We start from the raw sequence: 40,763 nt of genomic DNA, 5'->3' as shown, positions 1-40,763 counted from the left end.
CAATTGCTTTGTCAACATTCTCGGCGGCTTGATTGCCTACTGCCATCAACCGAAGAAACCGTCCATTGCGCTCGACCACAATCTGCTGCTCCCGGCTTAACCCGAACTCAGGTTAGCGAAATTCTGTCCTCGCAGTGCAGAGGTTCTCAAATTTGAGCGATCGCATTTAGTCCAACATTGCATCGATCAATTTCATCCACCAAACTTATCGATCACTCTGAGAATTCCTGTCTGCGATCGCTTCAGTGCACCATCCTGAAAAGCAAGAAATCTCGCAATCACCGGAAATCCAGTGATTGAGCGAAGATAGAACAAAAGCTCTCTTTCACGAAAGGACAAACACAATAGGTCGCTCGAGCTTCCTAACCGTGACCGGTTCAGCAGTTGCACGTAAACATTCAAGAGCTAAAGGAAGCCAGACTCCAACCTTCGCGCTCATTTGGCATTACGCATTCGAGACACAGGGCTGATCACTCCGGCTCAGGTCTAGACGACTCGATCGGACGAATTACAACTCGACCGTTTTCGACAACAGTACAGAGCTTATGAACCTTTGCAGCAGGCTTTGCCAAGGGATGCTTTAAGGCATCACAGTGCTCAATCGCCGCATATTGCTGATCCTGCAACACTCGAACAAAGCCTGCACAAGATGAAGTTGGAGAAGCCATAGACGTTTGAATTCCTCCAGTTTCATGATGTGCCTGCGCCAGAACCCAGCGATCGCGGATTCTGCCACCGACGAAGACGAAGTGTGGACATTACAGATTGCGTTTAACGTTGGGCTTCGACGGGTGAAGGGATCTTTGCGTAAGCTGCATCACTGGCAATCAGCGCCCAGCCTGCCTCGCGTAATTTTTGATAAGTTGTCCAGCCCTTCGAGGCACCGCGAATCTGCAAATCGGGGACGCGATACTGAGGAAAAGCTGTATAGGGTGTCCAGGGTTGGTGAGGGCGTTCGCGAAGGTGAAGAATCTTCGTGCCTCCGCCCAATCCTGCTAACCAACACATTTGTCCAGCCATTGCCGTGATCTCCAGTGAAACAACTTCGATATTTGAGGTGCTTCAGACCCAACCCTATCGATTACGTCCACATTATGTCTCTTTTGTTTAAAGATCATTGATAAAAAGGCAGAAACATGCGTAAACAAATTCCCTCTTGAGAGCGAGAAGCGAAAAACCTATGCAGAAGAAATTGTCCTGAAACGCTTCAGTGAGAGTACACTGCTTAAGAAGCGAACATCTAATTTCACCGTTTGGTGACTCTACCGTCTCGCTTTTGCTGCATCTAGCTCACTTGGAGTAACGTTTTTTCAAACTTTTCTGTTTACTTCAATGAATTGCGGCTAGATATATTACAGAGCAAACCTACTGATATTCCGGCATCTCCACTTATCTCGTTAACATCGCTTTCGGTCTTCCCTAATTCTCCGTAACATCCCGGTATGGCATCAGTTGTAACTTCTGAGATCTCTTTGTTTGAGCTTGTAGCGGGTTCAGCCTCAGCACCGCCAGTCATGCACGTCAGCCCAGTTACGTTCAAAGCGCTGATGAGTAGTTTAATCGATCTGCTCATCGATCAGGGTGAGCCAGCATTAGTGTGGGCAAAGTTGCCGAAAGGAGAAGCGTGGCAATTGGAGTTCGATCGCTATCTTGATCGACTGACCCCGCTTCAGCAAATCTTTTACTTTAAGAACCCGCGCGACGACCTTCCAGAATCCGCATTAGGACTGAAAGCGGAACTCGAACCCTCATTACCCCCCTATCCGATCCCCGCGCTGACTACGATTACCCTGCCGCTAGAGAGTAGCTTAAGAAAAGAATTTTTTTTGCTGATTTGGTCGAAGCAATTTTGCGGATTGCTGGTTGGGCATCGCGCTAGAGTGCCAGCCCGCGAAGCAGATGCGCTAGGGACAAGCACGATCGACGAGGATGTCACCGAGAAAAAGCAGTCCCTGATGGCATTTCTAGTCATTGATCCGGAAGTAATCCGGCAGGCGATCGCGGTGCTACAGCCGTTTGCGCCAAGAAGCGAAACGCTTCCAGAATCGAGTTCGCTTGATCTAGCCGTTATCAATCAGCTTTTAGCAAAACAGATTCAGCGACAAGAAGACCTATGGCAGCGATCAAGTACGCATCGTCGGCAAGCTGAATTGGCAAATTTGCTCCAGCTTCAGAACGAGGAGTTAATTAGCACGATTCGATTAAAAGATGAGTTTTTGCACAACGTGGGGCAAGAGCTACGCACTCCGTTAACCAATATGAAGACAGCGCTGACGTTGCTTAATTCACCCACTCTGAAACCTCAACAAAAGCAGCGCTATATGGACTTGCTAGCAAGGGAATGCGATCGGCAAAGTTCGCTGATCAAGAGCTTACTGGATCTGGTTAGTCTAGATCAGCTTGCGGAGCATCGGACGGCTCAGGCACTCCGGTTGAGCGAGGTCGTTCCGGGCGTTGTCAGCACGTATCAACCTTTAGCAGAAGAGAAAGGAGTGAGGTTAGCGTATGTCATTCCTGAAGAGCTGCCAGCGATCACCTGTTTGTCGATTTGGTTAAAGCAGATTGTCGTGAATTTGCTGCACAACGCGATCAAATTTACCCCGCGTGGCGGGCAAGTTTGGGTACGGGCGAAACAGCAGGGAGATTATATTCAGCTTGAGTTTCGCGATACGGGAATCGGGATTCCATCGGCTGAAATCCCCAAGATTTTCGATCGCTTTTATCGAGTTAGACAATCCGTGGATGATGACATGGGCGGTGCTGGCTTGGGATTGACGATCGTGCAGAAGTTGCTTCTACACTGTGGCGGCTCAATCACCGTGAAAAGCCGCATCGGGGAAGGATCAACGTTTAATGTCTTACTTCCGGTTTATCGCAACTCTGAGGAGAGTTGAGGCACTTCTGCATAGGAGCGGTCGTCATGCAGAACGGTTCTGGAACAGGCTGTTAATTATGATTCGGTGTTGAACTTTAGCGACGATCGTAGTAAACCTTAGGGGAAACTGCGAGACATCATCCCCATTATGCAAGAACGTTTAATCAGAACCCTTGTTCTATTTATTGTTCTAACGGTTCTCTTTGGCATTCTCGAACGGCTTTTCCCTAGCATTCCCAATCAGCCTAAATGGCGGCGTGGAGTGTGGCTCGATACGTTTTATTGGTTCTTTACGCCCATGGCGATTCAGATTTTAAGCATTATCTCGATCGCGCTGATATTTGTGCCGATTTACTTACTCTTGGGTCGCTCACTGGCTTGGCATGATGTTCTCGCGGGATACGGCCCAATTGCACAGTTGCCCTTGTGGCAGCAAGGACTACTCGCGATCGTCATGGGCGATTTTGTGGGCTATTGGACGCATCGCTGGCATCACACTCAGCAGCTTTGGGATTATCATGCGGTGCATCATAGTGCCGATACGATCGACTGGCTCACGGCGGTGCGTTTGCATCCCGTCAACGATATTATCTCGCGAGTATGTCAATCGTCCCCGGTTCTGCTGCTTGGGCTTTCCCCGATCGCGGTTGAAGCTTACGTGCCGCTGCTGTCTGCTTATGTTGCGTTCATCCATGCGAATGTGCGCTGGACATATGGGCCGCTTCGCTATCTGCTTGCGAGTCCAGCGTTTCATCGTTGGCATCACACGACGGACGAGGACGGGCAGGGCAAAAACTTTGCGGGATTGTTTCCCATTTTTGATGTGATCTTTGGGACGTTTTATATGCCTTGTGGTAGACAGCCCCAGAATTTTGGTATTGCTGGAGAAACGATTCCGGAGAATTTTCGCTCTCATCTGCTTTATCCGTTCCGCAATTGGCGACAGGGGAAAAGGGTTGCTGAATGATGCGGTAATGCTACATCTCTAACGACTCGCTACGGATCTGGGAGAGACGCGATTAGAAGCTTCGCTGCACCTACGGTGTTCGCGTCTTTAGGCGAGAATGGTGGGTTGTGGGACTTTGGAGACTGGTATAAAGCGATCGCTCCAACGAAAAACTCCGGGTTAAGATTCCCGGAGTTCTCGTAAAGTGATTTATTTTTCAATTTCGGATTTCATTCGGGCTAGCGTTAACGCCATTTGATCAAACATCTGCTGGGGAGTCATACCAAACTGCCCTAACTGAGTTTTAAGCTGCTCAACGGTCATCTGAGCGGAGAAATCCTCGGAAAGCTCAAAGCGCTTCATAAAAACCTTGTAGCGATCCATAATAGCTTCCATCTGCTCGATATACATCAGCTTGCCTTCACGATCGAACTTGCCATAACTACTGCCAAGCTGGACCAACGATTGATAGTCGTGGAATAGTTTTTTCGCTTCTTCTTGAACAATCTCGGAGTCAAAGAATCCCATTGCCTTAATCTGAGGTCACGCAGGACGCGGTAAATAGTAGTTGCACAGGTGGTGCCTGAATTCATCATATTCCACGTCTTTCGCGGGTGTAAGTAGTGTTTTCACTACCTGAGTCGATCGAACAGGAATCAAATGTCTGCAACTGTGCCATTCTTCGCTATATTGAATCCACGCTAATTGCAGTAAAACATATGTTCAGTCAACCAAAAAGCCGAAGAGTTGCCGCGCTGTTGGCGATCGTCGGGGTTGTGCCGATCGTCGGTGGTTTTCATTTAGTCGGCTTACACAAACTCTATTTGGGACAGCGCTGGTGGTGCTTGGTTTATTTTGCGCTCGCGCTCACTGGAAGTAAAATTGCCTGGATTGCAGGGCTATTTGATGCAGTGTTTTACTTAATTCAGAATCCAGATGAGTTCGACGTAAATTTTAATGATGAAGCGGTGCCCGAAACGGGGACAATCAGCCTTCAATCGAACCCAGTCGTCACCGTTTCTGAGAGTTTACGGGAACTCGATCAGCTCCGGCAAGATGGTTTAATTTCAGAATACGAGTTTGAACAAAAACGACGAAAACTCCTCGATCGTATTAAATAGCAATGCTCAATTGGTTCTCTTCTGCGCTGTTGAAGTCCAAGATTCAGAATGATCCGTATTATCGGTTTCAGACTTTAGCTGAGATTCGGATTGCAGCGGATTTGGGCATTCAAATTGACGTGAATCAGGCAGGGGTCGATGATTGGCTAAGATTGCCAGGGTTATCTATTCACCAGGCAAAAACTTTGACGCAACTGAGCGAGCTAGGGGTGCAATTTCTCTGCGTCGAAGATGTTGCCGCCGCATTGGGATTATCCCTTCAGCGCTTAAAGCCGCTAGAACCTGTGATGAAGTTTTGCTATTACGATCCTGAGAGTTTGCATCAGATTCAGCGAGTGAACTTGAACACGGCAACCACGATCGAATTAACTCAGATTCCACAAGTCCGATCGGTACTTGCACGAGCGATCGTCCGAAATCGTCAATCTCAAGGCAACTATAAAGACCTGGTAGATCTACAACAGCGCCTTTCGCTACCAAGTCATTTAATTGCAGAATTGATGCACTATTTACGCTTTTAGCTATGACGATCGAGGGAAAAGCCACGTTCAATGTCGGCAGTGCGTTCTACAATCCCAACGCTGCGATCGTCAGAGATTTAGCGGTACTTGCCGCTGCCGTCTATCGGCGCGATCGCGGACAGTTGCGGGTGTTGGATGCGATGGCGGGTTGCGGAGTGCGATCGCTGCGGTACGTCCTTGAGAGTCAGGCAGATTTCGTTTGGGCAAATGATAGTAATTCGGACATTCAAACCGTGTTACGCGAGAATCTAGCGGTACTCAAGCCAGAACAGTATCAGGTGAGCGATCATGATGCGATTCGAGTATTTTTTGAGTGTTATAACCGTCAGAATTACTTTGATTTAGTGGATGTCGATGGGTTTGGCTCTCCGGTTCTGTTTGTTTCCGCGAGTCTGAGCGCTTGTGCAATTGGAGGATTAATCTATCTCACCAGTACAGATGGGCGCACTGTGACCGGACGCGCTCCAGAAAACTGTGTTGCAGATTACGGAGCTTATGCGCGAATTCATCCGGCAGCGCATGAACAGGGATTGAGACTGATTCTGGGAACTGTTCAACAACAAGCGGCTGCTCGCGGAATGGGTGTAAAGCCTGTATTTTCTTATTTCACCGGACAAACTTACCGAGTCATGGTGCGATTGGTTTCCTCGATCGAACTCACCGAGCAGAACTATGGATTTCTAGGCTTTTGTCATGAGTGCGGTACTTATCAACCTGTCGAATGGCGCAAGTTAGGTCGAGCGCAGTGTAGGAATGAGGGTCGATCGCTGGTGCTGAGCGGGGCAATGTGGTTAGGTAATCTACACGATCGACATCAGATCGCTCGCATGATTGAACTGGCAAATGCCTGGAATTGGTCATCGCAAGTTCGATTACTGGAATTGATGCAGGCGGAAGCAGAAATGCCGCCGTACTTCTACACGCTGGGCGAAATTGGACGACGCGGAAAATTAGACATTCCCAAATCAAGCTATCTGATTCAAACGCTGCAAAATTGGGGATATCGAGCCAGTTTAAGTCACGTCGAGCGAGAAGCAATTAAAACAGATGCAGATTTACCGACTTGCATTCGGGCGGCAAAGTCTTTTGCGATCGAGTAAACAATCGGGTAAACCGAAGTTGACTAAACCGCGAAGGACAGATTACCCTGGAGCTAGGAATGACCAAAAGTTAAGTTTTTTGGGTTCCGATCGCTCTCAAGCAAAGAAAGCAATTTTGGGTTAAGTTTTGGAATTGCTTTCGCGCCCAAAAGCAGTAAACACGGTGGTTTTATGCACTATCTAAAAGAAGTTCCAGACATATAGCGGGCATTGCTACAGCCTCGTCGGGAAGCACAATTTAGTGATTTGCAATTAGAATTTGAGCCATTTTAATCGTTGTTTTCTGATGTGTTCTGCATAACATATCAGGATTAGTGGTTTTGATGTTTTTTCTGATTTTCTAGTGATTGGTGCAATTTCGTGATTGCATCCAGCACTCTGTTGTGCGACTGAATACTTTTACATTCGAAGATCCGTATTTTGTAGCATTTGAAAAAGGAAAAGTTTGTATGTTATCCGTTGATGTAAATGTTGCTTATCGCATTGCAACATCGAAAGACGTGGATGTTTTACTCGAATTGGTTCAAGAGTTTCATCAAATTGAAAAACTACCGTTCGATCCGGTTCTCGATCGTGGTTCGCTCCAGCAATTTCTCAGTAATCCTGCGCTCGGTCGAGTTTGGTTAATTACCGAGCGCAATCAGGTTATCGGTTACGTTGCTGTAACCTTTAGCTATAGCATTGAATTTCGCGGTCTCGGTGCTTATATCGATGAGTTGTATCTCCGTTCTGCCTATCGAGGACAGGGTATCGGCACTCAGACGCTGAAGTTTGTCGAGCGGTTTTGCCGATCGCAGAACATTCCCTCGATCTCCTTATCTGTCCATGATGATAATGAACGCGCCTACAAGGTGTATCGCAAAGCAGGATACGACGATCGCGGCTATCAAGTGATGATGAAAGCAATCGCGTAAATCAAACCTTTGATAACGCCTGATCTTGCTTCAAATCATTTTGATTCACCCAAATCGATCGCTGAGCGTTAGAAATCCGGCATAGATAGAACGCTTTATCGTGAATGACCTGCTCGACAGTCAGAATTGTCCAGCCTGGTTTTCCACGGTAAAGCACAGCTTCTCCGACTCTAGGAACCCAAGAGCCGATCTTATGAGTTGGAGTCAATCTTGCATCGGTGTAATGCCAAAGCGCGATCGCGCCTCGCTCAATCCAGGGTGTAACCCGATCTGCGATCACCGCCAAAATCAAGGTTCCAACGACCATCAGTGGCAATACTTGATAGTACAAATCAAGCTGATTGCGAACATACAAATTTAGGGTTCGATCGGCTACAAAGTTATGAATCAGAAAATAGCTATAGCTATGAATCCCCAGCCATACCATCACACTGCCTAACCGGAGGCGATCGCTCAAGAATCGGAACACCACCATACAACAGAGTGTTAGGCCGATCGCTAAGAGAAAATCATCAAAAATCCAACCCAATCGATAGAACTGAGCTACAAAGCCGATCGCGTAGATGCTCAGACCGATCCACAATGCCCTCGAAGACCGCCAGAAAATTGCACCCTTACCTTGCAGATACTGACGCGCCACAACCATCCCTAAAACAAAGGTGCTGAGCTTCGCAATGAAATGCACAAAGGGTTGCCAACCTACCGTTGCACCGACGATCGCATAAGTCGGATGACCTCCAAAAACAAATACCCCAAACGCACGATAGATAAACGTGATCGCCGTTGCCACAATTAGCAAGTTGCGCGATCCCCAGCGATTCATCAAATACCAAAGCACCGGAAACACTAAAGCAAAGCTCAGAATCAGGGGCACAAACCACCAAGGGCCACTGGTGGGCAGCAACAAATCGCCGCCGTAATCAAACAAAATCGGAAACGACATTCCCGCAAAAGTATGCCACGCATCCGGGATATAGCTATTGGTTGTTTTCCCAACAATCCACAGCACCGGATACGATAGCCACGCAACTGTCCAGAACGGCAACAGAATCCGCAGCAATCTGCGTTTGAGAAATCGTCCCACCTCGATCGGCTTGCCCTTCAGAGACAGCACCAAACTAAAGCCACTCACCAACACAAACACATCGACAAACTGATAGCCAAACCAAATCGGCAAGTTCAACGCTTGAGTGATCCAACTCTCTCCGAGTTGGCGGGTGGCTGCAAAAAGCTGCTGCATATTTGCAATCAGTCCCGTCGGCTGAGGCGTAAAGGCATAGCGCGTGAACAATAGCTGAGCATGGTAAAACAGCAGCAACACCGCCGCAAAGATCCGGATGCCTTCTAACCACGCCAACCGCCTTAATCCTTTTGACTCAGCCATTCGTTCTCTCCACTCAACTGCTGCATTGCTTGACGATCGTTCCACCGCTTAAGTTTCTCTGGCGTTTGGATTGCGGTCTCGTCAGCCTGCCACTCTATCACCTCGTTGATTACCCAACGTTAACAGTGAGTTTATAGAAGTTCATCTCGCACAAGAAAGACTAATGGGACACTGAGTGAATACGGAAGGTAGATTAGCTTAAACTCTCTGCGCTCAATGTTCTATTCATGTTCTATCCATCCGGAGTGACGGACATTACTCATATAGCAAGAATGACGCTCGTATAAAATAACACCATTGCCCGTGAATTTACCCATTGAAACTAAGAAGAGAAAATAAAAATCCCGAATTCCACCGTGTAGATCCTTGAATAAATCCGATTCAATCTGTGCAAGACATACGAGATCCTCATTATGAAAATTCGATTCACCCCCAAAGACTTATCAGTGCTCGAAGACTTTCGGATCGATCGATTGAGACAGCTTTATGTTCAAACGTTGTCCGGCTGCGCCCTAGAACTGAAATTTAATACCCTCTTAATTCACTGCTCAGAACCCTGGTGCGTTGATCAGGTCATGGAAGAACTCGATCGCATTGTCAAGGCCTCATGGATTGTCTTAGGCGTGAAATCCGTCTCAATCTGCTACGCCACTGAAGAAGTCTGTCGGATTAACACTCGCGCTCGTCAGCAAAAGTGCATCACAAGCTAAGGACATTCGCCGTTTACCATAGAGCATAGAGCATAGAGCCTTGGGGTAAACGAAAACGATGACACTTCCTTCAGTCAAAATCGCGTTAACGATCGCCGGATCAGACAGTGGCGGTGGTGCGGGAATTCAAGCCGATTTGCGAACGTTTGCGTTTCATTGTGTTCATGGAACCAGCGCCCTGACTTGTATTACCGCACAAAATACGCTGGGAGTGACACGAGTAGATGCACTGCCACCCGAAGCAGTCACAGCGCAAATTCAAGCCGTTGTTCAAGACATCGGCGTACAGGCGGCAAAAACCGGAATGCTGCTAAATCAAGGCATTATCACAGCCGTGTCCGAACAAGTTGCAGCCTGCCAAATTTCCAATCTCGTCGTTGACCCAGTGATGGTGTCCCGCACTGGAGCACAACTCATCGACGATGCAGCGATCGATGCTCTGAAAACGCTTCTCATCCCCCAAGCGATCGTTCTGACTCCGAATCGCTACGAAGCTCAGTTACTGAGCGGCATTGAAATTAATACCTTAGAAGAAATGCAGACCGCCGCGCAACGCATTGCTGAACTGGGGGCGAAGTCGGTTTTAGTCAAAGGAGGCGGCATGACTAATGCCCTGCGTGGAGTCGATGTCTGGTTTGATGGCACTCAGTGCGAAACCTTTGCAGCTCAGCGAGTCGATACAAAACATACGCACGGCACAGGGTGTACCCTTTCAGCCGCAATCGCCGCAAACCTAGCGCTTGGAAAAGATCTGCGATCGGCAATCAAAGCTGCAAAAAATTATGTGACGACTGCATTAGAATACGCACTCGCGATCGGTCAGGGGCAAGGGCCTGTGGGTCATTTCTTTCCGCTGATGCGGAGATCAATCTAACCATTTCTAACCATTACTGAAATCTCTTCCAAACGATACGGTTTTCCTCCTGTTCCTGAATTCGCCCAAGCTTGATTAAACCGCCACAATAGAGAAAATAACTAAATTTCTGCTCATCGTTTTTTAACTTGAGAATTCACCTTTGCAGAAGGACTAGACAGATCTACTCCTTGTGCTGTAGCTGATTTTTCCCTGAGCGCAGCTATCTTGGAGTGTTTTCATGTCTTCGTTTGCGGCTTCTAGTGCGCTAGAAAATCGCCTGCTTTCAGCGCTTCCTTTCGAGATTTACCAAAAATTAGCGGCTCATCTAGAGCCAGTCATGCTCTCACCTCAGCAAATTCTTCACCCGATCGGTGAAGCGATCGCTTACGTTTATTTTCCGATTCGATCGCTGGTTTCACTGACGACGTTACTTTCAAACGGCTCGATGCTCGAAGTCGGATTGGTAGGACGCAACGGATTTGTAGGAGCTTCCGTGGTTTTAGGACGGCGCGAAAGCGTCCAGCAGGCGATCGTTCAAGTGGGTGATTCTGCCTTTCGCTTACCGATCGAGCAGTTGCTAATTGAATTCGAGCAAAGTCCAGCTTTACAGTCACTTTTATTAGAATACGTCCAGGTTTTATTACTTCAAACTTCGCAACTTGCAGCGTGTCATCGCTTTCATCACATTCGCGAACGGCTAGCACGACAATTATTATTAATTCAATCTGCGTTAAGCATCGACGAATTTACCCTGACTCATGAGGCGCTTGCACAAATGTTAGGCACTCGTCGATCAGGCGTGACGGTTGCGATCGGAGAACTAACCCAACTGGGAGCAATCCAATGCAGTCGGGGGCGCATTTCGATTGTTCAGCCGCAAGTTCTCGAATCGATTTCCTGCGAATGCTTTGCGGTGATTCGAGAAGAGTGCAACCGATTTAACTACAGGCATCCGCGATCGCGCTGAAGTTTAAGCGTCTGCTGCAAGTTCAGGTGGCTGGGCTGATAACTTCGCTGCGGCATGAGGCACATAGTAGCTTGCGACTAGAGCAACGCTGAGCCACCATAACACACTCACTTCTGGTCGATACCAAACTGTATCGACCGCACCATGCCCCAACATTCCCGCGATCGTCGTGATCGCGCCAATCAGCCAGAATCCGTCTGAATCACCCATCGCCCTCAAGCGGCGTAGCTGCAAAAATCCCTGATTAAATGTCACCAGCAACAACCACAGAAATGCTGTCAGCCCAATCAAACCTGACTCGACTGCAATCTCTAGCAGCACCGAGTATGCACTCAAGGCACTAAATCGTGCGGCTGCGTACAGCGGATAAATGCGCTTGAAGACTAAATCCCCGGGGCCAAATCCTAGAATCGGACGATCGCGAATCATCTCCAGTACCGATCGCCAAACGTTCAATCGAAACGCATTACTACTATCGCCACTGCCCGCGAACATACTGCCTACTCGGTAGCGGAACGGTGTGACAAAAATAAATCCCAGCACCAAAATCCCCGCCAGTCCCCCAAACACAAGCGGTAACGCCCACAGCCGCAAGAATCTCGGCAAATACGCACTCCACCAATACCGCAGCAGCACCACAAGCACTAACGCCGCAACGACTAATCCGATCCATCCTCCCCGGCTCTGGGTCAACAGTAAACACGCTGTATTGATCCCAAACATAACGATCGCCAGCGCTTTCGGTAGCCAGCGTTTCCAGACAAAGATCGCACTAAACGACAGCCACACCGCAGGCATCAAATATCCAGCTAGTAGATTCGGATTGCCTAAAAAACTATATACCCGTGTAGACTGCGCCAGCGGTGACTCTGGATCAACCCACGTCGCCAACGCATCCGCACCGTGAATCGACTGCCGAACTCCATAGCTGCTCACCACCAGCGCCACAAGTAGAAACGCGGTGATACAGAACGATCGCAGCTTCGGCGATCGCAGCACTCGCGCCATCAAAATGAAAAACATCAGATAGAGTGACAGCTTCCCCAATCCCAAAAACGCCAAGCGCTTGACTGGAGAAAGCGCTGCCGCTGTTGCAGCAATTCCCCAAAACAACAGCACTAGCAAATGAATCGGCGTAAACCCCAAACGGGGATCCCCGTCAGAAACCGTTAACAAGATCCAGAACAAAATACAACTCGCAAGCAGCCAACCGATCAGATTCGTGGCAACAAACGGAGAAAGAGCAAACACAAGACTGATCAGCAGTGCCCCGATTGCATCTCCCTGCTGCATCAGCCAACTGTGCTGTCGCCAAGTGGACAGCGATCCCACCAGCCGATGAACATAGCTCACCTGCCCCCACTGCCAAACGGGGAGCGTGGTCAGTGTCACTTGTTGCCAAACCGAATTCATACGCGGATTTCCTGTGCTTTGAAGCAAAAACAGCCCTAGCGAATTAGGCTAGGGCTATTATCCGCGATATTGGCGTTTTGACAAGGCTACTGCGTTAATCGGGGCAAAGTGATCACATATCGGTATCCCGGTTCTGATGATCCTTGAATCAAGATTTGCCCACTGTGCATCTCCGCGAGTTGCCGACTCAGCAGCAAGCCAAGATTCTTCCGGGCGGTGTCAGCATCGGTTTCCGAGAACTGATCAAGGTTGTTAAACTTTGGAGCACTGAGGGCGGTCGCAACCGGGATGAGTCCCGCGCTTGCACGATGCCCATGACTCTGCATCTCGTACTCAAATGACGCGATCGCGCTGGTTTGCGGCATTAGCATTTCGTTAAAACCAAGCCCCTCGCCCAGACAGGGGTGCGCCGCCCATACCGTTAGCCGCAGTCCGCTGCTCTTTTGCGAAACGTGCAGGCGCACGATACTACCCGCTGTCGAGGACTGAACCACGCTAAACAGCAAGTGATAGAGCATTTGGCGGATCTTGTCTTTGTCGAGTAGCCAAATACGATTACCGGGTTCAACCGATAGCCGAATTTGCTGCTCTCGACGATTGGCAGCTTGCTCTAAGGTACTGATTGCCTGCTGACAGACCATCTCAATGTCGATCGACGATAAGTTCAGCGCTCGGCTTTGGTCGTCAAGCTGCGACAGTTCTAGAATTTCCTTTACTAAAGATAATAGGTACTGCCCGCTGTGATGAATGATATCGAGATACTCTTTTTGCTTGCTAGTCAGGGGGCCGTAGATTTCGCGATTGAGTACACTTGCCATTCCCATAACGGAGGTCAATGGGGTACGTAACTCCTGAGTGAGTTGAGCCAGGAGTTCAAACTTAATGGGGTTTGAAGGCGGAGGGAGGGCGGCAGGCTGAACTCTCGGTGCAGGTTTGACGACTTGAGCTTTAACCATTTGTAGGCGCTCATATTCACTCATGCTGAGGCGGGCAGTCAGCAGGAGAAATTCGATATCCCGTTCTGTGAAGTTCCGGGGGCGAGAATCCATGACACAAAGCGTACCGACACACTCGCCGCTGACCGTCAGCAGGGGCGCACCGAGATACGCACGAATGCCGTACTGTTGACACAGCAAAGAGTTGGCAAACGCTGGATGCTCAAGCGTGTCCTCGATCGCCAAAACCTGCTGGCTATCCATCACATGCACACAGAAGGCGTGTTCGCGGGGCAGTTGTCGGGAAAGCGCCAAGTCATTCATTAAGCCCAAGCGCGAGAGACCAACCGCAGATTTGAACCACTGACGCGATTGATCGATCGCGCTGAGCAAGCTAATTGGCGCACCGAGCGAGTGAGCAGCGGTTTGAGTTGCTTCCTCAAAAATCGGTACAACTTCGGTATCGAGCAATCCGAGTTCCGTCAGTACCAGTAGACGCTGCTGCTCACGAGCGGCAGCCGTTAACCCATCTAATCGGCAAAATAGCCTGATTTCGGGGATTCCCATTCCAACCCCAATCCTCGATCTAAAGAACTCCTCGACCATCTGACAATCCAGTGCTTTAGGGAACAACGACTGTCAAACAGTCTTCAACTATACACAGATTGCCCTGACTTGCTGGTAAATCAACGTTCACCAGCAAGAGAGATTACGGAAGTTTAAGGGTTTGAGTTGTTCTAGTCTGATGAAATTACGGACAAAATGACTCCAACAGATTATTTTGTCCAAGCGGAATGATTTAGGAGTGCAGCAATCACCCGAACGCCGCGTAGCTGATTGGAGAGCGGCAAGTGTCCTTTAGGCGCATTCAGGCTCCAGGTAAAGCCGTCGGGATAGCGCGTCCAGGTGTAGCCAGATTTCCAGCCGATTTTTTCCCACAGTTTTTCCCATTTTTTGCCAACACTGAGCCAGATTTGCCGCTGCACCGAAAAGCCGTAGCGATAGTCGGAATGAGCCAGCCACAAGGCATCGATCGTGTGCAGATCTGGGGTCGGGAAGTTCTCAACCTCGGTGAAGTAGAGCCATTTGCGAAGGACGGCGGATTCTCCCGCCAGTTCACACAGTTTTTGAATTGTGAGGAGATCGGCGGCTTGGAATTTCTGCTGGGCGAGGAGTTGCTGAAGTTCGGTGTAGTCGATGTTGCGATCGGACTTGAGCGGGATGGTTCCGGTGGGGAAATGTTGCTGAAGAAACTCCAACACTTTTGGCGCTTGAGTGTTGAACAGGGTTTGATAAATTTTGGCGCTGACTCGGCTCGATTCAGGACGATCGAGCAAAAATTCCATCAGCGCAGGAAATCCGTCTTCACCAAGGGCGGAGAGTTCGTCGATCGCTTGAAGCTGCACCTTTTCGGAGTCTGATCGAAGCTTCAGTTGGAGCGTCGCGATGCTACCGGGAAGATCGAGGGCTGAGGAGGTTTCTAAATTAGTCATGTAAACCATGTGGGTGTTAGGGGGTTCGGGTTACGCCTCTCAAAATTCGATCGACGATCGCTGTCGTTGAAGACGGTACTTCAATATCGATGAGACGAACTTGTCCGCCGTAGGATTGTACGATCGAGGCTTCGGGCAATGTCTGTAGATTGTAGTCACCACCTTTAGCATAAATCTCAGGGCGGAGCGCTTCAACTAGCTCACAAGCAGTTTTTTCAGAAAAAATCACGACTCCATCGACAGATTTCAGCGCCGCTAAGACTTCGGCACGTTCTAGCTCAGTCACAATCGGACGGGGTGGGCTGCGATCGGGCTTAATTAATCGAATTGATTCGTCACTATTTAATCCAATCACGAGTGATTGTCCGAGCTGTCTGGCTAAGTTGAGGTAGCGCACATGACCCAGATGCAGCAGATCGAAGCAGCCGTTTGTCACGACAAGCGGTCGCCAGCGAGCGGGATCAGATGCGATCGCGGTCTGTAGCGCTTTCAGAGAATAGATGCCCACACTCATGCGTTTTCTTCATGGGTTACAGGTTCAGTAGAGGGCAGTCGGTAGCCTCTTTCAAACGCATAGCGCACGAGTTGCGATCTGTTTTCAAGCTGTAGTTTGCTCAAAATGTTGCTTAAATGCGTTTGCACGGTGCGCGGACTGACAAATAAATGATCGCCAATCTGCTTGTTGGTGTGACCTTGAATGACTTCCCAGAACACTTTTTCTTCAGCAGGAGTTAGGGGTAGTGGATTTACGGTTTGCAAGGATGTTTCGTTCGACGGTTGGCTCGACTGCTGCATCAGGCGCACAATTTCGGTGTGGATGCGGCGCGATCGTTCCAGTTGCCCTTCGATCTTTGCTAATAATTCTCTTGGTTCAAAGGGTTTGGTCAAATAATCATCCGCTCCGATCGAATGACCTTGAACGCGGTCTTCTACTTCGCTGCGCCTGGAGAGAAAGATAAAGGGAACCAGTTGTCCGGTTCTGAGCGATCGTAAGCGGCGACAGAATTCGAGTCCGTCCATTTCTGGCATAACCACGTCAGACACCACTAAATCTGGCAAATCTTGTTCAAATAGGGCTAATCCTTCGATTCCCGATGCTGCACCCTGTACCGCATATCCGCGTTTTTCTAAAAATCGAATGAGTGCGACTCGCAGTGCAGTATCATCATCGACAATCAAAATTTTTTTCATGCGCCTCTCCAGAAGCTCAAGCCGATTAATTTCTACCTGTCGTGCGATCGAAACTAAGAAACGAACTTACCTATTCACTCAGTTAGTCAACGGATTAACCGAAAGTTTTCCCTTATTATGATATCCCAGTGACTGATGGCTCTGAGGTTTCAGGCTTATCTTTACGTTCTAGCTGCGTGAATTTGTCTTGCTTTTACCTAGCTAATAAGAGATAAATTGCAAGATTGGTTTGCCGATTTGGCACACCGCCCAACTTATCCTAACTTGAGAATTGCTCGATCATGTACGAAAAAATTACACCTCCTTCGACGGGTTCTGCGATTAGATTTGAGAACGGAGAACCGATCGTTCCAGATAACCCGATTATTCCATTCATTCGAGGAGATGGAACGGGTATTGACTTGTGGCCCGCATCGCAGAAGGTTTTTGATGCGGCAGTTCAGAGGGCATACGGCGGGAAGCGTCAGATCACCTGGTTCAAGATCTACGTTGGCGATGAGGCTTGCGAACAGTATGGAACGTATCAATATTTACCTGAAGACTCGCTAGAAGCGATTCGAGAATTCGGTGTGGCGATCAAAGGCCCATTGACAACCCCGATCGGCGGTGGGATTCGATCGCTGAATGTAGCGTTGCGCCAAATCTTTGATCTGTATGCCTGTGTGCGTCCCTGTAAGTATTACGCCGGAACACCTTCGCCACATCGCTATCCGGAAAAACTCGATGTCATCATCTATCGTGAGAACACTGAGGATATCTACCTGGGGATCGAGTGGAAACAAGGCAGCGAGATTGGCGATCGTTTAATCAAGCTGCTGAATGAGGATCTGATTCCCAGCACTCCAGAACACGGGAAAAAGCAGATTCCGCTCGATGCGGGCATTGGAATTAAGCCGATCAGTAAGAAAGGATCGCAGCGTCTTGTGCGTCGAGCGATTCAACACGCGCTCCGGTTGCCGAAGCATAAACAAACGGTGACGCTGGTTCACAAAGGTAACATTATGAAGTACACCGAAGGCGCGTTTCGGGATTGGGGATATGAACTAGCGACAACGGAGTTTCGATCAGAGTGTGTGACCGAGCGTGAATCCTGGATTCTTGGTAACAAAGAGAAAAACCCGAATCTGACGATCGAAGAAAATGCCCGTCAGATTGATCCGGGTTATGGTTCGATGACTCCGGATAAGCAAGCATCAATCTGCAAAGAAGTGCAAATGGTTCTTGATTCCATCTGGGAAACGCATGGGAGCGGGAAATGGAAGGAAAAAGTAATGATTAACGACCGCATTGCGGATAGCATTTTCCAACAGATTCAGACCCGGCCGGATGAATACTCGATTTTAGCGACGATGAACCTGAACGGAGATTATATTTCCGATGCTGCGGCTGCGATCGCGGGTGGTTTGGGCATGGCTCCCGGTGCAAATATCGGAGATGCCTGCGCGATTTTTGAGGCAACTCATGGTACGGCTCCGAAACATGCAGGACTTGATCGCGTGAATCCCGGTTCACTGATTCTTTCTGGTGTGATGATGCTGGAATATCTGGGCTGGCAAGAAGCAGCAGATTTGATCAAGGGCGGATTGGCGAAGGCGATCGAGCAGCGCGAGGTAACGTATGATTTAGCGCGATTGATGGAACCTCCGGTTGAGCCGCCGCTGAAATGCTCTGAATTTGCGGATGCAATTATCCGGAATTTTTAAACCGAGAATCGGGATTGTTCAAGCGTCGTTCAATCCCGATTTTTTCAGGGATTCGAGAAGGTGTTGATATTCCCGCCGCCGATCGTGCGTCCGGGAATCGATCGTGGTACGGAAAACGGTTGCTGATTCACCACCGGAGCATTCTGCATTACACCGAAATTTTGAGTTTCAACAGGTTGGGGTGTGAGAGCTTGCGGTGCAACAGGTGAAGCAACAGGTGCATTAATCGCAGGTGCATTAATCGCAGGTGCAATGGGTAAAGGCGCAGAAACAGTCGGAATGGTTCCAGGAACGATCGGCTGTGTACCTTCGATTAGCGCTGAAAACGAATTTTGAGGTGCGGCATTGATCGAGGTTCCTATATTGGGAGTGTCTAAGCGAATTGTGCCTTCGATCGGAGGTTGCGAGACGATCGAACGGTTCTCAGTGGCTAATTTCGTCAGTGCCTCTTGCAGTCGATTTGGCGGCAGTGCGGTCTCCGTTGTAGCGGGTCGCGTTGTATAGGGAAGCCCAAGTTCTGTTGATGAGGCGCTTCTAAGCGTTCCGGTTGTTTCTTGTATTTCTGGCTCAGACTGGGCGATCGCATCAGTCGGAGTAGAAAAGAGCCGATTTGGAGTCGCAGCATTTTGCGGTGTTGCAGTTGGAGCGGTAGGCGCGATTAAAAATTGAGCCGTTTCCGGTCTGGATGCCGCTTTGATGTCGTTCATCAAGAGCGACAAAGAATCAATATCGGCACCGATCGCCCGATCTTCTGGTGACAGGGTGCCCTCAGCCGCCGGGCTCTCAAGCTCACGAGCAACTTCTGTGCGGCTGAAGAATTCCCAGGTAAACAACACCAAAAACAACAGCGCGATCGCAGGTGCCCAAACGACGGGACGACCGATCGGGCGCAGCCGCGCTAATCCATACCGAACCCAGGATGGCTGATGCCGCATAGACTACATCCATGATACTTAAGGCTGATTGTATTCTATTTAACACAGAAGAATTGAGAAAATCTCGTCAGTCTTTACTAAGTTGTGCAATACAATCCGGGGCATCGTGGGTCGGCCTGTTGACGGTTAGCGGAACCGGATACGATCGCATAGTAGCACTGGCGTAGGGGTGAAGGAGCGATTGGGCTGATTTGAAGCTTGGATCGAGCCAGCGATCGTACTCGTCTTTGCAGAGGATTACGGGCATTCGATCGTGAACGGTTGCTGCAAGCTCATTCGCTTCAGTCGTGATAATTGTGCAAGTTTCAACAGTTTCACCGTCTGGAGAGTTCCAGCGCTCCCAGAGTCCGGCAAAGGCAAAAGGTTGATGGTCTTCTAATTGGAAGTAGAACGGCTGCTTTTTACCCGCTTGCTTTTTCCATTCGTAGTAGCCATCCGCCACAATCAGACAGCGACGGCGCTTAAACGCATCGCGGAATGAAGGTTTCTCACTGACTGTCTCAGCGCGGGCGTTGATTAGTTTATTTCCGATCGTTGCATCTTTCGCCCAAGCAGGAATCAAGCCCCAGCGTAAGAGTTTGAAGTGATGCGGTTCGACGATCGCGCCGATGGGTTGAGTGGGGGCAATGTTGTAGCGCGGTTGCCAGTTAGGAATTTCGTCGAGGTCGAAGGTTTGGGCGATCGCGTCTGCTGTATGAGTTTGGGTAAATCTTCCGCACATAAAAATCGTGATTTTGGAGGCTTTCCTCAGTACACAAGAACTCCGACTTCGTTGAGAAAATCGGAGTTCTTGTTAGTTTAGGAGAATCGCAAAACTCTATGGCTTTTCAAAATCGATCTCTTGACGTTCAAAGTGGTTTTTCACATTGTCTACCACGTTGTAAGCATTTTTGCCCGGATCAGCGAGAGATTCGTCAACGCCCTCGGTCGAACCTGCAACCGCTTTCCAAGCGTCCAGTCCACCTTTCAACTCTGAAACACTGTTAAACCCTGCTTGACGCAGCAGGTTTGCAGCTTCAGCCGTTTCTTGATCGCTTGCACCGTAAACGTAGATATCGCGATTCGATTCAAAGTTATTTTTTGCTAAATCGACCAGCTTGTCGATCGGAAACTCCATTGCTCCCATGATGTGACCTTGGTTATAAACATCACGCGGACGCACATCTAGAATCGTCAGTCCGGGTTCGCCCCACTCTAAGCGAGACTTCAGATCGTGAACTGAAGACTGTGCCTTCAATCCAGGCGGCGTAGGAGTGATATTCGGCAGCATTTCTTTAGCTTTTTCAATTGCATCTTCTACTTTAGACATAATAAAAATTTCCCGTAGAGGTCATGATCAATCTAACGGGGAGGCGTGGGATCGCTTATCTGGCTAAAGTGAGAAGGTTTCGATCGTCGCAAGGTAGATTTGCGAAACTTATTCAAATGGATTCGTGCGCCAAGGGGTTGGATCGACGGCTGCCCCATGCACAAATAAGCCCCAATGAAGGTGAGCTCCGGTTGCGGCTCCGGTCGCTCCGATCGCACCGATGCGCTGTCCGGGTCTCACAACATCTCCTTCTTTGACATCGATCCGGCTCATGTGAATGTAGATGGTTTCAACTCCCTGACCGTGGTCGAGTCCGACACAGTTTCCATGCACTTTGAAGCCTTGGGATTCTCGCCCGATTAAGACTACGCGACCTGCTGCCGGAGCCACGATCGCTGATCCGTATCCACCTGCATAATCAATCCCACGATGATAATAATCTTTGGCAAAGACTCCGTTGTAATAGCGGCGAATGCCGTAACCTGCGGTCACTCCACCCTGACTTGGACGCGCAAATTTGCCTGACCAAAGTTTTTCTGGAGAAACGATCGCTTTAAACGCATCAATGCGATCGAATTCGTAGTCACTGCCGTTGTCATCTTTTCCCGGTGGGAGCCAAATGCTTTGAGTGGGAAACGATCGATTTCGCAAGGTAATTGGGATCGTCTGGATATCCGTTCCCGCAGAAATTTGAATCGAGAGGCGACCAGGACGATCGAGCGGTGTTGTAGGTAGAAGCGATCGATAACGGTTATTGCCCAAATCAAACGATGGATAGGTCTTCCCGTTAAAGCGAATTGTCGGGGCGGTTTGAGATTGGGTGATCACGGAAATTGTATCTCCAAGCGCGGGCGATCGCGGCGTAATCTGGGCTTGGAGAGCGCGGGACGGAGCGGTGAGGAAGACGATCGAGAGTGCGACAACCAGCGAGATGACCAGCGAGAACAAAGTGGAACGTTTTGTCAGGAACACGGCTTTAAGTTGATACAAAACTGCCAACAGTTTACAGTTTGGCAAGACGGGAATTGTGTCGAGAGGCGAAAAATGATCTGGAGAAGGCTAGGGGCAATTTTGGCGATTTGGCTTTGTTTGAGTTTGCCAGTGTGGGCGGATGTAGAGGTTTATCAAACTCGTACAAATCACGATCCGGATGGCATTGGCAAAATTTACATGGGGCGTGAAATTGCTCAGATCATGGGGCATCAGGGCGCAGGGTGGTTGGAGCGATCGAGCCGCGCATCCGAAGAACAGCCCCAAAAAGTGATTGCCGCGCTGAATCTCAAACCAGATAGCGTAGTTGCGGATATTGGAGCAGGCACCGGGTATTTCAGCTTCCGAATTGCCTCTGGGGTGCCACAAGGCAAAGTGTATGCAGTAGATGTTCAGCCGGAAATGCTGGAGATTTTGAACTCTCTGAAAGATGAGAAGAAAATCCCGAATGTTGAGCCGATCTTAGGGAGTGAAACAAATCCGAATTTGCCGGAAAACAGCGTTGATTTAGCATTAATGATCGATGCGTATCACGAGTTTGAATATCCCCAAGAAATGATGGCGGGAATTGTACGATCGCTCAAACCTCACGGGCGAGCGGTTCTAGTCGAATACCGAGGCGAAAATCCCTTCGTGTTGATCAAACCGCTACACAAAATGACTCAGAAACAAGTGCGGCAAGAAATGACGGTTGCAGGACTTCGCTATGTTGAAACTCGCAACGGTTTACCGCAGCAGCACATCTTCATCTTTGAAAAAGTAGTCTAGGTATGGAAACATACCTTAACGGTCTATCTTCATTGCACCAGTGATATGGTGTGCAAGTTAGACATGAGCGTTGAAGATGGAAGTTTTGATTTCACGGCAGTTTAACGAAGTTTTGCACTTCGTTTTCGGCGGCTTCTGCCCCCTAAATCCCCCACTCGTGGGGGACATTGAAGCTTTTGGCTCGAAGTCACCCAGAATGGGGGATTTAGGGGGCTACCCGAATTCACAATCGCAGCGATTGCTCTTTGTCCAATTCGCGCTAATTTCTGGGATCTTACTGCTTGGGTCGCCCACTTATGCAGCAGAACTCGACCTTGATCCGAAAGTGATTCAGAACAGTCCAGTCCTGCAACGCTGGCAGAAACAAGTCCCAAATGTGACCGAAGAAATTAAAACTGATCCGAGTTTTCGCACAAGATTACGGATTGGCTATTCTGCTTCAGAATTAAATCTTGGAATTGAAGATTTGCGAATCGATCGCACCCGTCTCACTACCAGCGCGAATTATCAATCCTCAAACTGGGGTGCAGATTTACATTACTATGCTCGTCCCCTCGGAAGTTACATCAATGTCGCGCCGCTGGTGGGATATCGGCAGTTAAACGTGCAAGGACAAACGATCGACGGCGCAAATCTAGGCATCAGAGCGCTGTTTGTTCTCTCTCGCGGAGGCGGTGCAGATATTAGCCTGACTCAAAGCTGGGTGGCTCCGTTTAGCTCAGAACAAACAGGATTGACGACCTTATCGATCGGCTACGCCCTCACACACAATCTCAGGCTCTCCACCGAGTTTCAGAAACGCAATTCTCCGATTCAGAAAGAGAGTCGATTTGGCATCGGTTTGGAATGGATGCCTTAAGATTGAAGATGTTCTGAATTTTTGAAAGGGCGATCGTGACTATTACTCCGCTTCCTCCTAATCAGTCTGTATCAATTGAAAACCGCCCCGATGGGCTGGGTCGATTCGGCAAATTCGGCGGTAAATACGTTCCTGAAACATTGATGCCAGCACTGGCAGAACTCGAAGCCGCTTACAAGCAGTACAGTCAAGATCCCCACTTTCAAGCAGAACTCCAGTCGCTTCTGCGCGATTATGTCGGTCGTCCGAGTCCGCTCTATTTTGCCGAGCGATTAACACAACATTACGCAAAGCCAGACGGAACGGGCGCACAGATTTACCTCAAGCGCGAAGATTTAAACCACACAGGCGCACACAAGATTAACAATGCGATCGCTCAAGCGCTCCTCGCCAAGCGCATGGGCAAACAGCGCGTGATCGCAGAAACCGGAGCCGGACAGCATGGAGTTGCAACTGCAACCGCTTGCGCTCGATTTGGGCTGAAATGCGTTGTTTACATGGGCGTTCACGATATGGAACGTCAAGCGTTGAATGTGTTTAGAATGCGCCTGATGGGTGCAGAAGTTTGTCCAGTCGCAGCCGGAACCGGAACGCTCAAAGATGCCACCTCCGAAGCGATTCGGGATTGGGTGACGAATGTAGAGACGACGCATTACATTCTCGGCTCAGTTGCAGGGCCGCATCCCTACCCGATGATTGTGCGCGATTTTCACGCAATTATCGGTCAAGAAACCCGCGCTCAATGTCAGGAAAAATGGGGCGGCTTGCCGGATATTTTGCTGGCTTGTGTTGGCGGCGGCTCGAATGCAATGGGATTGTTCCATGAATTTGTCGAAGACCCCAGCGTTCGGATGATCGGAGTTGAAGCCGCAGGGCATGGAGTCGAAACTGATAAACACGCAGCAACCTTAACTAAAGGGCGGGTCGGAGTGCTGCATGGCGCAATGAGCTACTTGTTACAGGATGAAGACGGACAAGTGATCGAGCCGCACTCGGTGAGTGCAGGCTTAGATTATCCGGGTGTTGGGCCTGAACATAGCTATTTGATGGAAGCTGGACGGGCAGAATACTACGCTGTCACCGATGAGCAAGCCTTAGCTGCATTCCAGAAGCTTTCACAGCTAGAAGGAATCATTCCGGCATTGGAGACATCACACGCGATCGCTTATCTCGATAAGCTTTGCCCTCAACTATCGGGAAGTCCGCGAATTGTAATCAACTGCTCTGGACGCGGCGATAAAGATGTCTTGAGCGTCTCGAAGATTCTCAATCCGTAATGTTCCTTGCCCGTTTGAACTAAAATCCAGACGGGCTTTATCGTCACTAAAGCGGAATCCAGATCAGTTGATCAATCCACTCTTCCGCCGCAGTGGTTTCCCAAATCAGCACCAGTTCTTCTGCCCACTCGCGAATGGTCGAGCTAGGACGCAGCCAAAATGGTCCCCATATGTATCCTCCGCTTTGCCAGTGCATTTCTAAATGTTCCGGCATACTTTTGCGATTGTCAGTCACTAATATTCTTTGTGACAGTTCTAAATATTGCAAAACTTCAGGATCTTGAGTTCCAGAAAGTGGGGCACCTGGATCACCAACGCGCAAAATATCAATTCTTGGATTGAGGCGGAGAACAGCAATTTTCAACTTAGGCGATAAATTCTCATCAAGCAGAAATCGAGCTTTCATGAGTGGGTTAAGCTGCTTTTGCGCTCTCGTTTCAATGCTCTCAATCGTTGTACAACCGGAGAAAGCTCAGACTCTGCCCACGCTTGATAGCGTTGTTCTCGCCAGTTTGCCAAACGCAGCAAATACGCTTCGATCGTGGATCGATCGTGTAAATAATAAATAATTGCGGCATGAACCTTTTCGAGATTCAAGGACGGTAATTCCTCCAGAATTTGCTCCGGTGAATAGCCTGCGAGGTAATACTTCAACACATCTTCCAGTCCAATTCGATGTCCTTTGAATCGGATTTCGTCTGGACTTGCAAACTCAAAATAATCTTCCAGTTGCATGACAAGACCTTGTAACTGAATATCGATATTCTAGACTGGAGTGTCTCACAGATCCGTTGATCCCCCCTTCCCCGTAAGATATGGGTGAAGTGTCAAACAAATAACCCGTGAAAGCAATCACCCTTCTTGGTTCAACTGGATCGATCGGGACACAAACGCTGGATATTGTGTCCGAGCATCCAGATCAGTTTCGTATTGTCGGGATGGCAGCCGGACGCAATGTGGAATTATTCGCGCAGCAGATCCGCACGTTCCGCCCAGAAATCGTCGCCATTTGTGACGAGAGTAAGTTAGCCGAATTAAAGGACGCGATCGCCGATCTTGACCCACAGCCGATTATTCTCTCTGGTGAAGCAGGAGTCGTCGAAGTCGCACGTTACGGCGATGCAGAGTCGGTTGTGAGTGGAATTGTAGGCTGTGCCGGATTGCTTCCGACATTAGCAGCGATCGAGGCAGGAAAGAATATTGCTTTAGCAAACAAAGAAACACTGATTGCGGGTGCGCCTGTGGTGCTACCCCTGATTCAAAAACATGGCGTAAAAATGCTCCCTGCCGATTCAGAACATTCTGCAATTTTCCAGTGTTTGCAAGGTGTTCCAGAAGGCGGATTGAAGAAAATTATTTTAACGGCATCGGGTGGCTCGTTCCGCGATCTGCCCGTTGAAAAATTGGCATCGGTGACGGTTGCAGATGCACTGAAACATCCAAATTGGTCGATGGGGCGCAAGATTACGATCGACTCCGCCACCCTGATGAACAAAGGCTTGGAAGTAATCGAAGCGCATTATTTATTTGGCGTTGATTATGACGATATTGAAATTGTGATTCATCCGCAGAGCATTATTCACTCGCTGATTGAACTGCAAGATACTTCGGTGCTGGCACAGTTGGGCTGGGCGGATATGCGATTGCCGTTGTTGTATTCGCTGTCGTATCCCGATCGTGTTCCGACGAGTTGGGAACGGCTGGATCTGGTGAAGTTGGGAACGCTGACCTTCCGAGAGCCGGATCACGCGAAGTATCCTTGCATGGCGTTGGCGTATGCGGCAGGTCGAGCAGGGGGCTGTATGCCTGCGGTGCTGAATGCGGCGAATGAACAAGCGGTGGCGCTATTTTTAGAAGAAAAAATTCAGTTCTTGGATATTCCGCGATTAATTGAGGAAACGTGCGATCGCTACACAACTCAAAATCGTTCCACACCAACGCTCGAAGAAATTCTGGCGGCGGATGAATGGGCGCGACAAACGGTAGTGTCTGCGAGTCAGTTGGTTGAGGTGTAGGAAAGGTGCGATCGTCGTGTTAGGCGATCGCGCAAATGATTACCGCTCTAAGAGCAGTGTTACAGGGCCATCGTTCTCGATCGACACCCGCATCATTGCCCCGAATTTCCCGGTTTCGACTTTCAAGCCGCTTGATCGCAGTTTCTCAACAAATTGGTTGTAAAGTTGTTCGGCTCGCTCCGGAACTGCCGCTTGATCAAACGAAGGGCGACGACCTTTGCAGCAATCTCCGTACAGCGTAAATTGGCTCACAACGAGAATTTCGCCGTTGATATCTTGAACGGATTGATCGAATCTGCCGTCCTCGGAAAACACTCGCAACTCTAAACATTTCCGCGCCATCCAATCGAGTTCGGCTGCGGTATCCGTTGCGGCAATTCCGACTAGAAGATTTAAACCGCGATCGATTTTCCCGATCACTGCTCCATCTACTACGACTTGGGAAGAAAGAACTCGCTGAAGAACAACGCGCATAAGTTACAGAATTGGATTAGTCAGAATGACGATCGCGATCGCAGCATTTTGCATGAGTGTTTTTAAATCATTAGGTTCATTTGCTTGATTCGATCGTGCATTTGTCGTTTCGATGAATTCGATTGCTGTTTTGAACGATGCGTTTTCAATTTCGCGAGGTTCATTTGCTATTTTTGCAGGTTCGTTTTCGATTTTTGTAAGTTTATTTGCTATTTTTGCAGGTGGCGCAAATCGAAAGCGATCGAAATCTACGACTCAATCGACGAGCGAAACTGTAGCGTCAGCATCGATCGAGAAAAACGGCTCAAAATTGAGCAATGACAAAGCACTTTCGGTGAATTAATCGCTTTTCCAATCGCAATTGCTGGAGGGACGCGGAGTAATTCTATGTCCCTTTTATTTTGATTTTGGGACATTAGAATAAAAAAATAGAGTGACCTCCGGCAACACTGCTGAATCCGTAGTTTCTCTGAGTGGCGTTATTAAGTGGAAGTGGCTGATGTCAAGAATTAGAATCACGATCGAAGGAAAGGGCGCGATCGTTGCGGCAGAAGCGCTGGTAAATTTACCGGGAGTTTCGGGAAGTTGGGAAGCTTCGGATGAGGTGAAACGAGATGGAGCACTGGAAGTGATTGCGACGATCGTGGGATTGGTTAGCGGTGGACTGAGTGCGGCAGAGCAGATCCGTAAATGGTACGAGGAGTATCACGGCTCGGAAGCGAACAAGATTGAAAACGTGGTGATTATTACGCCGAAAGAACGGATCGCGATCGAGGATGCTACCCCCGAACAGATTGCAAAAGTGCTGAAAGAGATTGCGAAATCCAATGATTCGCGTTCTTGACTGTCATTAAAACTGGTTAGGAGCGCGTCAATAGTGATGCTGATTTATTTCAAGGAATTAAAATGACGAATCGAGAACAACTCTTATCCGAAATTGCTCAAGCTCCTGATGATCTGATTGAGGAACTAGCGGTCTTTCTGTCTGCTGCGAAAGCGCGACGAGCTGTTAAGCCTATCTCTGATAAACGTCGAACCCCCTCCGCTGTTATTGCTGGAAAAGGAGAAACGCTTGGGGATTTGGTCAGTCCGATCGTTGATGAGCAAGACTGGGAATGCCTGAAATAATTCTGCTCGATACACATCTCTGGTTTTGGTTTATCAATAAAGATCTCACCCGCTTTCCCAGTCACTGGAACACTGTGATCGAAAATGCCACTCAAGTAGGAGTTTCTCCTGTGTCTTGCTATGAAATTGCACTTGCCCATCAGAGAGGACGGCTCGCATTGCCCTGTTCAGCAGATCAATGGCTGCAAGAAGCGTTAGAGCCTTCTGGCATTGATTTATTTCCTTTGACGGCGGATATTGCTTATCGAGCAGTTAGTTTATCTCCGATTCATCGCGACCCGTTCGATCGCTTAATCATTGGAACCGCTTTGGTTTATAAAGCAACGCTACTCAGTATCGATAGTGTGTTTCCTCAATATCCAGAACTCGCTCCGTATCTCCTGCGATCGCAGCCATGAAAACACTCCAAATCACCCTCACTCTAATCGATGAGCGACACGCGAGATTAACCGCCAAACAAGATCAATCTCCGTTGATCTCTGAAAGATCGATCGCGCTTGATGACATTCAAACCCTGATTAAGAAATCGAAAACTGATTTCTACATGGCAGAACCTAACCCGGTAGAAGTCGGTAAGCAGCTTTATTTCTGGCTGGATGGGGACGATCGATGGCTCGGTCAAGCGCTCGATCAAACGCGGGAAGGGTTAGTGTTAGCGATCGAGACGGCGGAACGATTGTCGCATTTACCCTGGGAGACCCTGCACGATCGCACTGAGTTTCTGGTGATGCGATCGAATCCGGTGGTGATTGTGCGACAGGGTGAAGGCGTGGCGAAACTGCGAGACTTGCCAGAACGATCGCTTCAGGTGATGTTTATGGCGACTGATCCCGAAGCACCAGGAGAAACGAAGCTGAACTTTGAGCGGGAAGAAGCGGAGATTCTCGATGCGACGAGAGAGTTGCCGATGGTGCTGCGGGTCGAGGAAAGTGGCTCGATCGAGGGATTGAAAGACATTTGGCAGCGGTATGACGGGACGATGGATGTGCTGCATTTGTCGGGTCATGCGAATATTCGGGAGGTGAAACAGGAGAATGGCACGATCGAATATTTGCCGTACTTTGTGACGGAGACACAAACGGGGGCGCGAGACGAAGCCACAGCAGACAAGATCGCGCAAGTGCTGAAGTTTCGGGAGCCGCGATTGGTGTTTTTGTCGGGGTGCCGGACGGGAGAGGCAGGCGGACAGGGGGCGGTTCCGTCGTTGGCGGAACAGTTGATCAAGCAAGGAGTTCCGGCGGTGTTGGGGTGGGGGCGATCGGTGGGCGACCGAGTCGCAACGGTGGCGGCGGCGGTGCTGTATGAGAAGTTGGCGACGGGATATATATTAGCGCAGGCGTTGGCGTTTACGTATCAGACGATCGCACAAGATCAGACGATGACGGTGAAGGAGCGGAATCAGTGGCAACTATTACGGCTGTATACCGTGCGATCGAGTGAGGTTTGGGGGGCGTTTGTGTTGCCGTCTGGGGATCGGGTGGTTGCGCCGAGAGTGCAGTTTGAGGATTTGTTTCTCGATGCAGAGGAACAGGTGCGGGTGGCGAGTGCGGCGGAATTTGTGGGGCGGCGGCGGAATTTGCAGCGGTGTTTGCGGGCGTTGAGATCGCAGCCGGGAGTGGTGCTGCATGGTTTGGGTGGGGTAGGAAAGAGTACGGTCGCGAAACGATTGCTCGAACGGTTGGTGGAATATGCGCCGATCGTGATTTATCGGGAGTTGACGGAAGATCGGCTGATGAATGCGCTGTTGCGGCAGTGTGAATCGGAGAGGGGCTGTGAGATTCTCAATGGCAAGTTGGGACTGGCGCAGAAGTTGAGTAAGTTTTTTAAGCAGCGATCGAGTGAGAAAGAACCGCCGTTTGTGATCGTCTTGGATGATTTTGAGGCGAATTTGGAGGATCGCGGCGATGGATTGCAGGTGATGAGATCGGCAGTGGTTCCGGTGTTGCAGGGGGTGTTAGAGGGGATTAATCTGTCGGGTGTGCCGCATCGGGTGATTGTGACGAGTCGATATGATTTTGGCACGGGGATGCGCGATCGGTTGCATCGGGAGCCGTTGGCAGGGTTGCGCGATGGGGAATTGCAGAAAAAGTGCGATCGATTAACCGCGTTTCAATCGAAAGAGGTTGATTCAGAGTTACAGAAGAAAGCGATCGAGATCGCCGATGGGAATCCGCGCTTGCTGGAGTGGTTGGATCTGATCTTGTTGGATGGTGAGACGGATCAGATCAAGATTTTGGCGGCGATGGAGGGGAAGGAAGCGGAGTTTCGGGCACAGATTTTGGCGGATGAGTTGCTGAAACAACAGCCAGAAGCATTGGTCGAGATGTTGGGGCGGGGGATGGTGTTTGAAATTCCGGTGCCGCGATCGGTGTTCGAGTCGGTGTGTGAGGCGGAGGGGCGATCGGTGGAGCGAGCGATCGCGCTGGGGTTGCTGGAGGTCGTGCCGGATGGATCAGTGCGGGTTCCTCGGATTTTGATGGTGCAGGGGTTGGAAGTAGATGCGCTGGCAGGGGCGGCGGCGCGGGAGTTGTATCGGGTTTGGTGGCAAGGCGAAAAGGGTGCAACGGGAGATCAGGCGATCGAAATTCATCGGTTGGCGCTGATTGGGAGAGAGGGAGCGATCGCGGCGGAAATTGCTGATCGGGTTGCAGATCGATGGATAAACAAAAGCCGATTTCGGGAAGCGGGTCAGCTTTGTCGATCGACGCTAGAAGTAACCGAAGATTTCCGCGTTCGTCACCAACTTGCAAAAACCGAGGAACCATTAGGAGAGACAAATTCTGCACTTCAGAATTATCAAAAAGCTCTAGAAGATTATCCAGACACAGATGATAAAGCCGTTTTGCGTGAGAAGGCAGCCATTATTCACAATCTGGCAAACATCTACTACGCCAATCAAAGACAAGTGAATCAAGCGATCAACCTCTATCAACAATCGCTGCAACTCAATGAGCAAATCGGCAACGTGCAGGGAAAAGCGACGACGTTACACAATCTGGCAAGCATCTACGCCACTCAAGGACAAGTGAATCAAGCGATCAACCTCTATCAACAATCGCTGCAACTCAATGAGCAAATCGGCAACGTGCAGGGAAAAGCGACGACGTTACACCAAATGGCAGGCATCTACGCCACTCAAGGACAAGTGAATCAAGCGATCAACCTCTATCAACAATCGCTGCAACTCAATGAGCAAATCGGCAACGTGCAGGGAAAAGCGACGACGTTAAACAATTTGGCAAGCATCTACGCCACTCAAGGACAAGTGAATCAAGCGATCAAGCTTTTCAATCAGTCCCTTGTATTAAAGGAGCAAATTGGATATGTTCAGGGAAAAGCAATGACGCTCTGGTGCTTAGGAGGATTAGCACATCGACAAGGAGAGGATGCTTCAGCAATTCCCTACTTGCAAGAAGCCGCAGCCATACTTCAGCAAATCGGTTCACCTGATGCCGCGAAGGCCATCGATTTATTAAATCGTGTAATTGTTCAAATGCTGCAATCTCCCGAAGGACAACAACGCCTACAAGAGATTTTTAACCCCGAACTGGTTCAGCAATGGATTCAGGCGCTGAACGAAGAAGCGCAGGATTAGAAGATCAAAGCATTATCGATTCGCGTCGATTCGGATTGTCGATCGCGAGATATTGATCGACGATAATAAAACGTGAGTTCGACGAAATTTCTTGCTTCGTTTTAATCGGCTTCTTGCCCCCTAAATCCCTCATTCTGGGGGACTTAGAAAACAGCAATTTCCTAAATTGAAGCGGTTTCTTAATCTTCAAATTCCCCCACTCGTGGGGGATTTGGGGGGCGACCCGGATTCAGCATCGAAGCAAATTCTTTCGTCGAACTCACGTTAATAAAAGCAGCAAAATCAGGTTGAATAACGCGGATGAATTCGGGGATGAAGCAATCGATCGACGACTTGATCATTCTGCAAATGAGACTCAGCGATCGCACTGACATCGCTTGGTTTCACCCGACAATACCAAATTTCATCGGGTAAAACTCTCACGATTGCACCAAGATTGCATTGGCCTTGGCATTCACTCGGAACGATCGACACCTCAGAATCCGCACAGTCTAAAAAAGCTGCCAGCACCTCGGCTGATCCTTGAGCAAGACAGCTTTGGTACTGGCAAACGAGAATTTGTTTAGAAGACATTAGACAATCAAAGAACTTTATCTTAGATTGCCCTTATCGCCCGAAACCTTTGCCTTTGTTTTGTGAAGACGGACAGACACAGGCTTCGATTTGCGATCGTAATTCCTCATGATCCAAATTTTGTCCGATGAGCACCAGTTGATTCTTCGGAGTGCCTTTCCATTCGTCGTCATCGAGCGAGAACCGCTTGCCGCTCAAGTGGAAAATGTGACGCTTCGGACTTTCATCAAACCAGAGAATGCCTTTGGCGCGAAACACATTGGTCGGAAGCTGATTATCAAGGAAATGCTGGAACTTCCGAATGCTGAGCGGTCGATCGCTCTCGAATGAAACCGAGGTGAAACCATCATTCTCTAAGTGATTCGAGTGGTGATGGTGATGATCGTGATCGTGATCGTGAGTGCAATGTCCATGATCATGATCGCAGGCAGAATGATCGTGATGGTCATGAGCGTGATCATGTTCGTGGTCATGATGATCCGATTCAGCGTCCGGGTCAAAGTATTTATCGGACTCAAATAGACCCACACTCAACAAGGCAGCTAACGGAACTTGCCCCTTAACCGTACGGAGAATTCTCGCACCGTCTTTGATATCTCGAATCCGAACTTCGAGCGCATCGACGTTGGCTTCATCGACTAGATCCGTTTTGTTCAGCAAAATGATATCGCCGTAAGCAATCTGGCTGTAAGCCGCTTCACTATTGAACAGATCTAGGCTGAAGTTTTCAGAATCGACCACGGTAACGATCGAATCAAGCCGAGTCAGATCCCGCAGTTCCGTTCCTAAGAATGTCAGTGCAACCGGAAGCGGATCGGCAAGTCCAGTCGTTTCAACGACGAGATAATCGATCTGGTCTTGGCGTTCTAGAACCTTGTAGACCGCATCAACCAGATCGTTATTGATGGTGCAACAGATACAGCCGTTGCTGAGTTCCACCATATTCTTATCTTCATCGGTCTGGATAATCAGTTCGTTATCGATACCGATTTCACCGAACTCGTTGACCAACACGGCAGTTTTTAAGCCCTGTTGATTCGTCAAAATGTGGTTCAGCAGCGTGGTTTTACCGCTACCCAAGAAGCCTGTGATAATCGTAACCGGAAGCCCAGTTTTGGGCACATCCATTGTGGATTCAGACTGAGTGCTGACTGATTGCATAGCACGATCGCATCAAATATCTTTTCCCCCATTATTGCTGATCAGAATCGATTAAGATGGGCTATCAGTCTTTATTGTGTTTAAGAATTTCATGGCTTTAGTCGTTTACAACACCCTAACTCGCCGGAAGGAGCCGTTTGAGCCGATCTTATCCGATCAGGTGAAGATGTATTGCTGCGGAGTTACGGTGTATGACGATTGCCATTTGGGTCATGCGCGATCGTACATCGTCTGGGATACAGTGCGGCGTTATTTGATGTGGCGCGGCTATCGAGTGCGCTATGTGCAGAATTTTACTGATATCGATGACAAAATTCTCAGACGAGCGCGGGAAGAAGGTTCGACGATGGAAGCCGTGGCAGAACGCAATATTCAAACATATTTCGAGGATATGCGGCGGTTGAATATTCTCGATGCAGATGCTTATCCTCGCGCGACCGAAACGCTGGACGGGATTAAACGCCTGATTCGCGAATTAGAGGAAAAAGAATTTGCATATGCGGCGGATGGCGATGTGTACTACGCCGTTCAGCAGGATAAAGAGTACGGCAAGCTTTCGGGACGCAAGTTAGACGAGATGCAGGCGGGTGCGAGTGGGCGCGTCGATGATGACGAACCGAAAAAGCGCTATCCGTTTGATTTTGCACTTTGGAAAGGGGCGAAACCGGGTGAGCCTGCTTGGGAGTCGCCTTGGGGTAAAGGTCGTCCGGGTTGGCATATTGAATGCTCGGCAATGGTGCGGGAATTTTTGGGAGAGTCGATCGATATTCATGTCGGCGGTGCGGATCTAATCTTTCCGCATCATGAAAATGAGATTGCTCAGTCGGAAGCGGTCACGGGTCGATCGCTGGCGAATTACTGGTTGCACAACGGCATGGTGAATGTCGGCGGCGAGAAAATGTCGAAGTCGCTGGGTAATTTCACCACAATTCGGGATTTGCTGGACAAAAAAGGCGCTGATCCGATGGTGGTTCGCTTGTTTGTGTTGCAGGCGGGGTATCGTAAGCCGATCGATTTTACCGATGATGCCTTGGCTGCGGCTGAAAACGGCTGGAATACCTTAAAAGATGGCTTGTTATTTGGGTTCAAGCTCAATTCTACTCCGGAGGGAGAACTCGATCGAACTTCCTTAACCGTGCAAGAATTCCAAGCCGCAATGGATGATGATTTCAATACATCCGGTGCATTGGCGGCTCTATTCCCCATCGCTAAAGAATTACAGCGCGAAGGCAACATTCTCGTACACGAAGGTAAAACCGAAGCGGAACCTGAAACTCTTCTTGCACAGTGGAAAACCCTGATCGAACTGGCGAAAGTTTTGGGACTCGAAGCCCAACCCGAAGAAACAGCGGTGGGATTATCTGATGCCGCGATCGTCGCGCTGGTCGAAGAACGCAAAGCCGCGAAAAAGGCGAAAAATTATGCCGAAGCCGATCGCATTCGCAACGAACTTCAAGCTCAAGGAATCACGCTGATCGATAAACCAGGCGGTGAAACGATTTGGCATCGCTAGACTAGAAGTACCGCACTATAATGACTTATCTCTGATGGCAAGTTTTCCACCAGAGATTGAGATCGAGTATTCCCACTTATCCCAAGCCCCATGGTTTCTGAACTTTCCCATTTTCTCAATGCGATCGATGTCCCCGCCGATTGGGTGGGGCTACGGGCAACCAAGGAAGCATCAACCACGCGATCTGTCCGCGATGGCATTCCCGAAACAAACGGCTCATCGCTAACTCAGGGCGTGATGGTCGAAGTCTTGGTCAAGGGTCAGATTGGGTACGCCGCAACCAATCTGATCACGCTTGCAGGAATTCAAGCCGCAGCACAAAAGGCGTACCGTCAAGCGATCGCGGCTTCAGAATGGAACATCTATTCGACCCCGATTTCGGCACGTCCGAAAGTGGTCGGACAGTATGTTTCTCCGTTGGTGAAGCCGTTCGATGCGCTTAGCCCTGGTGAAATTAATGACATCTTGATTAAGATCACCCGCGAACTCAAAGTCTCTGATCAGATCGTGCAAACCAGCTCCACCGCCCTCACGACTGAGACAGAAACTTGGTTTGTCAGCACAAACGGTTCAGAAGTGTATCAGCATTTCTTTCGCATCGGAACTGACTATTCCGCAACGGCTCAAGAGGGCGCGATCGTTCAGCGTCGATCAAACAACGGCTGGCTGGCAAGCTGTTATCAGGGCGGCTTGGAATACTTCATTACTCCGGATCTGTGGGCGCGAGTGCAGCAAGTTGGAGCACAAGCGATCGAACTGCTCACGGCTGAAGACTGTCCGAATGAAACGACCACGTTGGTTCTTGCTCCGGATCAAATGCTGCTGCAAATTCATGAGAGTGTTGGGCATCCGTTGGAACTCGATCGAATTCTGGGCGATGAGCGCAACTATGCCGGTGGGAGCTTTGTCAAACTCCAAGACTTTGGAAACTTGGTGTATGGCTCTCCGTTGATGAACATTACCTTTGATCCGACGGTTTCTGGAGAATTTGCTAGTTACAGTTTTGATGACACTGGCGCACCTGCAAGTCGTGAATATTTGATCAAAGAAGGCGTTTTACAGCGCGGAGTCGGTAGCCTCGAAAGCCAAGCCAGAACTGGGGTAAAAGGGGTTGCTTGTGCGCGGGCATCGTCTTGGAATCGTCCGCCGATCGACCGCATGGCAAATCTCAACCTTGAACCCGGCGATCAAAGCTTTGAAGAAATCATTGCCGGCATCGATCGCGGCATTTACATGGAATCGAATCGCTCTTGGTCGATCGACGATCAGCGCCACAAATTCCAGTTCAGTTGCGAATACGCCAAACGCATCGAAAACGGCAAGCTGACGAAGACTCTACGCAATCCGAACTATCGCAGCATCACGCCGCAGTTTTGGGGCGGACTAATTGCTGTGGGCGATCGTTCGACTTGGCAAATGTACGGCACGCCGATGTGCGGGAAAGGCGAACCGAATCAGGCAATCACGGTCGGACATGGTTCACCGATCGCAGTGTTTGCAAATATCGAAGTTTTTGGCGGGGGTGCATAACGATGTTGGAAAATAGCTTTAATCAACTGGTTGAGGAAATCCGCAATCAGTTGAAACCCGATGAGCAATTCACGCTGACGCTGGATAGTGAACAAAGCCAATTCACGCGATTTAATCATGCCAAAGTTCGCCAAACTGGAAGTGTCAACGATGGCAATCTGCAATTGGTGTTAATGCACAATCAGCGCAGCAGTTATCGAGAGTTTCCGTTTACAGGCGATTTTGAAAACGATCGACGAACGGCAATCCAGGCGATCGCATCGCTGCGTGAAGAGGTAGCACAGCTTCCAGAAAATCCTTATCTAGTGCTTCCGGCTGGCAATAATACCAGTCGTGAAGTTCATACCGGTCAACTGCTCGATCCAGAAGCAGTCGTTTCAGCTTTGCTGCCTGTCGTATCCGATCTTGATTTCACAGGCATTTATGCGGCCGGATCGGTGATTCGTGCCTATGCCGATTCGGTGGGTCAAAAACACTGGTTTGCAACGGATTCGTATTCGCTCGATTACTCGCTGTTTACACCAGATGGGCAAGCCGTAAAAGGAACGCTTGCGGGATCAGATTGGGATAGTGAGGCGTATCAAGCGAGGATTGAAGAATCTCGATCGCAGTTAAGCCGCATGGCACAACCGCCGAAATCGATCCAACGGGGACAATATCGCACCTATCTTGCCCCTGCTGCGCTTGCAGAACTCGCCTCGATGCTGTCTTGGGGCGGCATTAGTGAGTCCTCCCATCAACAAGGCGGAAGCTGTTTTAGTGCCATGCGGCGCGGCGAGAAAAAGCTATCTCCCAAGTTCACGCTGAAAGAAAACTTCAAATCTGGCTTAGTGCCGCGATTTAATGAACTGGGTGAAATTGCACCCTTGGAACTCTCGCTGATTGAATCGGGTGAGCTGATTAATATGCTCACTTCATCCAGAACCGCGAAAGAGTACGGACTAGAAGCGAATGGTGCATCTGAGAGCGAAGGACTACGATCGCCCGAAATTCTCCCTGGAGACTTAGACCACGATCGCATTCTTCAAGCTTTAGACACAGGGCTATATCTCTCCAATCTGCATTATCTTAACTGGAGCGATCGTCCCACGGGTCGAATTACCGGAATGACCCGATATGCCTGCTTTTGGGTGGAAAATGGCGAGATTGTTGCGCCGATCGAAAATCTCAGATTCGATGATAGTCTGTATCAGTTCTGGGGCGAGAACTTGATTGCATTAACCAATTTCCAGGAGTTCGTTCCTGAAGTTGGAACCTATGGACATCGGAATTTAGGCGGGGTTCACGTTCCTGGTATGCTCGTGGAGAACTTCACTTATACGCTTTAATAATGCTCACCAGGGCACATCAATTTCTGATGACTTCGAGCGAGCCAGAGAACAATCCTACGAAGAACTTGCGTGCGGCTGCCCTCTGGCTCGGTCTGAGTCTCGTTTTTGCTCTTTATTACGGCATTCTCGCGCTACAGAAAGCGTTTCGAGCCGATTTTGTGGTGCAAGATGATGCAAGAGAATATGTGTTCTGGATGCAGCGATTTATTGATCCCACTCTGCTGCCCAATGATCTGATTGCTCAGTATTTCAAGTCAATTACCCCACCTGGATATGCTGCTATTTATCAGGTGATGGCGATGTTTGGAGTGCAGCCGCTTTGGTTGAGTAAAGTGCTTCCGATCGCGCTTGGATTAATCGCAACCCTGTACAGCTTTGCCCTCTGCTTACGATTGTTTCCATTTGCTGTTACCGGATTTATCGCCACACTAATCCTGAATCAGAGTCTATGGTTTCGAGATGATTTGAATTCTGCAACTCCTAGATCATTTATCACACCCTTATTCTTAGCGTTTCTATATTCTCTCATTCGTAATCAACGAGTTGGTATTCTGATCACATTAGTTTTACAAGCATTAATTTATCCACCTTTAGTATTGATTACGATCGCGTTTTTATGTCTAAGGCTATGGAATTGGGAATCTAGAAAACTTCGTCTTGACCAACTTAAATTCGTTGGAGTTTGTATTGGATTTAGCGCGATCGCACTTGTACCCTATGCCATTTCTTCTGCGGAATTTGCGCCTGTGATCACGCGATCGCAAGCCCTAACGATGCCAGAACTATATCCAGGGGGAAGACATCCCTTCTTCAATCTGAATCCTTGGGTCTTCTGGCTATTTGGCGAACATAGCGGAATCATTCCACCTCTAATGCCTCCGTTAATCTGGTTTGGATTATTGCTGCCGATTTTGATGCGATATCCGTCAAGATTTCCACTGGTACAGCAAATCAATCGCAAAATCGCAGTTTTACCGCAGATCATTTGGGTCTCATTAGGGCTATATGGCGCGGCTCACCTCTTGTTGCTCAGGCTATTTTTTCCCACCAGATATACAGCACACAGTTTCCGAATTGTATTGGCGATCGCAGCAGGAATCACGCTTACTGTTCTAGCCGATACCACCCTTCGAGCCTGTGAAAGTTTAGCTATTCGGCAACGATGGATCGCACTGGGTGCAAGACTCAGTTTGATCAGTGCGATCGGCATTGTGCTGGTGTTCTATCCTCAGTTCTCGCGAGGCTTTCCCAGCACAAACTTCCGGGTCGGAAATGCACCGCTCTATCAATTTCTGCAAACTCAGCCCAAAGATACCTTAATCGCAACGCTTTCCGACGAAGCGAACAATATTTCAACCTTTGCTCAACGCTCTGTTTTATTTAGCAGAGAACATTCACTTCCGTTTCATCTGGGTTATTACCGTCAGATTCGCCAGCGTATTATTGATGTGTTGCAGGCGCAATATAGTTCGGATTTAACATTGGCAAAACAAGCGATCGAGCGGTACAACATCAAATTCTGGTTAATCGAGCAATCCGCGTTTACACCAGAGTATCTAACCCGCGCAGACTGGCTTGAAAGCTTTCAACCGGCATATTCGATCGCGCTTACCAATTTACAGCAGGGAAAAACGCCCGCACTCAGTCAACTCACACGCTGCTCAGTCTTCACCACACCGGAATTCACGCTTTTAGATACAGCCTGTATCACTCATTTTTCACGCCCCTGATACAGCCCTTTCCGGTTGCATTGGCTAAACTGCTAGAATTACGCCAGAATCACCGATTCACAATGCTGAAACGCCTGTCCGGTTTAGCTCTGATTACCCGCTTTTTTCGATTCCTCAAGTACCTCAACTTCAAAACGGTGGCAGTTATCATTCGGCGGGCTGCCCAACATCGCTTACCCGGACTCTCGGCTGAAATTGCCTACAATGCAATTTTTGCACTGTTTCCAGCAGCACTCGCTGTCTTGAGCGCGATCGGGCTGTTCGAGCTTTCCGAAGCCAATTTCCGCACCCTCACCAACCAACTGAATCAAGTCATCCCCGAACAAGCAGTCGTCTTAATTCGGGGATCACTGGAATATCTACAAGCAAGAAGCAATCAGCAGTTATTTTCGCTCAGTTTCTTAGCCGCGATCTGGGTGTCTTCGAGTGTCACAGGCTCAACAATGGCAGCCTTAGATCAAATCTATCGGATTCCGCGTAAACGAGTTCGACCGTTTTGGCAGGCAAAATTGGTCGCCCTCGCTTTAGCACTGGGAACGGGTTTGCTACTTGTAGCGGCGCTGCTGATTGTCGTGATTAGCGATGTTGCAGTTCAGATTGTCGCCTTTAACAGTGGAGGGTTTGCCCATACTGTGTTTCACCTCTGGCATCATTTGAGTTTACCGATCGCATTAGTGATTCTGGCGTTAGCCCTGAGCTTTATCTATCGGTTTGGTACGAGTCAGTGGCGGCATGGAACACCAATTCTGCCAGGAGCAATTCTAGCCGCGTTACTCTGGGCAATGCTATCTGGATTGCTGCGGTTTTATGTGGCTCAAGTTGGGAATTTCAGCCAGGTGTATGGCGCGATCGGGGCTGTGATTGTTTTGCTGTTGTGGCTTTACCTCAGCGCGTTTGTGATGTTGTTGGGCGGTTTAGTCAATTCTGTGGTTGGAGAAGCTATGCAGAAAAAATCAGAGTACGAGCGCCCATAACAAACATTGGGCAAGGCTAAGATTTCCTCTGTTAATTGCCCGATCAAACGCATTAGCTTCTCCAGCTATGGATTAGTCATTTGCCTTGACGCGCTTGCTTGTGCCTGTCGATTTTTTCGCCGCTGCCGCTTTCGTCGTCGATCGCTTTGCCGCGGTTTTCGTTGAACTCTTAGCCGTCGTTTTTTTCGCAGTGGTTTTCGCGGTCGTGGTCTTCTTCGACTTGGTAGTTTTCTTCGTTCCAGCTTTTGCCGCTAACGCTTGAACCGCTACATCCATCGTGATCTCCTCAACCGTCTGACCTTCAGGCAGTGAAGCGTTCACCTTGCCGTGTTTGAGATAAGCGCCATACGGGCCGTTATAGATGTTGACGGGTTCTCCATCGTCGGGGTGTGCGCCTAGCTCTCGAATTGGGGTAGCAGTACCACGTTTGCCGCGAACGGCTTTTGGTTCTGCAAACAGTTGTAAAGCTCGA

The 40,763-nt window shown here is 49.2% G+C and carries 43 protein-coding genes (1 of these 43 only partly in view); 23 read left to right on the top strand and 20 right to left on the bottom strand.

Going from position 1 to position 40,763, the window contains the following annotated elements; all coding sequences use genetic code 11:
- Nucleotides 1-470 precede the first annotated feature (470 nt).
- Nucleotides 471-668, bottom strand: a complete 198-nt coding sequence (locus NC980_RS17655; RefSeq protein ID WP_190376500.1) for a hypothetical protein — start codon at nt 666-668, stop codon at nt 471-473.
- A 103-nt stretch (nt 669-771) separates the two neighbouring features.
- Nucleotides 772-1,020: a hypothetical protein gene (locus NC980_RS17650; RefSeq protein WP_190376499.1), complete on the bottom strand. Its 249-nt coding sequence runs from the start codon at nt 1,018-1,020 to the stop codon at nt 772-774.
- A gap of 422 nt (nt 1,021-1,442) precedes the next feature.
- Between NC980_RS17650 and NC980_RS17645 the strand changes: the two genes are divergently transcribed.
- Both NC980_RS17645 and NC980_RS17640 read left to right on the top strand, forming a co-directional pair.
- Nucleotides 1,443-2,894, top strand: a complete 1,452-nt coding sequence (locus NC980_RS17645) for an ATP-binding protein (RefSeq protein WP_190376498.1) — start codon at nt 1,443-1,445, stop codon at nt 2,892-2,894.
- Nucleotides 2,895-3,023: 129 nt separating this feature from the next.
- On the top strand, nt 3,024-3,842 hold the full coding sequence (locus NC980_RS17640; RefSeq protein ID WP_190376497.1) for a sterol desaturase family protein: 819 nt from the start codon (nt 3,024-3,026) through the stop codon (nt 3,840-3,842).
- Between the two features lie 189 nt (nt 3,843-4,031).
- On the opposite strand, the gene NC980_RS17635 is transcribed toward NC980_RS17640, so the two are convergent.
- Complete coding sequence (locus NC980_RS17635) at nt 4,032-4,349, bottom strand: DUF1825 family protein (RefSeq protein WP_190376496.1); 318 nt, start codon at nt 4,347-4,349, stop codon at nt 4,032-4,034.
- Between the two features lie 191 nt (nt 4,350-4,540).
- Between NC980_RS17635 and NC980_RS17630 the strand changes: the two genes are divergently transcribed.
- The 4 genes from NC980_RS17630 (at nt 4,541) to NC980_RS17615 (ending at nt 7,477) form a co-directional block, all read left to right on the top strand.
- Entirely contained in the window at nt 4,541-4,942 is a 402-nt protein-coding gene (locus tag NC980_RS17630) for an SHOCT domain-containing protein (RefSeq protein WP_190376495.1), read from the top strand.
- A gap of 2 nt (nt 4,943-4,944) precedes the next feature.
- Nucleotides 4,945-5,463, top strand: a complete 519-nt coding sequence (locus tag NC980_RS17625) for a ComEA family DNA-binding protein (RefSeq protein ID WP_190376494.1) — start codon at nt 4,945-4,947, stop codon at nt 5,461-5,463.
- Between the two features lie 2 nt (nt 5,464-5,465).
- Nucleotides 5,466-6,563: a tRNA (guanine-N1)-methyltransferase gene (locus NC980_RS17620; protein ID WP_190376493.1), complete on the top strand. Its 1,098-nt coding sequence runs from the start codon at nt 5,466-5,468 to the stop codon at nt 6,561-6,563.
- A 449-nt stretch (nt 6,564-7,012) separates the two neighbouring features.
- Nucleotides 7,013-7,477 carry a GNAT family N-acetyltransferase gene (locus tag NC980_RS17615; protein ID WP_190376492.1) on the top strand — a complete coding sequence of 155 codons (465 nt, stop codon included), beginning with the start codon at nt 7,013-7,015 and terminating at the stop codon, nt 7,475-7,477.
- Between the two features lies 1 nt (nt 7,478).
- On the opposite strand, the gene NC980_RS17610 is transcribed toward NC980_RS17615, so the two are convergent.
- Entirely contained in the window at nt 7,479-8,861 is a 1,383-nt protein-coding gene (locus NC980_RS17610) for an acyltransferase (protein WP_190376491.1), read from the bottom strand.
- Nucleotides 8,840-8,962 (bottom strand): hypothetical protein, encoded by a 123-nt coding sequence (locus NC980_RS17605; protein WP_277881350.1) that lies wholly within the window; start codon nt 8,960-8,962, stop codon nt 8,840-8,842. Before NC980_RS17605 ends, NC980_RS17610 begins: the two co-directional genes overlap by 22 nt.
- Nucleotides 8,963-9,274: 312 nt before the next feature.
- Between NC980_RS17605 and NC980_RS17600 the strand changes: the two genes are divergently transcribed.
- The 3 genes from NC980_RS17600 to NC980_RS17590 all read left to right on the top strand — a co-directional run bounded on the left by NC980_RS17600 (nt 9,275) and on the right by NC980_RS17590 (nt 11,394).
- Nucleotides 9,275-9,571: a hypothetical protein gene (locus NC980_RS17600; RefSeq protein WP_190376490.1), complete on the top strand. Its 297-nt coding sequence runs from the start codon at nt 9,275-9,277 to the stop codon at nt 9,569-9,571.
- A 58-nt stretch (nt 9,572-9,629) separates the two neighbouring features.
- Nucleotides 9,630-10,445: a bifunctional hydroxymethylpyrimidine kinase/phosphomethylpyrimidine kinase gene (gene thiD / locus NC980_RS17595; protein WP_190376489.1), complete on the top strand. Its 816-nt coding sequence runs from the start codon at nt 9,630-9,632 to the stop codon at nt 10,443-10,445.
- A gap of 220 nt (nt 10,446-10,665) precedes the next feature.
- The gene (locus NC980_RS17590) at nt 10,666-11,394 is read left to right on the top strand and encodes a Crp/Fnr family transcriptional regulator (protein ID WP_190376488.1); all 729 of its coding nucleotides are present in this window, start codon (nt 10,666-10,668) and stop codon (nt 11,392-11,394) included.
- Nucleotides 11,395-11,397: 3 nt separating this feature from the next.
- Here NC980_RS17590 and NC980_RS17585 read toward each other — a convergent pair whose 3' ends face one another.
- From NC980_RS17585 to NC980_RS17565, 5 genes are all read right to left on the bottom strand, one after another.
- Nucleotides 11,398-12,807 (bottom strand): IctB family putative bicarbonate transporter, encoded by a 1,410-nt coding sequence (locus NC980_RS17585; RefSeq protein WP_190376487.1) that lies wholly within the window; start codon nt 12,805-12,807, stop codon nt 11,398-11,400.
- An 86-nt stretch (nt 12,808-12,893) separates the two neighbouring features.
- Complete coding sequence (locus NC980_RS17580) at nt 12,894-14,309, bottom strand: GAF domain-containing sensor histidine kinase (RefSeq protein WP_190376486.1); 1,416 nt, start codon at nt 14,307-14,309, stop codon at nt 12,894-12,896.
- Between the two features lie 209 nt (nt 14,310-14,518).
- On the bottom strand, nt 14,519-15,235 hold the full coding sequence (locus NC980_RS17575; RefSeq protein ID WP_190376485.1) for a GUN4 domain-containing protein: 717 nt from the start codon (nt 15,233-15,235) through the stop codon (nt 14,519-14,521).
- Between the two features lie 16 nt (nt 15,236-15,251).
- On the bottom strand, nt 15,252-15,749 hold the full coding sequence (locus NC980_RS17570) for an adenylyltransferase/cytidyltransferase family protein (protein ID WP_190376484.1): 498 nt from the start codon (nt 15,747-15,749) through the stop codon (nt 15,252-15,254).
- On the bottom strand, nt 15,746-16,426 hold the full coding sequence (locus tag NC980_RS17565) for a response regulator transcription factor (RefSeq protein ID WP_190376483.1): 681 nt from the start codon (nt 16,424-16,426) through the stop codon (nt 15,746-15,748). Before NC980_RS17565 ends, NC980_RS17570 begins: the two co-directional genes overlap by 4 nt.
- Before the next feature lie 281 nt (nt 16,427-16,707).
- Here NC980_RS17565 and NC980_RS17560 point away from each other — a divergent pair, with 281 nt between their 5' ends.
- On the top strand, nt 16,708-18,129 hold the full coding sequence (locus NC980_RS17560) for an NADP-dependent isocitrate dehydrogenase (RefSeq protein ID WP_190376482.1): 1,422 nt from the start codon (nt 16,708-16,710) through the stop codon (nt 18,127-18,129).
- A gap of 44 nt (nt 18,130-18,173) precedes the next feature.
- On the opposite strand, the gene NC980_RS17555 is transcribed toward NC980_RS17560, so the two are convergent.
- The 4 genes from NC980_RS17555 to NC980_RS17540 form a co-directional block, all read right to left on the bottom strand.
- Nucleotides 18,174-19,064, bottom strand: a complete 891-nt coding sequence (locus NC980_RS17555; RefSeq protein WP_190376481.1) for a hypothetical protein — start codon at nt 19,062-19,064, stop codon at nt 18,174-18,176.
- Nucleotides 19,065-19,131: 67 nt separating this feature from the next.
- Complete coding sequence (locus NC980_RS17550) at nt 19,132-19,785, bottom strand: SOS response-associated peptidase (protein ID WP_190376480.1); 654 nt, start codon at nt 19,783-19,785, stop codon at nt 19,132-19,134.
- A gap of 96 nt (nt 19,786-19,881) precedes the next feature.
- Nucleotides 19,882-20,373 (bottom strand): rhodanese-like domain-containing protein, encoded by a 492-nt coding sequence (locus NC980_RS17545; protein ID WP_190376479.1) that lies wholly within the window; start codon nt 20,371-20,373, stop codon nt 19,882-19,884.
- A gap of 108 nt (nt 20,374-20,481) precedes the next feature.
- Nucleotides 20,482-21,300: a M23 family metallopeptidase gene (locus NC980_RS17540; protein ID WP_190376507.1), complete on the bottom strand. Its 819-nt coding sequence runs from the start codon at nt 21,298-21,300 to the stop codon at nt 20,482-20,484.
- 117 nt (nt 21,301-21,417) lie between these two features.
- On the opposite strand from NC980_RS17540, the gene NC980_RS17535 reads away from it, so the two are divergent.
- The 3 genes from NC980_RS17535 (at nt 21,418) to trpB (ending at nt 24,267) form a co-directional block, all read left to right on the top strand.
- Entirely contained in the window at nt 21,418-22,131 is a 714-nt protein-coding gene (locus NC980_RS17535) for a class I SAM-dependent methyltransferase (RefSeq protein WP_190376478.1), read from the top strand.
- Between the two features lie 76 nt (nt 22,132-22,207).
- The gene (locus tag NC980_RS17530) at nt 22,208-22,990 is read left to right on the top strand and encodes a hypothetical protein (RefSeq protein WP_242026769.1); all 783 of its coding nucleotides are present in this window, start codon (nt 22,208-22,210) and stop codon (nt 22,988-22,990) included.
- A gap of 35 nt (nt 22,991-23,025) precedes the next feature.
- Complete coding sequence (gene trpB / locus NC980_RS17525; protein WP_190376477.1) at nt 23,026-24,267, top strand: tryptophan synthase subunit beta; 1,242 nt, start codon at nt 23,026-23,028, stop codon at nt 24,265-24,267.
- A 46-nt stretch (nt 24,268-24,313) separates the two neighbouring features.
- Here trpB and NC980_RS17520 read toward each other — a convergent pair whose 3' ends face one another.
- Nucleotides 24,314-24,673: a DUF5615 family PIN-like protein gene (locus NC980_RS17520; RefSeq protein ID WP_190376476.1), complete on the bottom strand. Its 360-nt coding sequence runs from the start codon at nt 24,671-24,673 to the stop codon at nt 24,314-24,316.
- Entirely contained in the window at nt 24,670-25,002 is a 333-nt protein-coding gene (locus NC980_RS17515; protein WP_190376475.1) for a DUF433 domain-containing protein, read from the bottom strand. Before NC980_RS17515 ends, NC980_RS17520 begins: the two co-directional genes overlap by 4 nt.
- Nucleotides 25,003-25,109: 107 nt before the next feature.
- Between NC980_RS17515 and dxr the strand changes: the two genes are divergently transcribed.
- Nucleotides 25,110-26,282, top strand: coding sequence for a 1-deoxy-D-xylulose-5-phosphate reductoisomerase (gene dxr, locus NC980_RS17510; RefSeq protein ID WP_190376474.1), 1,173 nt, complete (start codon nt 25,110-25,112; stop codon nt 26,280-26,282).
- Nucleotides 26,283-26,321: 39 nt separating this feature from the next.
- Here dxr and dtd read toward each other — a convergent pair whose 3' ends face one another.
- The gene (gene dtd / locus NC980_RS17505) at nt 26,322-26,756 is read right to left on the bottom strand and encodes a D-aminoacyl-tRNA deacylase (RefSeq protein WP_190376473.1); all 435 of its coding nucleotides are present in this window, start codon (nt 26,754-26,756) and stop codon (nt 26,322-26,324) included.
- Between the two features lie 499 nt (nt 26,757-27,255).
- Between dtd and NC980_RS17500 the strand changes: the two genes are divergently transcribed.
- The 4 genes from NC980_RS17500 to NC980_RS17485 all read left to right on the top strand — a co-directional run bounded on the left by NC980_RS17500 (nt 27,256) and on the right by NC980_RS17485 (nt 31,479).
- Entirely contained in the window at nt 27,256-27,600 is a 345-nt protein-coding gene (locus tag NC980_RS17500; RefSeq protein ID WP_190376471.1) for a hypothetical protein, read from the top strand.
- A gap of 62 nt (nt 27,601-27,662) precedes the next feature.
- The gene (locus NC980_RS17495) at nt 27,663-27,884 is read left to right on the top strand and encodes a hypothetical protein (protein WP_190376508.1); all 222 of its coding nucleotides are present in this window, start codon (nt 27,663-27,665) and stop codon (nt 27,882-27,884) included.
- Nucleotides 27,872-28,282, top strand: a complete 411-nt coding sequence (locus NC980_RS17490) for a PIN domain-containing protein (protein WP_190376470.1) — start codon at nt 27,872-27,874, stop codon at nt 28,280-28,282. The genes NC980_RS17495 and NC980_RS17490 overlap by 13 nt, the downstream gene beginning before the upstream one ends.
- Nucleotides 28,279-31,479, top strand: a complete 3,201-nt coding sequence (locus NC980_RS17485; RefSeq protein ID WP_190376469.1) for a tetratricopeptide repeat protein — start codon at nt 28,279-28,281, stop codon at nt 31,477-31,479. Before NC980_RS17490 ends, NC980_RS17485 begins: the two co-directional genes overlap by 4 nt.
- A gap of 282 nt (nt 31,480-31,761) precedes the next feature.
- Here the strand turns inward: NC980_RS17485 and NC980_RS17480 are convergent, their stop codons facing one another.
- Together NC980_RS17480 and NC980_RS17475 are read right to left on the bottom strand one after the other, a co-directional pair.
- Nucleotides 31,762-32,052, bottom strand: coding sequence for a (2Fe-2S) ferredoxin domain-containing protein (locus NC980_RS17480; RefSeq protein ID WP_190376468.1), 291 nt, complete (start codon nt 32,050-32,052; stop codon nt 31,762-31,764).
- A 33-nt stretch (nt 32,053-32,085) separates the two neighbouring features.
- Nucleotides 32,086-33,213, bottom strand: a complete 1,128-nt coding sequence (locus tag NC980_RS17475) for a GTP-binding protein (RefSeq protein ID WP_190376467.1) — start codon at nt 33,211-33,213, stop codon at nt 32,086-32,088.
- 91 nt (nt 33,214-33,304) lie between these two features.
- On the opposite strand from NC980_RS17475, the gene cysS reads away from it, so the two are divergent.
- From cysS to NC980_RS17450, 5 genes are all read left to right on the top strand, one after another.
- Nucleotides 33,305-34,726: a cysteine--tRNA ligase gene (gene cysS / locus NC980_RS17470; RefSeq protein ID WP_190376466.1), complete on the top strand. Its 1,422-nt coding sequence runs from the start codon at nt 33,305-33,307 to the stop codon at nt 34,724-34,726.
- Between the two features lie 90 nt (nt 34,727-34,816).
- On the top strand, nt 34,817-36,256 hold the full coding sequence (locus NC980_RS17465; protein ID WP_190376465.1) for a TldD/PmbA family protein: 1,440 nt from the start codon (nt 34,817-34,819) through the stop codon (nt 36,254-36,256).
- Between the two features lie 2 nt (nt 36,257-36,258).
- A complete protein-coding gene (locus NC980_RS17460; protein ID WP_190376464.1) occupies nt 36,259-37,584 on the top strand; it encodes a TldD/PmbA family protein in 1,326 nt (441 codons plus the stop codon).
- Between the two features lie 2 nt (nt 37,585-37,586).
- Complete coding sequence (locus tag NC980_RS17455) at nt 37,587-39,317, top strand: hypothetical protein (RefSeq protein WP_348253937.1); 1,731 nt, start codon at nt 37,587-37,589, stop codon at nt 39,315-39,317.
- Between the two features lie 62 nt (nt 39,318-39,379).
- The gene (locus NC980_RS17450; protein WP_190376462.1) at nt 39,380-40,291 is read left to right on the top strand and encodes a YihY/virulence factor BrkB family protein; all 912 of its coding nucleotides are present in this window, start codon (nt 39,380-39,382) and stop codon (nt 40,289-40,291) included.
- Nucleotides 40,292-40,363: 72 nt separating this feature from the next.
- On the opposite strand, the gene topA is transcribed toward NC980_RS17450, so the two are convergent.
- Nucleotides 40,364-40,763: the final stretch of a type I DNA topoisomerase gene (topA, locus tag NC980_RS17445; RefSeq protein ID WP_190376461.1), read on the bottom strand. It continues 2,312 nt past the right edge of the window; the window shows 400 of its 2,712 coding nt (coding positions 2,313-2,712); the start codon falls outside the window, past its right edge; the stop codon is at nt 40,364-40,366.

This window comes from Leptolyngbya sp. AS-A5 (assembly GCF_039962495.1).
In the GTDB taxonomy this organism is placed as follows: domain Bacteria; phylum Cyanobacteriota; class Cyanobacteriia; order Leptolyngbyales; family Leptolyngbyaceae; genus Leptolyngbya.
Note: the sequence above shows the minus strand (reverse complement) of the source record. Positions and strands in the feature narration are given on the sequence as shown.

What these genes read in the sequence shown, in the direction of transcription:
- NC980_RS17640 (WP_190376497.1), top strand. Translation starts at nt 3,024, where the DNA reads ATGCAAGAACGTTTAATCAGAACCCTTGTTCTATTTATTGTTCTAACG.
- NC980_RS17455 (WP_348253937.1), top strand. Translation starts at nt 37,587, where the DNA reads ATGCTCACCAGGGCACATCAATTTCTGATGACTTCGAGCGAGCCAGAG.
- NC980_RS17590 (WP_190376488.1), top strand. Translation starts at nt 10,666, where the DNA reads ATGTCTTCGTTTGCGGCTTCTAGTGCGCTAGAAAATCGCCTGCTTTCA.
- NC980_RS17570 (WP_190376484.1), bottom strand. Translation starts at nt 15,749, where the DNA reads ATGAGTGTGGGCATCTATTCTCTGAAAGCGCTACAGACCGCGATCGCA.
- NC980_RS17560 (WP_190376482.1), top strand. Translation starts at nt 16,708, where the DNA reads ATGTACGAAAAAATTACACCTCCTTCGACGGGTTCTGCGATTAGATTT.
- NC980_RS17500 (WP_190376471.1), top strand. Translation starts at nt 27,256, where the DNA reads ATGTCAAGAATTAGAATCACGATCGAAGGAAAGGGCGCGATCGTTGCG.
- NC980_RS17615 (WP_190376492.1), top strand. Translation starts at nt 7,013, where the DNA reads ATGTTATCCGTTGATGTAAATGTTGCTTATCGCATTGCAACATCGAAA.
- NC980_RS17515 (WP_190376475.1), bottom strand. Translation starts at nt 25,002, where the DNA reads ATGCAACTGGAAGATTATTTTGAGTTTGCAAGTCCAGACGAAATCCGA.
- NC980_RS17460 (WP_190376464.1), top strand. Translation starts at nt 36,259, where the DNA reads ATGTTGGAAAATAGCTTTAATCAACTGGTTGAGGAAATCCGCAATCAG.
- NC980_RS17565 (WP_190376483.1), bottom strand. Translation starts at nt 16,426, where the DNA reads ATGAAAAAAATTTTGATTGTCGATGATGATACTGCACTGCGAGTCGCA.
- dtd (WP_190376473.1), bottom strand. Translation starts at nt 26,756, where the DNA reads ATGCGCGTTGTTCTTCAGCGAGTTCTTTCTTCCCAAGTCGTAGTAGAT.
- NC980_RS17475 (WP_190376467.1), bottom strand. Translation starts at nt 33,213, where the DNA reads ATGCAATCAGTCAGCACTCAGTCTGAATCCACAATGGATGTGCCCAAA.
- NC980_RS17610 (WP_190376491.1), bottom strand. Translation starts at nt 8,861, where the DNA reads ATGGCTGAGTCAAAAGGATTAAGGCGGTTGGCGTGGTTAGAAGGCATC.
- NC980_RS17580 (WP_190376486.1), bottom strand. Translation starts at nt 14,309, where the DNA reads ATGGGAATCCCCGAAATCAGGCTATTTTGCCGATTAGATGGGTTAACG.
- NC980_RS17535 (WP_190376478.1), top strand. Translation starts at nt 21,418, where the DNA reads ATGATCTGGAGAAGGCTAGGGGCAATTTTGGCGATTTGGCTTTGTTTG.
- NC980_RS17650 (WP_190376499.1), bottom strand. Translation starts at nt 1,020, where the DNA reads ATGGCTGGACAAATGTGTTGGTTAGCAGGATTGGGCGGAGGCACGAAG.
- NC980_RS17645 (WP_190376498.1), top strand. Translation starts at nt 1,443, where the DNA reads ATGGCATCAGTTGTAACTTCTGAGATCTCTTTGTTTGAGCTTGTAGCG.
- NC980_RS17530 (WP_242026769.1), top strand. Translation starts at nt 22,208, where the DNA reads ATGGAAGTTTTGATTTCACGGCAGTTTAACGAAGTTTTGCACTTCGTT.
- NC980_RS17480 (WP_190376468.1), bottom strand. Translation starts at nt 32,052, where the DNA reads ATGTCTTCTAAACAAATTCTCGTTTGCCAGTACCAAAGCTGTCTTGCT.
- NC980_RS17490 (WP_190376470.1), top strand. Translation starts at nt 27,872, where the DNA reads ATGCCTGAAATAATTCTGCTCGATACACATCTCTGGTTTTGGTTTATC.
- NC980_RS17545 (WP_190376479.1), bottom strand. Translation starts at nt 20,373, where the DNA reads ATGTCTAAAGTAGAAGATGCAATTGAAAAAGCTAAAGAAATGCTGCCG.
- NC980_RS17555 (WP_190376481.1), bottom strand. Translation starts at nt 19,064, where the DNA reads ATGCGGCATCAGCCATCCTGGGTTCGGTATGGATTAGCGCGGCTGCGC.
- NC980_RS17550 (WP_190376480.1), bottom strand. Translation starts at nt 19,785, where the DNA reads ATGTGCGGAAGATTTACCCAAACTCATACAGCAGACGCGATCGCCCAA.
- NC980_RS17485 (WP_190376469.1), top strand. Translation starts at nt 28,279, where the DNA reads ATGAAAACACTCCAAATCACCCTCACTCTAATCGATGAGCGACACGCG.
- thiD (WP_190376489.1), top strand. Translation starts at nt 9,630, where the DNA reads ATGACACTTCCTTCAGTCAAAATCGCGTTAACGATCGCCGGATCAGAC.
- NC980_RS17450 (WP_190376462.1), top strand. Translation starts at nt 39,380, where the DNA reads ATGCTGAAACGCCTGTCCGGTTTAGCTCTGATTACCCGCTTTTTTCGA.
- NC980_RS17600 (WP_190376490.1), top strand. Translation starts at nt 9,275, where the DNA reads ATGAAAATTCGATTCACCCCCAAAGACTTATCAGTGCTCGAAGACTTT.
- NC980_RS17495 (WP_190376508.1), top strand. Translation starts at nt 27,663, where the DNA reads ATGACGAATCGAGAACAACTCTTATCCGAAATTGCTCAAGCTCCTGAT.
- NC980_RS17620 (WP_190376493.1), top strand. Translation starts at nt 5,466, where the DNA reads ATGACGATCGAGGGAAAAGCCACGTTCAATGTCGGCAGTGCGTTCTAC.
- cysS (WP_190376466.1), top strand. Translation starts at nt 33,305, where the DNA reads ATGGCTTTAGTCGTTTACAACACCCTAACTCGCCGGAAGGAGCCGTTT.
- NC980_RS17585 (WP_190376487.1), bottom strand. Translation starts at nt 12,807, where the DNA reads ATGAATTCGGTTTGGCAACAAGTGACACTGACCACGCTCCCCGTTTGG.
- NC980_RS17635 (WP_190376496.1), bottom strand. Translation starts at nt 4,349, where the DNA reads ATGGGATTCTTTGACTCCGAGATTGTTCAAGAAGAAGCGAAAAAACTA.
- NC980_RS17575 (WP_190376485.1), bottom strand. Translation starts at nt 15,235, where the DNA reads ATGACTAATTTAGAAACCTCCTCAGCCCTCGATCTTCCCGGTAGCATC.
- NC980_RS17625 (WP_190376494.1), top strand. Translation starts at nt 4,945, where the DNA reads ATGCTCAATTGGTTCTCTTCTGCGCTGTTGAAGTCCAAGATTCAGAAT.
- NC980_RS17520 (WP_190376476.1), bottom strand. Translation starts at nt 24,673, where the DNA reads ATGAAAGCTCGATTTCTGCTTGATGAGAATTTATCGCCTAAGTTGAAA.
- NC980_RS17465 (WP_190376465.1), top strand. Translation starts at nt 34,817, where the DNA reads ATGGTTTCTGAACTTTCCCATTTTCTCAATGCGATCGATGTCCCCGCC.
- NC980_RS17630 (WP_190376495.1), top strand. Translation starts at nt 4,541, where the DNA reads ATGTTCAGTCAACCAAAAAGCCGAAGAGTTGCCGCGCTGTTGGCGATC.
- NC980_RS17655 (WP_190376500.1), bottom strand. Translation starts at nt 668, where the DNA reads ATGGCTTCTCCAACTTCATCTTGTGCAGGCTTTGTTCGAGTGTTGCAG.